The 57,542-nt window shown below is 65.4% G+C and carries 52 protein-coding genes and 1 riboswitch (1 of these 53 running past the window's edge); of the genes, 26 read left to right on the forward strand and 26 right to left on the reverse strand.

The window, feature by feature from the left end:
- Positions 1-3: 3 nt before the first annotated feature.
- Together LDO54_RS21005 and LDO54_RS21010 are read right to left on the reverse strand one after the other, a co-directional pair.
- Positions 4-2,262 (reverse strand): two-partner secretion domain-containing protein, encoded by a 2,259-nt coding sequence (locus LDO54_RS21005; RefSeq protein ID WP_224012594.1) that lies wholly within the window; start codon positions 2,260-2,262, stop codon positions 4-6.
- A 620-nt stretch (positions 2,263-2,882) separates the two neighbouring features.
- Positions 2,883-3,794 carry an AraC family transcriptional regulator gene (locus tag LDO54_RS21010; RefSeq protein ID WP_405044978.1) on the reverse strand — a complete coding sequence of 304 codons (912 nt, stop codon included), beginning with the start codon at positions 3,792-3,794 and terminating at the stop codon, positions 2,883-2,885.
- Positions 3,795-3,945: 151 nt separating this feature from the next.
- Here LDO54_RS21010 and LDO54_RS21015 point away from each other — a divergent pair, with 151 nt between their 5' ends.
- The gene (locus tag LDO54_RS21015) at positions 3,946-4,776 is read left to right on the forward strand and encodes an oxidoreductase (RefSeq protein WP_224012596.1); all 831 of its coding nucleotides are present in this window, start codon (positions 3,946-3,948) and stop codon (positions 4,774-4,776) included.
- 35 nt (positions 4,777-4,811) lie between these two features.
- On the opposite strand, the gene zigA is transcribed toward LDO54_RS21015, so the two are convergent.
- Positions 4,812-6,047: a zinc metallochaperone GTPase ZigA gene (gene zigA, locus LDO54_RS21020; protein ID WP_224012597.1), complete on the reverse strand. Its 1,236-nt coding sequence runs from the start codon at positions 6,045-6,047 to the stop codon at positions 4,812-4,814.
- A 116-nt stretch (positions 6,048-6,163) separates the two neighbouring features.
- Positions 6,164-6,312: riboswitch (adenosylcobalamin (AdoCbl) riboswitch) on the forward strand.
- Between the two features lie 249 nt (positions 6,313-6,561).
- On the opposite strand from zigA, the gene LDO54_RS21025 reads away from it, so the two are divergent.
- The 4 genes from LDO54_RS21025 to LDO54_RS21040 are packed head-to-tail and all read left to right on the forward strand — an operon-like array spanning position 6,562 to position 11,644.
- Positions 6,562-8,766, forward strand: coding sequence for a TonB-dependent receptor (locus LDO54_RS21025; protein WP_224012598.1), 2,205 nt, complete (start codon positions 6,562-6,564; stop codon positions 8,764-8,766).
- A gap of 24 nt (positions 8,767-8,790) precedes the next feature.
- The gene (locus LDO54_RS21030) at positions 8,791-9,597 is read left to right on the forward strand and encodes an ABC transporter ATP-binding protein (RefSeq protein ID WP_224012599.1); all 807 of its coding nucleotides are present in this window, start codon (positions 8,791-8,793) and stop codon (positions 9,595-9,597) included.
- On the forward strand, positions 9,594-10,598 hold the full coding sequence (locus LDO54_RS21035) for an ABC transporter substrate-binding protein (RefSeq protein ID WP_224012600.1): 1,005 nt from the start codon (positions 9,594-9,596) through the stop codon (positions 10,596-10,598). Before LDO54_RS21030 ends, LDO54_RS21035 begins: the two co-directional genes overlap by 4 nt.
- Before the next feature lie 17 nt (positions 10,599-10,615).
- Complete coding sequence (locus LDO54_RS21040) at positions 10,616-11,644, forward strand: FecCD family ABC transporter permease (protein ID WP_224012988.1); 1,029 nt, start codon at positions 10,616-10,618, stop codon at positions 11,642-11,644.
- A 45-nt stretch (positions 11,645-11,689) separates the two neighbouring features.
- Here the strand turns inward: LDO54_RS21040 and LDO54_RS21045 are convergent, their stop codons facing one another.
- Together LDO54_RS21045 and LDO54_RS21050 are read right to left on the reverse strand one after the other, a co-directional pair.
- A complete protein-coding gene (locus LDO54_RS21045; RefSeq protein ID WP_224012601.1) occupies positions 11,690-13,228 on the reverse strand; it encodes an amino acid permease in 1,539 nt (512 codons plus the stop codon).
- 78 nt (positions 13,229-13,306) lie between these two features.
- A complete protein-coding gene (locus LDO54_RS21050; RefSeq protein ID WP_224012602.1) occupies positions 13,307-14,083 on the reverse strand; it encodes an SDR family NAD(P)-dependent oxidoreductase in 777 nt (258 codons plus the stop codon).
- 199 nt (positions 14,084-14,282) lie between these two features.
- On the opposite strand from LDO54_RS21050, the gene LDO54_RS21055 reads away from it, so the two are divergent.
- The 3 genes from LDO54_RS21055 to LDO54_RS21065 all read left to right on the forward strand — a co-directional run bounded on the left by LDO54_RS21055 (position 14,283) and on the right by LDO54_RS21065 (position 17,326).
- Entirely contained in the window at positions 14,283-15,257 is a 975-nt protein-coding gene (locus LDO54_RS21055; RefSeq protein ID WP_224012603.1) for a helix-turn-helix domain-containing protein, read from the forward strand.
- Between the two features lie 238 nt (positions 15,258-15,495).
- Positions 15,496-16,377 (forward strand): intradiol ring-cleavage dioxygenase, encoded by an 882-nt coding sequence (locus LDO54_RS21060; RefSeq protein WP_224012604.1) that lies wholly within the window; start codon positions 15,496-15,498, stop codon positions 16,375-16,377.
- Positions 16,378-16,519: 142 nt separating this feature from the next.
- Positions 16,520-17,326 (forward strand): phosphodiesterase, encoded by an 807-nt coding sequence (locus tag LDO54_RS21065; RefSeq protein ID WP_224012605.1) that lies wholly within the window; start codon positions 16,520-16,522, stop codon positions 17,324-17,326.
- 16 nt (positions 17,327-17,342) lie between these two features.
- Here LDO54_RS21065 and LDO54_RS21070 read toward each other — a convergent pair whose 3' ends face one another.
- Complete coding sequence (locus tag LDO54_RS21070; protein WP_224012606.1) at positions 17,343-19,127, reverse strand: methyl-accepting chemotaxis protein; 1,785 nt, start codon at positions 19,125-19,127, stop codon at positions 17,343-17,345.
- A gap of 665 nt (positions 19,128-19,792) precedes the next feature.
- On the opposite strand from LDO54_RS21070, the gene LDO54_RS21075 reads away from it, so the two are divergent.
- A complete protein-coding gene (locus tag LDO54_RS21075; protein WP_224012989.1) occupies positions 19,793-20,347 on the forward strand; it encodes an ATP phosphoribosyltransferase regulatory subunit in 555 nt (184 codons plus the stop codon).
- A gap of 279 nt (positions 20,348-20,626) precedes the next feature.
- Complete coding sequence (locus LDO54_RS21080) at positions 20,627-20,959, forward strand: H-NS family nucleoid-associated regulatory protein (RefSeq protein WP_074981922.1); 333 nt, start codon at positions 20,627-20,629, stop codon at positions 20,957-20,959.
- Positions 20,960-21,108: 149 nt separating this feature from the next.
- Here LDO54_RS21080 and LDO54_RS21085 read toward each other — a convergent pair whose 3' ends face one another.
- Complete coding sequence (locus LDO54_RS21085) at positions 21,109-22,290, reverse strand: GGDEF domain-containing protein (protein ID WP_224012607.1); 1,182 nt, start codon at positions 22,288-22,290, stop codon at positions 21,109-21,111.
- Between LDO54_RS21085 and LDO54_RS21090 the strand changes: the two genes are divergently transcribed.
- The 12 genes from LDO54_RS21090 to LDO54_RS21145 all read left to right on the forward strand — a co-directional run bounded on the left by LDO54_RS21090 (position 22,289) and on the right by LDO54_RS21145 (position 32,466).
- The gene (locus LDO54_RS21090) at positions 22,289-22,465 is read left to right on the forward strand and encodes a hypothetical protein (protein ID WP_224012608.1); all 177 of its coding nucleotides are present in this window, start codon (positions 22,289-22,291) and stop codon (positions 22,463-22,465) included. The two genes, LDO54_RS21085 and LDO54_RS21090, sit on opposite strands and share 2 nt — an antisense overlap.
- A gap of 250 nt (positions 22,466-22,715) precedes the next feature.
- Positions 22,716-23,327, forward strand: a complete 612-nt coding sequence (locus tag LDO54_RS21095) for a sigma-70 family RNA polymerase sigma factor (RefSeq protein WP_224012609.1) — start codon at positions 22,716-22,718, stop codon at positions 23,325-23,327.
- Complete coding sequence (locus tag LDO54_RS21100; protein ID WP_224012610.1) at positions 23,324-24,082, forward strand: anti-sigma factor; 759 nt, start codon at positions 23,324-23,326, stop codon at positions 24,080-24,082. Before LDO54_RS21095 ends, LDO54_RS21100 begins: the two co-directional genes overlap by 4 nt.
- Positions 24,083-24,194: 112 nt before the next feature.
- Positions 24,195-25,031 carry a DUF1295 domain-containing protein gene (locus LDO54_RS21105; protein WP_224012611.1) on the forward strand — a complete coding sequence of 279 codons (837 nt, stop codon included), beginning with the start codon at positions 24,195-24,197 and terminating at the stop codon, positions 25,029-25,031.
- Entirely contained in the window at positions 25,028-26,143 is a 1,116-nt protein-coding gene (locus LDO54_RS21110) for an SAM-dependent methyltransferase (RefSeq protein ID WP_224012612.1), read from the forward strand. The genes LDO54_RS21105 and LDO54_RS21110 overlap by 4 nt, the downstream gene beginning before the upstream one ends.
- An 18-nt stretch (positions 26,144-26,161) precedes the next feature.
- Positions 26,162-26,779 (forward strand): lipocalin family protein, encoded by a 618-nt coding sequence (locus LDO54_RS21115; protein WP_224012613.1) that lies wholly within the window; start codon positions 26,162-26,164, stop codon positions 26,777-26,779.
- 140 nt (positions 26,780-26,919) lie between these two features.
- Complete coding sequence (locus tag LDO54_RS21120; RefSeq protein ID WP_224012614.1) at positions 26,920-28,251, forward strand: NAD(P)/FAD-dependent oxidoreductase; 1,332 nt, start codon at positions 26,920-26,922, stop codon at positions 28,249-28,251.
- The gene (locus LDO54_RS21125) at positions 28,248-29,105 is read left to right on the forward strand and encodes a DUF1365 domain-containing protein (protein ID WP_224012615.1); all 858 of its coding nucleotides are present in this window, start codon (positions 28,248-28,250) and stop codon (positions 29,103-29,105) included. Before LDO54_RS21120 ends, LDO54_RS21125 begins: the two co-directional genes overlap by 4 nt.
- Entirely contained in the window at positions 29,102-30,373 is a 1,272-nt protein-coding gene (locus LDO54_RS21130) for an SAM-dependent methyltransferase (protein WP_224012616.1), read from the forward strand. Before LDO54_RS21125 ends, LDO54_RS21130 begins: the two co-directional genes overlap by 4 nt.
- 143 nt (positions 30,374-30,516) lie before the next feature.
- Positions 30,517-30,744: a hypothetical protein gene (locus LDO54_RS21135; protein WP_224012617.1), complete on the forward strand. Its 228-nt coding sequence runs from the start codon at positions 30,517-30,519 to the stop codon at positions 30,742-30,744.
- A 194-nt stretch (positions 30,745-30,938) separates the two neighbouring features.
- Positions 30,939-32,045: a polyamine ABC transporter substrate-binding protein gene (locus LDO54_RS21140; RefSeq protein WP_224012618.1), complete on the forward strand. Its 1,107-nt coding sequence runs from the start codon at positions 30,939-30,941 to the stop codon at positions 32,043-32,045.
- 58 nt (positions 32,046-32,103) lie between these two features.
- Positions 32,104-32,466 carry a cupin domain-containing protein gene (locus tag LDO54_RS21145; RefSeq protein WP_224012619.1) on the forward strand — a complete coding sequence of 121 codons (363 nt, stop codon included), beginning with the start codon at positions 32,104-32,106 and terminating at the stop codon, positions 32,464-32,466.
- 1 nt (position 32,467) lies between these two features.
- Here LDO54_RS21145 and LDO54_RS21150 read toward each other — a convergent pair whose 3' ends face one another.
- The 6 genes from LDO54_RS21150 to LDO54_RS21175 all read right to left on the reverse strand — a co-directional run bounded on the left by LDO54_RS21150 (position 32,468) and on the right by LDO54_RS21175 (position 38,727).
- Positions 32,468-33,970 (reverse strand): amidase, encoded by a 1,503-nt coding sequence (locus tag LDO54_RS21150; protein ID WP_224012620.1) that lies wholly within the window; start codon positions 33,968-33,970, stop codon positions 32,468-32,470.
- Between the two features lie 13 nt (positions 33,971-33,983).
- On the reverse strand, positions 33,984-34,649 hold the full coding sequence (locus tag LDO54_RS21155; RefSeq protein WP_224012621.1) for a GntR family transcriptional regulator: 666 nt from the start codon (positions 34,647-34,649) through the stop codon (positions 33,984-33,986).
- Between the two features lie 65 nt (positions 34,650-34,714).
- Complete coding sequence (locus LDO54_RS21160) at positions 34,715-36,040, reverse strand: amidase (protein ID WP_224012622.1); 1,326 nt, start codon at positions 36,038-36,040, stop codon at positions 34,715-34,717.
- A gap of 61 nt (positions 36,041-36,101) precedes the next feature.
- Entirely contained in the window at positions 36,102-37,070 is a 969-nt protein-coding gene (locus LDO54_RS21165; RefSeq protein ID WP_224012623.1) for an ABC transporter substrate-binding protein, read from the reverse strand.
- A complete protein-coding gene (locus LDO54_RS21170; protein ID WP_224012624.1) occupies positions 37,067-37,885 on the reverse strand; it encodes an ABC transporter permease in 819 nt (272 codons plus the stop codon). Before LDO54_RS21170 ends, LDO54_RS21165 begins: the two co-directional genes overlap by 4 nt.
- A complete protein-coding gene (locus tag LDO54_RS21175) occupies positions 37,882-38,727 on the reverse strand; it encodes an ABC transporter ATP-binding protein (RefSeq protein ID WP_224012625.1) in 846 nt (281 codons plus the stop codon). Before LDO54_RS21175 ends, LDO54_RS21170 begins: the two co-directional genes overlap by 4 nt.
- Between LDO54_RS21175 and LDO54_RS21180 the strand changes: the two genes are divergently transcribed.
- On the forward strand, positions 38,726-38,989 hold the full coding sequence (locus tag LDO54_RS21180; protein WP_224012626.1) for a hypothetical protein: 264 nt from the start codon (positions 38,726-38,728) through the stop codon (positions 38,987-38,989). The two genes, LDO54_RS21175 and LDO54_RS21180, sit on opposite strands and share 2 nt — an antisense overlap.
- An 89-nt stretch (positions 38,990-39,078) precedes the next feature.
- Here the strand turns inward: LDO54_RS21180 and LDO54_RS21185 are convergent, their stop codons facing one another.
- The 9 genes from LDO54_RS21185 to urtA all read right to left on the reverse strand — a co-directional run bounded on the left by LDO54_RS21185 (position 39,079) and on the right by urtA (position 47,748).
- Positions 39,079-39,825, reverse strand: a complete 747-nt coding sequence (locus LDO54_RS21185) for an SDR family NAD(P)-dependent oxidoreductase (protein ID WP_224012627.1) — start codon at positions 39,823-39,825, stop codon at positions 39,079-39,081.
- 177 nt (positions 39,826-40,002) lie between these two features.
- Positions 40,003-41,028 carry an aliphatic amidase gene (locus tag LDO54_RS21190; RefSeq protein ID WP_224012628.1) on the reverse strand — a complete coding sequence of 342 codons (1,026 nt, stop codon included), beginning with the start codon at positions 41,026-41,028 and terminating at the stop codon, positions 40,003-40,005.
- A gap of 78 nt (positions 41,029-41,106) precedes the next feature.
- Entirely contained in the window at positions 41,107-41,442 is a 336-nt protein-coding gene (locus LDO54_RS21195; RefSeq protein WP_224012629.1) for an FmdB family zinc ribbon protein, read from the reverse strand.
- Positions 41,443-41,480: 38 nt separating this feature from the next.
- The gene (gene fmdA / locus LDO54_RS21200; protein ID WP_224012630.1) at positions 41,481-42,719 is read right to left on the reverse strand and encodes a formamidase; all 1,239 of its coding nucleotides are present in this window, start codon (positions 42,717-42,719) and stop codon (positions 41,481-41,483) included.
- Positions 42,720-42,780: 61 nt separating this feature from the next.
- Positions 42,781-43,470: an urea ABC transporter ATP-binding subunit UrtE gene (gene urtE, locus LDO54_RS21205; protein ID WP_224012631.1), complete on the reverse strand. Its 690-nt coding sequence runs from the start codon at positions 43,468-43,470 to the stop codon at positions 42,781-42,783.
- 58 nt (positions 43,471-43,528) lie between these two features.
- A complete protein-coding gene (urtD, locus tag LDO54_RS21210) occupies positions 43,529-44,272 on the reverse strand; it encodes an urea ABC transporter ATP-binding protein UrtD (RefSeq protein WP_224012632.1) in 744 nt (247 codons plus the stop codon).
- Between the two features lie 3 nt (positions 44,273-44,275).
- Positions 44,276-45,445, reverse strand: coding sequence for an urea ABC transporter permease subunit UrtC (gene urtC / locus LDO54_RS21215; RefSeq protein WP_224012633.1), 1,170 nt, complete (start codon positions 45,443-45,445; stop codon positions 44,276-44,278).
- A gap of 55 nt (positions 45,446-45,500) precedes the next feature.
- A complete protein-coding gene (gene urtB, locus LDO54_RS21220; protein WP_224012634.1) occupies positions 45,501-46,418 on the reverse strand; it encodes an urea ABC transporter permease subunit UrtB in 918 nt (305 codons plus the stop codon).
- Between the two features lie 55 nt (positions 46,419-46,473).
- Positions 46,474-47,748: an urea ABC transporter substrate-binding protein gene (gene urtA, locus LDO54_RS21225; RefSeq protein ID WP_224012635.1), complete on the reverse strand. Its 1,275-nt coding sequence runs from the start codon at positions 47,746-47,748 to the stop codon at positions 46,474-46,476.
- 227 nt (positions 47,749-47,975) lie between these two features.
- Here urtA and LDO54_RS21230 point away from each other — a divergent pair, with 227 nt between their 5' ends.
- Together LDO54_RS21230 and LDO54_RS21235 are read left to right on the forward strand one after the other, a co-directional pair.
- A complete protein-coding gene (locus LDO54_RS21230; RefSeq protein WP_224012636.1) occupies positions 47,976-51,410 on the forward strand; it encodes a hybrid sensor histidine kinase/response regulator in 3,435 nt (1,144 codons plus the stop codon).
- 82 nt (positions 51,411-51,492) lie between these two features.
- Entirely contained in the window at positions 51,493-52,449 is a 957-nt protein-coding gene (locus LDO54_RS21235; protein ID WP_224012990.1) for a response regulator transcription factor, read from the forward strand.
- Positions 52,450-52,637: 188 nt separating this feature from the next.
- On the opposite strand, the gene LDO54_RS21240 is transcribed toward LDO54_RS21235, so the two are convergent.
- A complete protein-coding gene (locus tag LDO54_RS21240; protein ID WP_224012637.1) occupies positions 52,638-52,952 on the reverse strand; it encodes a hypothetical protein in 315 nt (104 codons plus the stop codon).
- On the opposite strand from LDO54_RS21240, the gene LDO54_RS21245 reads away from it, so the two are divergent.
- Positions 52,912-54,828 carry a TonB-dependent siderophore receptor gene (locus LDO54_RS21245; protein ID WP_224012638.1) on the forward strand — a complete coding sequence of 639 codons (1,917 nt, stop codon included), beginning with the start codon at positions 52,912-52,914 and terminating at the stop codon, positions 54,826-54,828. The genes LDO54_RS21240 and LDO54_RS21245 overlap by 41 nt on opposite strands.
- A gap of 85 nt (positions 54,829-54,913) precedes the next feature.
- Here the strand turns inward: LDO54_RS21245 and LDO54_RS21250 are convergent, their stop codons facing one another.
- From LDO54_RS21250 to LDO54_RS21260, 3 genes are all read right to left on the reverse strand, one after another.
- On the reverse strand, positions 54,914-55,129 hold the full coding sequence (locus tag LDO54_RS21250) for a DUF3820 family protein (RefSeq protein ID WP_065060963.1): 216 nt from the start codon (positions 55,127-55,129) through the stop codon (positions 54,914-54,916).
- Positions 55,130-55,210: 81 nt separating this feature from the next.
- Positions 55,211-56,998, reverse strand: a complete 1,788-nt coding sequence (locus LDO54_RS38920) for a methyl-accepting chemotaxis protein (protein WP_290371119.1) — start codon at positions 56,996-56,998, stop codon at positions 55,211-55,213.
- A 229-nt stretch (positions 56,999-57,227) separates the two neighbouring features.
- A protein-coding gene (locus tag LDO54_RS21260) for an alpha/beta hydrolase (protein ID WP_224012639.1) crosses the window boundary here: on the reverse strand, positions 57,228-57,542 show its final stretch. 588 nt of this gene lie beyond the right edge of the window; 315 of the gene's 903 nt are visible here — the last part of the coding sequence; its start codon lies beyond the right edge, outside the window; it ends in the stop codon at positions 57,228-57,230.

Here is a 57,542-nt window from a genome sequence, read left to right on the forward strand (position 1 = left end):
TTTCTACTGCAAATCAACAGTCGCGCTACCCCGCGACGTGTCGACCGTCTGCCCGGCGATGGCAACCGAGCCATTGCTCGCGATCTTGCCGCCGACGCTGGAGACGCCACCTGTCGCCCCCGTTGCGCTCACGTCGAGCTTGCCCGTCCCGGCGTGCTGGATCGCGCCGCTGTCGTTATCGACCGACGCGCCCTTGATCGAGAGATCCGTCGCATTCGAGGCGATGTTGCCGCCCGCGCTGTTATCGAGCTTGCCGCCCGCCGAGAGCGTCTGCGCGCCGCTGCCCGACTGCGCAATCGTTCCGCTACGGTTGACGAGGTCGCCCGTCGTCGCGACGCTGACGCTCGTTCCGTCGATATCGCCCTTCGTGTTGTCGATGGACGCGCCCGAAACGTTGACGGTCCCGCCCGAAAGCGTCCCGAGGACGTTGCTCAGCGCGCCGGTCGCGCTCGCGCTCAGTAAGCCGCCCGCCGTCACGCTGCCGCTATTGCCGAAGCCCCAAGCGCGAATGACAGCGTCGTGCAGCGCCGAGAACTGCCCGACATTGGTGAAGGTATTCGCGCTCGCCGAGACGTTCCCGTTGCCGCCGATCACGCCACCCGCGCCATTGACGAGCGCGCTGCCGATGACGAGGTTCAGGCCGTCCGCATTCAGCGAGAGGATATGCCCGCCGGTATTGTCGAGCGAGCCCGCGTTGATCGACTGTGCGCCCGCAGCCTGCGCGACGCCGCCCGTGTTATTCGCCGCGCCCGCGACGTTCGTGCTGAGCGCACCGCCCGAGATAATCTGTCCGGCCCGGTTCGAGAGCGCCGCCGCGTCGAGGGTCTGAGAGCCGCCCGAGGAGAGCGTCGCGTGATCCGTCGTCACGGCGCCGCTCGCGCGCGTGGCGAGGGCCTGACCTGCCTTGACGTTCGCGCCCGCGAGGTTCGCGTCGCCCGCGTTCGCCGCGAGCGTCATGTTCCCCGTCGCCGACGTCTCGCTGCCCGCGAGGTTCAGGCTCGCGCCCGCGAGATGCGCGTCGCCGCCTGCGAGGTTCGTTCCGGTCGCGCTGAGCGCGCCCGTCGTGGTGAGGTTCAGCGCGCCGGGTTGCGTGACGACGCCATCGCCATTCACGCCCGCGCCGAGCGTGCCGCTCGAAGCGATCGAGCCCGCGTTCGCCGCGAGCCCGCCTTGCGCGGCCATCGTGCCGCTGTTCGCCAGCGCGCCGCCCGTACTCGCGACAAGCGACTGCTGCGCGTAGGTCGTCCCGCTGTTGCTGATCCCCTGACTCGCGTTGAGGATCACGTTACCGCTCGCCGTCGTCCTGCCCGTGAGCGTCACCACGCCGGCCGCCGAGAGCGTGAAGTCGCCCACCTGCGCGGCGATCACGCCCGCGTTCGAGACCCCAACCCCAAACTCGTTTGACGAAAGCAGGATCTTCCCGGCATACATCCCACCCAACTGACTCACGTCGATCGAGACCGGCGACGGCGCGCCATTGCCCGCAATCGGCGTGGCCACGAGCGTGTCGTGATTGATGTTGTTGGCGCCCGCGACGACGTTGAGGTTCTTCGCGTAGATCGCCGCATTCGCCTGCACGGCGCGCGCGAGCAAATCGACCTGATCGACGTTCGACGCATTGAAGCCCGCGCCGCTGACCGTGATATTGCCGCCCGTGACCGTATAGCCGGTCAGCGCGCCGTTCGCATCGAGATTCGGCACGCCCGTCGTGAGGACGACCCGGGGCGCGTTGATGAAGCCGCCGCCGTTAATCGAAATCCCCTGCGGGTTCGCCAACACAAACGTCGCGGCTTTGCCCGCAATCTCGGCGGGACCGTTCAACTGCGAAGGATTCGCGCTGTTGACCTGATTGACGATGATCCGCGCCGACTGGCCCGCCGCGTAGTTGGGATTCCCGTTGACGTAGCCCGCGAGCTGCGTATTGACGATGGTCGGCGAGTTGTTGATCACCGCGCCGTTCTTCTGCACATCGAACTGACTGTACGAGTTCATCGACACGCCCGCCGCGCTCGGCCTGTTCACGTTCACCTGCGGCAAACCGTTCGCCGTCTGCTGGACCTTCGGCGCGTTCGCCCCGCCCGGGACGATCTGTGCGTACGCGCTACCCGAGCCGACCGGAATGCCGACCAGCAGAACGGCAGCGACGGTTGCGACGACTATGCGCTCGCCCGCACCGCATTTACGGCTCGCGCTCGCGGTCTCTTCAACGGGGATTAACATGCCGCGCGCGCGGCTAAAGACCAGCCTGTATCTGTTATTCACGGTGCAGGACTCGCTAACGATTCATTACGCGATCCTGACAGTCAGGTTTTCTCAAAACACGTCAAGAATCATTAAACAGAGCGTGCGCGCAGCTTTTTAGGATTTCGCTTAAAGAATTAACTTGAATGTGATGCGCGGGGCATCGCGCGCGTGGCGCATCGACAACACGCAAGACCGGGACAGTCACCAGTCACACCCATCCCCCGACTAGAGTCGAACGACCCCTCTCATGGCGATATGCGCATCGGGATGCCGGCCTCGGAGGACTGGCCATGCGTCCTGCTGTGCGGCATGCGGCGACACCGAGACCATCCGTATCGTCGAAAGGACCGGGCGGCGAACGCCCGCGTACTGATAGGTGTACTGCACGACATATTTGTTCATCGAGTCTCCCACATCCATCGGGTCGCGCCACAAGGCGGGCGCGTCCGTAACGATGACTCGCGAACTATCTCAAAACAAGTCAACCAATGTTCAACACCACACAGGCGCTCACCATGCCGACGCCGAAAATCCCGTGATCCACGCGCGCTTTTCCTTCGCATCCGTCGAGAAAGCGTGGAAAGAATCCGCGTTCTCGACAATCGCGCGCCGATGCCGCCCAGCGAGAAACACGCGTTTCAATGCGACGAAACAAACACCGCATCATCAAACGCTTCAGGAATCGCAAAACTCTCACGCATGCGCCTCGTTTCCGCCGCTGGCGTCAAACCAAAAAGACGCTTGAATTCGCGGCTAAACTGCGACGCGCTCGTATACCCCACCGCGTGACACGCAGCCTCCGCAGTCAGATCCTGACGCACCATCAGCAGACGCGCCTGATGCAGTCGCGTCGACTTCACGTACTGCATCGGCGACACCTGCGTGATGGTCTTGAAGTGACTGTGAAAGCTCGGCACGCTCATGCCCGCCGCCTCGGCCAGCTGCGTGACGTCGAGCGCCTGCGCATAACCGGCGTGAATCAGCCGCAGCGATTTGCCGATGCGCCCGAACTGCCCGCGCATCGCCAGCGCCTCGCGCATCGAACTGCCCTGCGCGCCCGTGAGCACGCGGAAATACAGTTCGCGCAGCAGACTCGGGCCGAGCACGGCGGCTTCGAGCGGACGATGCATCGCTTCGAGAAAACGCAACACGGATGCCTGCATCGCGTCGTCCATCGGCGTCGACATCATGCTTTGCGGTGCCTGCACCGGTTCCGCCGGACCTTCGCGGTCGATCTGCATCGCCAGTTCGGCGGCCAGCGTGAAATCGAGGTGCAGATAAAGCGCAAGCAGCGGGCGCGCCTCGCTCGCGTCGGTTTCCATATTGAACGGCACCGGCACGGAAACGGCCAGGTAATGACGCTCATCGTAGAGATAGAGTTGATCGCCGAAATAGCCGCGCTTGCGGCCCTGGCAGACGATCACGATGCCCGGATCGTAGAGCACCGGCGTGCGCGCGAGCGGCCGGTTCGAGCGCAGCACGCGCACGCTCGGCAGCGCGGTGAGGTTGTAGCCTTCGTCGGGCGCGAGCGCGTGCAGCAACGCGATCATGCGGTCCTGGCTGTTCGCGGCGGCCTGGCGGGAAGAAGAAGCACGTTTCGCATTCATAGTTTCAGGCAAGAAAATTACCGGATTCTGGCTTAATCAGTCCGATTCATAAGACTAGTATGCACGTTCCAGTCACGAATCGGGAGAACCGGAAATGGCAAGCAGCAAAACTCTGCTCATCACGGGCGTCAGCAGCGGATTTGGGCGCGCGCTCGCGCAGGAGGCGCTCGCGGCGGGTCATCGCGTCGTCGGCACGGTGCGTAGCGAGCAGGCCCAGCGCGATTTCGAGGCGCTGCACGCGCTGGCCGTGGCGCGCGTGCTCGACGTCACCGACTTCGACGCGATCGACGCTGCAATCGCCGACATCGAAGCGAGCGTCGGCCCCATCGACGTGCTCGTGAACAACGCGGGATACGGCCACGAGGGCGTGATGGAAGAATCGCCGCTCGCGGAATTGCGCAAACAGTTCGACGTGAACGTATTCGGCGCAGTCGCGATGATGAAGGCCGTGCTGCCGTTCATGCGCGCGCGGCGGCGCGGCCACATCCTGAACATCACCTCGATGGGCGGGTACATCACCATGCCTGGCATCAGCTATTACTGCGGCAGCAAATTCGCTTTAGAAGGCATTTCCGAAACGCTGGGCAAGGAGGTCGCGCCGCTCGGCATCGCGGTCACGGCCGTTGCGCCGGGTTCGTTCCGCACCGACTGGGCGGGCCGCTCGATGATGCGCACGCCGCGTTCGATCGCCGACTACGACGCGATCTTCGATCCGATCCGCCAGGCGCGCGAGGAAAAGAGCGGCAAGCAACTCGGCGATCCGCGCAAGGCAGCGCGTGCGATGCTCGCCGCGATCGAAGCCGAGACGCCGCCCGCGCATCTGTTGCTCGGCAGCGATGCGCTCGGCCTCGTGCGCGGCAAACTCGCGGCGCTGGAGCAGGAGATCGGCGCGTGGGAAAGCGTGACGATCTCGACGGACGGTTGAGCGGACGATCGATCCAACGATCAAGCGCGCGCGGTTTATCCCTGCATTTCGTGGGCGTCGCGCGCTTCGTCCTCCGCGCCGTCGTCCCACGCGGGAAAGGGATCGCTGTACGCGATCCACGCCTGCGGCCCCTCGGCCATTTCGGCGTCGCTGAGCAGGCAGGCGTCGAGCCGCGCGCGCAAGCCTGCTTCGTCCATCTCCATGCCGATCAGCACGAGTTCCTGACGCGCGTCGCCGACATGCGCGTCCCAGTTGCCTTCGATGAATTCGAGCGATTCCGCATCGGTCGGCCAGCGATGCTTCGGCACCGCGGCCCACCACAAACCGGCCATGCCGTGACGGCACACCGCGCCCGCCTGCGACCACGACGCCGCGTGCGTCGGCCGGCTCGCGAGCCAGAAGAAGCCCTTCGAGCGCACCACGCCCGGCCACTCGGAATTGATCAGCGCCCAGAAACGCTGCGGATGCAGCGGCCGTCGCGCACGCCATACGAAGCTCGCGATGCCGTATGCCTCGGTCTCCGGCGTGTGCTCGCCGCGCAATTCCGCGAGCCAGCCCGGCGCTTTCGACGCTTCCTCGAAATCGAACAGACGCGTATCGAGCACGCGATCGAGCGGCACGCGGCCGAATTCCGCGACCTCGATGCGCGCGCGCGGATTGAGCCGCTGCAGGATCGCCATGAGCCGTTCGAGCGCCGCGTCGTCGATCAGATCGACCTTGTTGAGCACGATCGCATCGCAGAACTCGATCTGTTCGATCAGCAGATCGACGACCGTGCGCGTGTCCTCGTCGCCGAGCGATTCGCCGCGCACCTGCAGGCTGTCCTGCGAGCCGTAATCGCGCAGGAAATTGAACGCATCGACCACCGTGACCATCGTGTCCAGACGCGCGACGTCCGAAAGACTCTGGCCGCTTTCGTCCGCGAACGTGAAGGTTTCGGCCACCGGCAGCGGCTCCGAAATCCCCGTCGATTCGATCACGAGCTGATCGAAACGCCCTTCGCGCGCGAGCCGGTTCACTTCGAGCAGCAGGTCCTCGCGCAGCGTGCAGCAGATGCAGCCATTGCTCATCTCGACGAGCTTTTCGTCGGTGCGCGAGAGTTCCGCGCCGCCGTTGCGCACGAGCGCCGCGTCGATGTTCACCTCGCTCATGTCGTTGACGATGACCGCGACGCGCCGCCCTTCGCGGTTGTTCAGGATGTGGTTGAGCAGCGTGGTCTTGCCCGCGCCCAGAAAACCGGACAGCACGGTAACCGGCAAGCGTGAATCCATCGGATGACTCCTTCGACGAGTGTGGGGAAACGGGGTGTCCGCCTTAATGAGTGTTATGTTATAACATCGCAGACAAAACCGGCAACGAAGGAAACAGGTCAACGGGCGGCCCGCGTGGCTTACAATTCCGTTTCGTCATGCCCGGAAGCTGGTGCAAATCCAGCGCGGTCGCGCCACTGTGATCGGCCTTCGCGCCGAAAGTCAGACCTGGGCATCGGCACTCATCAACCGTACTTTCGGGGCGCGAAACCCCTGGAGAAATCAGCATGACTGCACCGGCCGTCTCGCGGCGCGCGCTCGCTCGCCGCTCGTCCCTCGTCTCAAGCGTCCATTCGCTCGCGTGTTGCACGTGTCGCGCGGTATCGCGCGTCGGCATCGGCATCGCCTAGATCCGCCGGGCCCAGCGCCTCCGCTTTCTGTTTGTTTTTCGCTTTCGCGTCGATCGCTTCGACGCGGGCCTGCGTGCGCGCTCGCGCCTTACACGCATCGCATAACAACACCGCACCGAACAAGAATGGACGTATCCACACCGCTTTCCAGCGCGCGGCGCTTCGCCGTGCGCGGCGCCTTCGCCTGCTCCTGCCTCGCCCACGCCGCGCACGCTTTCGCGGACGGCGACACCGCTTCGTCCCCCGACGCCAGCGCACCATCATCGTCAAACGCCACGCTGCCCGCCGTGCGCGTGAACGCCGCGTCCGCCACGAAAGCCGCCTCCGGCAAACCCGATCTCGCGACACCGCTCACCACCGGCAGCCGCCTCGGCCTCTCCAGCCTCGACACGCCCGCGAGCGTCGAAGCCATCGGCAGCTCGCAACTCACCGAACGCGGCGACAACAACGTGACCCAGGCCGTCACGCGCGCCGCCGGTTTCGCCACCGACGCCGCGCCCGGCAACGGCGGCACCTCGCTCTCCGTGCGCGGCTTCAGCGGCCCCGAATCGATCACCACGCTCTACGACGGCCTGCGCATGTACGCGGGCGCGGGCACCGTGTCGTTCCCGTTCGACACGTGGTCGGCGGAACGCATCGAAGTGCTGCGCGGCCCGGCCACCGTGCTCTACGGCGAAGGCGGCATCGGCGGCGTCATCAACGTCGTGCCGAAAGCGCCGCAACGCGACTACGCCACGACGATCCAGCTCGGCGTGGGCAGCTACGGCGAAAAGCGCGTGGCGCTCGACACGACCGGCGCGCTCGGCCCGATGCTGTCCTACCGCTTCTATCTCGCCGACGACCGCAACAACGGCTGGCTGCCGCGCGGCGAATCGCACACGACCGCGCTCGGCGGCGCGCTGCGTCTAGACGTGAATCCGCGTCTCTCGTTCACGCTCGATTACGACTACGGGCGTCAACTGCCCGCGCGCTATTTCGGCGTGCCGGTAACGAACGGCCAGCTCGATCCCGCGCTCGAACGCCAGAACTACAACGTCGGCAATGCGTCGATTGCGTACTACGACCAGTGGACGCGCCTGAACACGCAATGGCGCGCCGCGCCCGGCATCACCGTGCGCAACCAGCTCTACTATCTGCTCACGAACCGCCACTGGCGCGACAGCGAAAGCTACACGCTGATGGGCGACGGCAACGTGCTGCGCAGCGACTACCTCGAAATCCTGCATCACGAACGGCAGATCGGCGATACGCTCGACGCGACCTTCGACGGCCGCGTGCTCGGTCGTCAGGACCGACTCGTCGTCGGCGCGGATTTCAACGCGATTTCGTTTCTCGACACCAGCAACTCGCCCTATGACGGCTCGTCGATCGTGCCTCAAACCGGCTTCGATCCCGGTGTATTTTCGAGCCCCGATCCGACCGTGCCGCAATTTCGCACCAGCACGCGCCAGGCGTCCGTATACGCGGAAAACCGCCTCGAATTGACCGATCGCCTCGCGTGGGTCGCGGGCCTGCGCTACGACCACATCGACTATCACCGCGATACTTTTGCCACGGTCAGCGGTCCCGCGTCGTCGTTCGATCGCACCTTCGCGCACACGGGCTGGCGCACCGGCCTCGTGTTCTCGCTCACGCCGGACCTCTCGTTCTACGCGCAATACACCACGGGCGCCGAGGGCGTGGGCACGCTCGTCACGCTCTCGCAGTCGAGCAGTAACTTCACGCTCGCGAACGGCGAGCAGTGGGAAGCGGGCGTCAAGCAGCAACTGTGGGGCGGCCGCGCGTCGTGGACGCTCGCGTTCTATCAGATCGTCAAGCGCGATCTGCTGAGCACCGATCCGTCGAATCCCGATCTCACGCAGCAAGTGGGCAAGCAGTCGTCGCGCGGCGTGGAATGGACGGGCGCGCTGCAACTGGGCGGCGGCTGGTCGATCGACGCGAACGCCTCGTTTCTGCGCGCGCGTTACGACGACTTCAACGAAAGCGTGAACGGCCGGAGCGTGTCGCGCGCGGGCAATGTGCCGTACAACATTCCCCAGCAGACCGCGAACGTGTGGCTCGACTGGGCGTTCGCGCCGGGTTGGCGCGCGGGCGCGGGCGTGCATTACGTGGGCCGCCGTTACGGCGATACGGCGAACACCGTGTCGATTCCGAGCTACACGCTGATCGACGCATCGGCCTCGTGGCGCGCCACGCGCAATCTCACGCTCGCGCTCTATCTGCGCAATCTCACGAACCGCACCTACGCCGTGACGACGCAGAACGACGGCGGCGAATGGCTGCTCGGCGCGCCGCGCTCGGGCTGGGTCACGGCCACGATGCGTTTCTGATTCATTTCATCAGGATGCCGAATCATGACGTCATTGCAAATCGACGGACTCGACTGGTCGCCGCACGATGAACGTGGCGAACGCAGCGCGCGTGCGCTGTTGCGCGCCATCGACATCGACGTGAAGCCGGGCGAATTCGTCGGACTGATCGGGCCGAACGGCAGCGGCAAGACCAGTCTGCTGCGCTGCGCGTTCCGTTACGCGAAGCCGCAACGCGGCGCGATCACGCTCGACGGCGACGACGTCTGGGCGCACAACGCGCGCTGGAGCGCGCAGCGCATCGCAGTGCTTTTGCAGGATGCGCCCGACGATTTCGGCCTGAGCGTCGCGGAAGTGGTGGCGATGGGACGCACGCCGCATCAGCACGCGCTCGCGGGCGAAACCGCGGACGACCGCGCGCGCGTCGAACGCGCCCTGCTCGACGTGGGCCTCGCCGACGCGCGCGAACGCCCCTTCGCGACGCTCTCGGGCGGCGAGCGCCAACGCGCGCTGCTCGCGCGCGCGCTCGTGCAGGCGCCGCGCGTGCTGATGCTCGACGAACCGACCAATCATCTCGATCCGCGCCATCAGATCGACCTGCTCGCGCTCGTGAAGCGCCAGCGCATCACGACGCTCGCGACGATCCACGACCTCAATCTCGCCGCCGCGTTCTGCGACCGCCTGTTCGTGATCGACGCGGGCGAGATCGTCGCGCGCGGCACGCCGGAACACGTGCTGACCGAAGCGCTGCTCAAGCGCGTGTACGGCGTCGATGCGATCGTCGATCGTCATCCGGTCACGGGCGGTCCGCGCGTGACGCTCATTACCCCTCATTCGGAGTCGAACGCATGAAGATGAATCGATGGCGCGCCGCCTGCATGGCGCTGCTGCTCGCGTGCGCAAGCGCCGCCGCGCACGCGGACCATTATCCCGTCACGGTGCGCAGCTGCAATCGCAATGTCACGTTCACGCACGCGCCCGAGCGCGCCGTGAGCAACGACGTCAACCTCACGGAGATGATGCTCGCGCTCGGCCTGCGCACGCGCATGGCGGGCTATACGGGCATCAGCGGCTGGAAGACGGCGGACCCCGCGTTGCAGGCCGCGCTGCTCGGTCTGCCCGAACTCGCGCGGCGCTATCCGTCGCTCGAAACACTCGCCGCCGCGCACGCCGATCTTTACGTCGCGGGCTGGAATTACGGCATGCGCGTGGGCGGGCCGATCACGCCGCAGACGCTCGCGCGCTTCAATATCGCCACGTATGAACTCACCGAATCGTGCTCGCACGTGATGCCGCGCCCGGCCGCATCGCTCGACGATGTGTATAACGACCTGCGCAATCTCGGCGCGATTTTCGATGTCGATGCACGCGCGCAAACGCTGATCGCGTCGATGCAATCGAGTGTCGCCGAGGTGAGCCGCGCGCTGAACACCAGGCCGCACACGCCGCCGCGCGTCTTCGTCTACGACAGCGGCGAGGACAAGCCTTTCACGGCGGGCGCGCTCGCGATGCCCACGGCGCTGATCCGCGTCGCCGGAGGCCGCAACGTGATGGACGACGTCGCGCAAAGCTGGACCCAGGTGAGCTGGGAAAGCGTGGTCGCGCGCGATCCGCAGGTGATCGTCATCGTCGATTACGGTGCGGTGACGGCCGCGCAGAAGGAAGCGTTTCTGCTCGGGCTGCCCGCGCTCGCGAACGTCGCGGCGATTCGCGAAAAGCGCTTTATCGTGGTGCCCTACGATGCGGCGACGCCGGGCGTGCGCAACGCGAAGGCCGTCGAGACGCTTGCTCATGGTTTGCATCCCGAAGCATTTTCCTCGCATGCCGACGCGGCACAACGAGGCACACCATGAATACGCGTCGCTCGCGCATGAGCGCGCCGTCCCTCACGTTGCCGCGCGCGCTGCCGTTCACGTCGATCGTGTTGCTCGCGTGCGCGCTCGCGGTTTCGGTCGTGCTGGCCGTGGGATTCGGACCCGCGCGCATCGCGCCCGGCGACGTCATGCGCGCGATCGCAGCGCACCTCGCGGGCGGCGCGCATATCAACACGATGATCGACGCCATCGTCTGGCAAATCCGCTTGCCGCGCGTGCTGCTGGGCGCGCTGGTCGGCGCTGCGCTCGCGCTGGCCGGCGCGGTCCTGCAAGCCGCCACGTCGAACCGTCTCGCCGATCCGCATCTGCTCGGCGTGAGCGCGGGCGCGAGCGTCGGCGCGGTGGCGGCGACGCTCTGGCTCGGCGCGGCATGGGGCGCGCTGACCTTGCCCGCGTGTGCGTTCGTCGGCGCGCTCGCGGCCACGTCGCTCGTGATCGGCTGCGGCACGCGCGGCGCGCGGCTCGATGCGCAGCGTCTCCTGCTCGCAGGCGTCGCGATTTCCTTCGTGCTGATGGCGCTCGCGAATCTGCTGCTCTATGTGGGCGATCAGCGCGCGGCGGCCTCGGTGCTGTTCTGGACGCTCGGCGGACTCGGCCTCGCGCGCTGGAATCTGCTCGCGCTGCCCGCCGCGTTCGTCGCCTGCGGACTGCTGCTGTTGATCGCGCGCCGCCGCGAACTCAATGCGCTGATGAGCGGCGACGTGGTGGCCGCCACGCTCGGCCTGAACGTCGCGCGCGTGCGCCGCGAACTGTTCGTCGTCTGTTCGTTGCTGACGGCGGGCATGGTGGCCGTGAGCGGCGCGATTGGCTTTGTCGGGCTGGTGGCGCCGCATATCGCGCGACGGTTCGTCGGCGCCGATCATGCGCGCGTGCTGCCCGCCTCGGCGCTCGTGGGCGCGTTGCTGCTGGTGTGGGCCGACGTGGCCGCGCGCACGTTGATCGCGCCCGACGATCTGCCGATCGGCGTGGTGACGGGTTTGTTCGGCGGGGTGTTTTTTGTGCTGCTGATTGGGCGCGGAAAGTGAAACGCATCGCCAATTCGACCTGGCGATGCGTCTTGAACTCACACTTTATTTAGCGCCGATCTCGCGTTCCGCGAGATTCAATTCCCGCTCGCGCTCGCTCGAATTTTTCGCAATCGGCGGCCCCGAGAAGCGATTGCGCACGCCGCCCACATACCAGATCGCGAGCAGCACGAGCAGCAGGGAAACAATCAGATAGAGCACTTTCTCGTTCGGCGGCTGAATGCCGACATACGCGAGAATCAGCGCGCCGCCCACCGCCGCAATCGCAAACGGCTTCGACAATTTGCCCAGTTGAAACGGCCCTTTCTCGGTCCACGTGCGGCCTTCGGCGAAAATGCCGGCGGCAATCGGCATCGCATACGAGACGAACAGAAACACCGCGCTGCCCGCGCTGAGCACCGTGAAGGCGTCGCCATACAGCGTCGCGGCAATCGCGAGCACGGCCGACGTCCAGATCGCCGCGCCCGGCGTGCGATGCGCGGGATTCACCTTGCGCAGCCACTTCGATCCCGGCAATCCGCCGTCACGTGCGAACGCGAACATCATGCGCGAGGTCGACGTTACCGCAGCGAGCCCGCACGCGTAATTGATGAAGAACATCAGCAGTTCGATCGTGATGCGCAACGGCGTCGGAATCGGCGCGAGGATCGCCTGGAAAAAGCCCGTGCCCTGTTTGACCGCCGCGCCGAGACTCGGCATGACGAGCACGAACGCGCAGACCATCACGTAGCCGAACGTCGTCGACCAGAACACCGAGCCGACGATCCCGCGCGGCACGTTGCGCGCCGCCTGGTGCGTTTCCTCCGACGTATGCGCGGACGCATCGAAACCCGTGATCGTATAGGCGGTCAGCAGCAGGCCCGAGAGGAAGGCCATCGCGATCGTCTGCTTCGGCCACGCGCTGCCGTCGGTGCCCGTGAAATTCGTGAACGTGTAGAGGCGCGAGAGATCCACTTTCACCGGCGAATACGCGAGCAGCGACACCACGAGCACGACTGTCACGACGAAAATCAGGTAGCCGGACAGATCGGTGATCTTGCTCGTGATACGAATGCCGCGATGATTCAGAAACGCCTGCGAGGCCGTAATCAGCGTGAGGAAAATCGTCTGATCCCACCAGCCGAGCGAGTCGGGATTCACGCCGAACATCGGCGCAATCAGCGTGCGGAAAAACGGATCGTACGTGCCGTAATTGATCGCGGCGACCACGAACACGAGGCCCAGCAGATTCAGCCACGCGGTGAGCCAGCCCCACGTCTTGCCGCCGAGTATCGATCCCCAGTGATAAAGCCCGCCCGCCGTCGGATACGACGAGGCGATCTGCGCCATCGCCGCCGCCACGACGAGCGCGAACAGCGAGCCGAGCGGCCAGCCCAGTCCGATCGACGCGCCGCCCGCTGCCGAGAATCCCATCTGGAACGACGTAATGCCGCCAGACAGAATGCAGATCAGCGAGAACGACACCGCGAAGTTGGAGAACGCGCCCATGCGGCGCGAGAGTTCCTGCGCGTAGCCCATCTTGTGCAACAGCGAGACATCATGATCGGCGGATTCGGCCGCCGGTTCGATTGCATTCGCGTCCATATGACGATCCTTCGAGCGAGGTGGTGGAAACGTCGAACTTGTGATGCTTTAATCAGGATTCCGTATCAGCAATCCGTATCAAGCAGCCGTAAAACAGTTATCGACAAACAGATGCGCGCCGTTGATGAAACTCGCGTCGTCGCTGGCGAGGAACAGCGCGGCCTGCGCCACTTCTTCGGGTTTGCACAGCCGGCCCTGCTGAAGCGACAGCGCCGCTTCGCTGGCGTCGAAACCATATTGCGCGAGCGCGCTGATTTCACGCTGGCCGTGCGGCGTGTTGATGAAGCCCGGACACACCGCGTTGCAGCGGATGCCGCGATCGCGATACTCCACGGCAATCGCACGCGCGAACATCGCGCACGCGCCCTTGGTCGTGCAATACAGCACTTCGAGCGGCGTGGCGGCGACCGACGAGATCGAGGCCGTGCAGACGATCGAGCCCTTGCCCGCTTCGAGCATATGGGGCAGCACCGCGCGCGTCATCATGAACATGCTTTTCACGTTCACGTTCATGAGCCAGTCGTAGTCGTCGTCGCTGGTGTCGAGAAACGGCTTCACGACGATGCTGCCCGCGTGATTGAACAGCGTGTCGATGCGGCCGAAGCGCTCGACCACGCCCGCCACGGCGGCGTCCACGGCGGCGCGCTGCGAGACGTCGGCCACGAACAGATCCGCCACGCCGCCTTCGGCGCGGATGCGCGCGACGATTTCCTCGCCCGCGCCGCGATTGACGTCCACCACGGCCACGCGCGCGCCTTCGCGATGGAACAGCAGCGACGCCGCGCCGCCCGCGCCCGTCGCCCCGCCCGACACGAGCGCCACCTTGCCCGCCAGCTTTCCTGCCCTTTCAGTCATTCCCGGCTCCTATGCGTATTCACGGTACGCACAAGTTAGGTGCACCGAAAATCGGCCACTATCCAAATTTGGCAAAAAAATAAAATTGCCGTAAAAATCAGGAATCGCGAAGATCGGCAGCGCCCTTGCTGCGACGCACAGGCGCCTTTCGGTCGATCGCCACTTTGCGCGGCCAGCCGAGGCCGTCCCGGGAGACTTCATGGAAGCGGGCTACTCGCCGAACGAGGCCATCCAGTTTCGGAACTGTCACAGCGTCGACGAACAGGCGGCGCTGCTCGACGCATGGAACCAGAGCTATTGCCAGCTTTCGCGCGGCACGTTCAACGGTTCGGTCACGTCATTCATGGCGGGCGGCGTGAAAGTGCTGGTCGAGCGGCTGAACCGGACGGTCTATCAGCGCGGCGACGTGGTCGGTCATAAATTCGCGCTGGGCATTCCATTTCAGCTCGAAGGGCACGCGCTGCTGTCGGGGCAAACGAGCCACCTCGACGCGCTGCACGTGTTTTCCGGCCGGGACGGCTTCGAGTTTCTCTCGCCCGACCGCCACGTGTTCGTCAACCTCGAAATGGAACCGGCCGCCGTGACGGATCTCGCCACGCGCGCGCAACTGGAATCGATCATCGCGCGCATCGGCGCGAAAGCGGGCGTGGTGAATATCGCGCCGGCGCGGCTACAGCGATTCCGCGACGTGCTGAGCGTGCTGCTCGACGACGTGGTCCGCGCGCCGCGTTTGCTTAAAGACCGCGTAAGCGTCATGGCGCTGGAAAAGGCCATTATTTTCGGCCTGAGTGAAACGCTCAGCGATTTCCCGGATCTCGCGCAGCACGAACGCGGCGAAGCCCGCATCGCGCGAAGCTGGCAACTGGTGCGCAGCGTGCGCGAGATCGTCGAAGGATCGCCCGATTGTCCGCTCTCCGTCGCCGAGCTTTGCGCGCGCATGCACGCGAGCCGCCGCACGCTGCAATATGCGTTCGAAGAGACCACGGGCATCAGTCCGCTCGCGTATATGCGCGCGGTGCGGCTCGCCCGCGTGCGCAAGGAACTCGTGCACGCCGCCACGGTGACCGAGGTCGCCACGCGCTGGGGGTTCTGGCATTTCGGCAATTTCGCCAGCGAATATCGCGAGCAGTTCGGCGAGTTGCCGAGTGAGACGTGGCGCAGGAATCGGGTATAGAAGCGGGTTTGGCAGCGCGAGGGTCGGAGTGTTTTTCACGTCTCGCCGATTCGATGCGTTCGCAACGAACTCACGCTCAGACAGAAACTTTCGACCAGCAAGAATCAGCAATAAAACGTAATAGCCGATGTAATCGCGATGCTGCCTCGCTCCGATAGAGTGCGGAGATTCCGCACCTTGCAGCACACCAATGACATCACGCCTGTCACGACGAGAATTCATCAAACTGAGCATCGCCGTGGGCACCACCGTTTCGGTCCTCGACACGCGTTCCCTCGCCCTCGCCAACCCCGCGCCCTGCCAACTGACGCCCGAACAGGAAGTCGGTCCTTACTGGATCGACGGCGCGCTGATGCGCAGCGACATCCGCGAAGGCAAGCCCGGCGTGCCGCTGACGCTCGATATCGTGCTCACCGACAAGCGAAGTTGCGCGCCGCTCGTGGGCGCGGCCGTCGACGTCTGGCAATGCGACGCGATGGGCATCTATTCCGGTTACACGAAAATGGCGGCCATGCCGCCGCCGCCCGATTTCGCCTCGGGCGCGCACGGCCGCCCGCCTGCGGGAATGCCGTTCGGCATGCCGCCGGACGGCGCGCTTGCCGGTCATCCGCCGGGTCATCCACCGGGTCTGCCGCCGGGACAGTTTCCCGGTGCGCCGGGTGATCCGCCCGGCCCGCCGCCAGCGCCGCGTCCCACCGATCACCTGACCTTCCTGCGCGGCATGCAGCACACCGATCGTGCCGGCGTGGTGAGGTTCGAGACCATCGTGCCGGGCGTGTATCCGGGGCGCACGAATCACATTCACTTCAAGGTCCGTACGCCCGACGCGCAGCACGCGCCAGGCACGCACGTCTCGCATGTCGGCCAGTTGTTTCTGCCGGAAGCGTTGATGGTGCAATTGATGCAACTCGAACCGTATCGCGCGCACGACATCCGCCGCACGACGCAGCGCGACGACGCGGTGTTCACCGATCAACACGGCTCGACCATGCTCGCCAGCGTGGACCCGTTCACCGCCGATGGCCGCCTCAAGCATTTGCACGCGCGCGTGGAAGCGGTCGTCGATCCCGATGCCACGCCGCAACCGGTCGAGCCGAGCTTCGGTCCGCCGCCGCGCTGACGCGTCTTTGACGCTTCGTTCTCCTCGCATGACGAAAAGCGACCAATAGCGGCCAATAAGCGCAAAGGCTTTTTTGGCCGCTTAATCTCGTTTCGTTGCCGGTGTTTTAAACACGTACTGGCTAATCATGCGGGAGGAATCCGTGAGCGTCATTGCGCAGATTTCGGATATTCATGTGCGGCCGCGCGGCGAGCGCTATCAGGATCTAGTCGATTCGAACGCGATGTTCGCCGATGCAGTCGACGCGCTCAATCGTCTCGATCCCGCGCCCGATTTCGTGCTGATCACCGGCGATCTGACCGACGAAGGCACGCCCGCCGAATACGCGATGCTGCGCGATCTGCTCGCGCCGCTGCGGTTGCCGTATGCGGTCATGCCGGGCAATCACGATCATCGCGAGAATCTGCGCGCGGCTTTTACCGATCAAACGTGGCTGCCGCGCGAAGGCGAATTGCATTTCGGCATCGACGTGGGTTCGATTCGTCTGCTCGCGCTGGATTCGACGGTGCCCGGTTTGCACCATGGCGAATTGAGTCCGGCGTCGCTCGACTGGCTCGAACGCGAACTCATCGCGAACACACACCGGCGCGTCATGATCGCGATGCATCATCCGCCGTTCGCGACCGGCATTCCCTATCTCGACCTCTACGGCATGGCCGACGTGCGGCCCTTGCGCGATCTCGTCGCGCGCCATGCCAATGTCGATCGCATCGTCGCGGGACACGTGCATCGCTCGATGCACACGCGTCTTGGCAGCGTGCCGGTTCTGACCTGCACGAGCACGACCACGCAAATCGCACTGCGACTCAAAGCCGATGCGGACCCCGCTTCCTTTCTCGAACCGCCCGCGTTCATGCTGCATCGTTGGAGCGATGACGATGGCGAAGGCAGCGCGGTTTCGCATCTGTGCTATATCGGGCGATTCGAGGGGCCGATGCCGTTCGCCTGATTTTCACGCGACGCGCCTAGAACGTGTCCCAGCCGTCGTCGTCGATGAGGGCGGGAGCGGGAGCAGCGGCAGGTTTCGCGCTTGCTGCGCTTTTGCGAATCGCGGGCCGCGCGGCGGGCGCACGCAGCGGCGCACTCGCGGACACATTCACAGGCACGCGCGCGGACACATTCGCCGACACAGTCGGCGCAACAGCCACAGCCCGCTCAGCGGCCGCATGAAACGCCGACCCGGAATCGAGGTGGAAAAACGCAATCGCCTGATTCAACTGGCGGCCCTGATCCTCCAGCGATTTCGACGCGGCCGCCGCTTCCTCCACCAGCGCCGCGTTCTGCTGCGTGACTTCGTCCATCTGCGTGATCGCCTGATTGACCTGCTCGATGCCGCGGCTCTGCTCGCTCGACGCCGCCGCGATTTCGCCCATGATGTCGGTCACATGCGCGACGGCCTGCGTGACCTCCGCCATCGTCTTGCCCGCCTCGTCGGCCAGCGTGGAGCCGTCCTGAATCTTCTGCACCGACGCGTTGATGAGCTCCTTGATCTCCTTCGCCGCGCTCGACGAGCGCTGCGCGAGACTGCGCACTTCGCTGGCGACCACCGCGAAACCGCGCCCCTGCTCGCCCGCGCGGGCCGCTTCCACCGCTGCGTTCAGCGCGAGGATATTGGTCTGGAACGCGATGCCTTCGATGATGCCGGTGATATCGGCGATCCGCGCGGAGCTTGTGCTGATCTCGCCCATCGTCTCGACCACCTGACCGACCACCTGATTGCCGCGCCCCGCCACCTCCGACGCATTGGCCGACAGCGCGCTCGCCTGCTGGGCGTTATCGGCGTTCTGCTTCACCGTCGAAGTCAGTTCCTCCATGCTCGCGGCGGTTTCCTCCAGCGACGCCGCCTGCTGTTCCGTGCGCGACGACAGCTCGACGTTGCCCGAGGCGATCTGCGTCGCGCCCGTGCCGATGCTGTTCGCGGACGTGCGAACCTGCCCGATCAGGCGCACAAGGCTCGACTGCATCTCGCCCATCGACGCGAGCACGCTGCCCGCGGGCGCACGCTGCGCCCCCGGCACCGGACGCAGATCGCCACCCGCCACCCGTTGCGTGATGTCGCCGAGTTCGCCCGGTTCGGCGCCGAGCGCGCGCAACAGCCCACGCGTGATGAGCACGCCCGCCAGCACCGCCATCGCCACGGCCGCGAGGCAGATCGCGATCAGCAGCGCGCGTTGCCGCGCGAATTGCCGCGCCGATTCCTCGACCTGTTGCGCCGCGTGTTGCTGCGTGAAGTCGGCGAAATCGTTCGACGCCTTGATCAGCGCGGAGAGCAAGGGGCGGCATTTCGTGTCGATTTCCGCAATCGCGGCGTCGCGCTGATTGTCGAGCGCCAGCCGGTCGATATCCAGCGCGACGGGTCGATACAGCGCTTCGATGCGCGGCAATTCGGCGGCGAGACTGCGGCCTTGCTCGCTCATGTCGGTCGCGCTCGCGACCAGCGCGTTGAATTTGTCGAGATTGGCCTCGACGCGGCGTTCGGCATCGTCGACGGCGGCCTTTTCGATCGCGATGTCGGCGGGCGTGGTGACCAGCACCAGGTTGCGCACGGCCATCGCGCGATCGTCCACCGCCGTGCGGACCGCGACCGCCGCCGTGGCGCGCGCGTCGATCCCGCTGACGTAGCCCGCGAAGCGGTTATTCGCGGCATTCAATTCGCTCAGCGACAACGCGGATACGATCAAAACGGTGAAGGTCAAAATACCGAAGGCGCCCGTGAGCTTTGCCTTCACCGACAATCGATTCACATTCATCTTTTCAGGTTTCCATTTCAATGAAGGGGCAAATAATGCGGACGATCGCCTTTTACGATGCCCAATTCACGCAACGGATCGGTATGCGTCTGCGCCCCCGGCAGACCTATGCGCCGAGCATAGGATTCTACTGAGTGACAGCGAATAAACAGAAGCGAAAAACCACGTGAAATCAACGCGCAAACGTTAGCGGAATATTGAATTTTTCTATGAGGTCTATTTAGCGCATGGAATGCTGACTCTAAATAAAAATGCCGCCCGCAGGCATCTTTTAATTTCTATCGCGCGAATCGGGAAATATTGCCGGATTATTGCGGATTGGCGCAGGAATAAATCTGGAAGTAATCGCTGGTAACAGAAATCGGGCGCGCGTCGCGTACGATATCCGCCGATACGTTTCACCCATGCGCTTTCACCGATCTGATTCACAGACGCAATCCGCTGTGTCATTATCCAGAGCATGGAATTCCGTATCGAACCCATCGAGCTTCATCACCATCACGGTCGCCATCCATTGCGCCGGGGTTCGTTACGTCCATCGCACTGAAGCCGCCGTCGGCTTCGGGCAACAGGAAACATGACTATGCTTCGCGGAACCCGTTTCGTCACCGGCCAGCAGGCCGCCGCCTTGCGCTCGCTCGAGAACCGCTTTCGGAGCTACCTTCATTGATCGTGGCGCGGAAGAGGCCATCGTCCCGGCGTTGTGGTCGCAAGACACCTTTGTCGAGAAAGCCGGCGGCAGTGAAATTCTTCAGCAAATGTGGACGTTCGCCGATAAATCAGGACGAGCGTGCTGCCTGATCCCGGAGGCCACCGCGCTGTTCCAGGAGCAGGCGGACACGCTGCTCGGCGGCGCGAGCGAGCGCATGCTGTTTTACGTCGCGCGCTGTTACCGGTACGAGCGGCCGCAAGCCGGGCGATACCGCGAATTCACGCAACTCGGCTTCGAATATCTGTGCGCGGAACCCGAACGCGCGGCGGCATGCAGCGTCGAAATCGCGACGGGGTTTCTCGATTCATTGGGTGTCCGATATGATCTCGATTGCACCGCTCGAAGGGGATTGAGCTATTACCTCGGCGGTCAGGGTTTTGAAATGCGCTGCGCGGCGCTCGGCGCCCAGCAGCAGATCGCGGGCGGCGGTGCGTATCGGGAAGGCGCGGGCTTCGGCATCGGTCTCGAACGGCTGTGGCTTGCGATGTCGGCACGGCCGGAAGTGTAAAATCGAGTCGGTAAGTCGGATGCGCGAATCAGTACGGGATTCCGTGCACGAATAAAACGCATCCGGCTGGCAATCGTCTTAAAGTAATGTGTGCGCGCGCAAACCGGCAAATCGACAAGTTGGCGAGTCGATTTTCTCCTTCGCGCGCGCCGGATCCCGCTTTTTGAAAAATGCTGCGTGCATCCCCCACCCGGGGCGCGCAGCCGTGCTATCGTTGCGGCATGCGATTTGCGACCTGTAAAGTGCAGCACAGCCCCTCGCATGAAGGAGTTTTTAAACGTGGATGAACGTAAACGGGAAAGCATCGTTGCTTACCTTCGCCGCAGAATGGAAGAGTTCGGCATCGAGCCGGACGACATCGCGGCCTCGATTGCTGCCGATCAGCTTCGAATTCGCGCCGCGCGTTATCAAAACGCAGCGGGCGACACCTGGGACGGTCAGGGTGAAATGCCGCAATGGCTCGTACAAGTGACTAGCGCCGGACAGGCGCTGGAGCATTTCGCCATTCGCAAACCCGAAGAACGCGCTGAAGCGCCGCGCCCTCGCGTCGACTGGGCCAACGACCCCTTCGCCGGCAGCCGCCTGGCGACGGTCAGCGCCGAACGCCTGTAAATAACCGTAATTCGAGCAATCCGCGCAACGAGAGGCACCCCGTGCGAGCCAGCGCTCCGCACGCGCCGAGTCACGTCTTGCCAATCTGAAACCAATCGCCATTGCGCCGGGCGCCGATTAATCCGCCATTCAGCGTGAATCAAAACAATTCAATGCGATTCGGCCAGATAATCGTTTTCCCGGATTAGCGCCGACTCCGATGCCGCCATCACGCGATTACGCCCCGCCGCCTTCGCGGCGTAGAGCGCGGCGTCCACGCGCGCCATGGCGCTGCCCAGGCTTTCGTCCGCGCGGATATCGCCCACGCCCGCGCTAAGCGTGCAGCAGACGCCATCCGCGGACGGGCGTTCGACGGCCACTCTCAACGCATGAGTCGACGCCTCGGCCTCGCGTCTCGTGACATCGACGAACGCGACCGCGAATTCCTCGCCGCCCAAGCGCCCGAACAGATCGCACGGGCGTATCTGCGCCGCGACGATCGACGCAATATGCGCAAGCAGCCGGTCGCCCACCGCGTGGCCGAAGCTGTCGTTGACCGTCTTGAACTTGTCGATGTCGAGAATGGCGATCGCCATCGTGCCGCCGCTCGCGCGTCGGTGCGCGAGCAACGCCTGCGCCCTTTCCATGAATGCGCGGCGCGTGAGCGCGCCCGTCAATTCGTCGATGGTGGCAAGCTTTTCCATTCTGCGCAGAATGCGTTCGTGCGCGAGCATTACCATGCCCGTCGACATGCAAGGCAACGAGACGATCGCGAGTCCGAGCAGCGCGACATTCCAGGGCGACGGTTGCAGAAACGTCAGCGTCGGTGCTAGCCCCAGCACGATCGCGAAGATACGCGCGAGATAAACCAGCGCGCCGAGCCACGCCGCCGCCGCGATCAGACGGCAAGCGTAGATCGCGCCGTCACGCGAGGCATGGCGCAGCGCGATGACGCCCACCACGATGCGCCCATAGACGAAGCCGAGCGAGACGATCACGCCGCGCGCGGTCGCGCTGGGCGAGACGCACGTGAAGTACAGCAGCGCGGCCACCGCCACGATGAGCGCCACGCATTCGTCGCGGCGCACAGGCGGCACATCGAAGAACTGCCGCGTGCCCTGCAAGAGCACGAGCACCGCGCCCAGCGTCAGCGAACTCACGCCCACGATCGTGATCGCGCCGGCCTTCGCGCCCACGATCAGAATCCACGTCGCCGCCGCGCCGAGCAGCGCATAACCCACGCACCAGCGGCCCACGCCCGGCACCGCCGTGCGCACGAGCGAACCCAGCACGGCCACGCTCATCAGGCACGAAACGATCAGGATCGCCAATAGAGCGAAAGCGCTGGGCATGGGAACGGATTCTGGCGGCGATAATAATCAGAGGAAAAAAGCGATCAGGGAAAACGACGTGTTACGCCAGATCGCGAAAGGCAATCGAAAACTGTTTAAAAGCTATTTAAAAACCCGCGCGGCAACGCATGGCGCCCCGATTCGCGATGCCTATCGTATCGCACGTCTCGCCTGAAAACGCGCCGATCGAAGCCATGCGGATCCATTCGCGCCGCCGCCTGCGCGAACGCGGGGAAATCCGCGCGCCGATGCGCGTCCGCCGCGCGAGCGCATCCGTATATCGTGAAACGCTTCGCTTCACGCTCATGACGCCAGCCGCCTTCCGCATCGCATGTTATCCGCGCCGCCCGCCGCCGCGCCTCGGGCCGTCGATGCTATATTCGGGCCCATGTCCTCCAGCGGGTGCGCCAACGCGCCCTCCTCGCATGAGTGATCCGTCCGGCGGCATCGACGACAACGCAGCCTCGCCATCCGCACGCGCCGAGGCGTTCGACGCGGCGCGGCGCGCGCGTCTGAACCAGTTGCTCGACGCCACGGCGCGAGGCGAGCAGCGCGCCTTCGCCGAGCTTTACCGGCTCGCCTCCGGCCATGTCTTCGCCGTGCTCGTGCGCATGGTCCACGACCGCGCCGAAGCCGAGGATCTGCTCCAGGATGTCTTCACGACCGCATGGCGGCGCGCCGATACGTTCGACGCCGCACGCGGCGGTGCGATGACCTGGCTCGTGACGCTCGCGCGCAACCGCGCGATCGACCGCCTGCGCCAGCATCGCGAAAGTCCGCTCGACGACGCCGTCGCGCACGCCATCGCCGACGACGATCCCACGCCCGCCGCCCACGCCGAAGCCAGCGAAGAACGCCAGCGGCTCGAACGCTGCATGGGGCAACTGGAGCCCACGCAGCGCGGCGCGGTTCGCGAGGCGTTTTTCAGCGGCGCGACGTATAGCGAACTGGCGGAGCGTCTGAGCGTGCCGCTCGGCACGCTGAAAAGCTGGATCCGGCGCAGCCTCATGCAACTCAAATCGTGTCTTGAAGCATGAGCACGCCCGCCGATCACAATCCCGATCCCGACCTGCGCGGCGCCGAATACGCGCTCGGCGTGCTCGACGCGAACGAGCGGCGCGCGCTCGAACTCGCCGCCGAAACCGATCCCGTCCTGCTCGCCGCCATCGAACGCTGGCAGCGCCGCCTTGCGCCGCTCGCCGAGGAGCTGCGTCCGCTGGCCGTGCCCGCGCGCGTGTGGACCCGCATCGAGCGCGATCTCGGCTTCCTGCCGCCGCGGATCACGCCGCCGCAAAGCGCGGGCCCGTGGTGGAACAGCTTGCGTGTCTGGCGCTTCGTGGGCGTCGGCGCGAGCGTCGCGACGCTCGCGCTCGCGCTGGTCAACGTGATCGTGCTGCGCGAGATACGCGAGGCGGCAGGCCCGGCGCCGGTGGCCGTCGCGCCCGGCGGCGCCTATATGGTCGCGACGATCGCGCGCCCCGACGGCATCGCCCACTGGACCGCCACCGTCGATCTGCGCCGCAGCGAAATGGTCGTCGTGCCCGCCGTGAAGCCGACCGTGCCCGCCGGCCGCGCCACCGAACTCTGGCTGATCCCGCCCGGCGAAAAGCCGGTCGCGCTCGGCGTGTTCCCGCCCGATGCGCCCGCGCATATGAACCTGCCCGCCAGCGTGATCGCGAAGCTCAGCGCGCGCGCCGTGCTGGCCGTCTCGATCGAGCCGCCCGGCGGCTCGCCGACGGGCCAGCCGACCGGCCCGGTCGTCGCCACCGGCGCGATGCACAGCACGGCCTGAAGCCTGCTTCGCGCGAATCGGCGCGGCGATATCGTCGGTCGAGACGATTTCGCTGCATCCGAACGCCGCGCCCGCCCGTATCTCCCGGCATCTGCCTCCTCACGGAGCCGCCATGCCGATCACCACCGCCGTTCTTGCCGCGTTTGGCGCGCTCGTCGTCGCGTTCGGCATCGTCTGGCTCGTGCAATTGCGCACCGGCAACGCGGGCATGATCGACCCGGTCTGGGCGCTGACGCTCGGCGCCGTTGCCGTCTTCGCCGCGCTCGCCGGACCCGGCGCGCCGCTGAACCGCGTGGCCGTCGCGTTCGGCGGCGGCGTGTGGGGCTTGCGTCTCGGCGCGCATCTCTGGCGGCGCAATCATCACGGCCCGGAAGACCCGCGCTATGCCGCGCTGCGCGCGCGCTGGGGCCGGCACGCGCCGCGCCGCATGCTCGGCTTCTTCATGCTGCAGGCGGTGATCTCGCTGCTGCTGTCGATCGCCTTCTTCGTGCCCGCCTGGCAGACGCACACACCCTCGATTCCAGCCATCGTCATCGCCTTGTGCATCGGCTTTGCGGCGCTCGCGGGCGAAGCCGCCGCCGATCGTCAGTTGCACAGCCATCTCGCCGATCCCTCTCAGCGCGGCCAGGTTTGCAGGCGCGGCTGGTGGCGTTACTCGCGCCATCCGAATTACTTCTTCGAGTCGCTGCACTGGTGCGCCTACACGGTCTGGTCGATCGGCCAGCCCTGGGGTTGGGCGACGCTCGTACCGCCGTTCGCGATGGCGTGGCTGCTGCTCAAACTCTCCGGCGTGCCGCTGCTCGAAGCGCGGCTTGTAGAGACGCGCGCCGGGTATCGCGAGTACATGGCGACCACGCACGCGTTCATCCCGTGGCCGCCGCGGCACGCTCACGCCGACACCGATGCCAACGCCGACCCCCATCGCCCTTCGAGGAGCCCGCGACCATGACCGTCACCGTCCCGCCGCTACAGGATTCGCACGACACGCCGACGACCGCGTCGAGCCCCTACGATGCCTCGCTCGCGATCCGCCTGTGCGAGCGCGGCTGGCTGCCCGACGCGTTGATCCGCATGGGCATGCGCGCGCTGCTGCGCCGCCGTCTCGCCGACGAACACGCGCACGACGGCACGCGTCGCGCCGAAGCGTTCGAAACGCTGATCGACGAACTGCGAGCGAGCCCGATCGCCATCGACACGCAGGCCGCCAACGCGCAGCACTACGAAATTCCGGGCGCGTTCTTCGCGGCGCATCTCGGGCCGCGCATGAAGTATTCGTGCGGCTACTATCCGCGCGGCGACGAAACGCTCGCCCAGGCCGAGGACGCCATGCTCGCGCTCTACGCGGCGCGCGCAGGACTTGCCGACGGTCAGCGCATCCTCGACCTCGGCTGCGGCTGGGGCGCGCTCACGCTCTGGCTCGCGCGACGCTATCCCTGCGCGAGCATCATCGGGCTGTCGAATTCGCACGGGCAGCGCGCGTTCATCGAGCGCCGCGCCAACGAGCTGGGACTCGCGAATCTGCGCATCGTGACCGGCGATGTCGCGAGTTTCGAGTTCGCGCCCGGCGAAGCGCGTTTCGACCGCGTGCTGTCGATCGAGATGTTCGAGCACATGAAGCACTACGGCCTGCTGCTCGCGAAGATCGCGCGCTGGCTCGACGACGACGGCCATCTCTTCGTGCATCTGTTCGCGCATCGGCTGCTCGCCTATCACTTCGAGGTGCGCGACGGCAGCGACTGGATGTCCCGGCATTTCTTCACCGGCGGCACGATGCCCTCGGCGCATCTGCTGCTGCGTTTTCAGGACGATCTGCGCGTGACGCGGCAATGGTGGATCGACGGCACGCATTACGCGCGCACCGCGAGCCAGTGGCTCGCCGCGCTCGATGCCGCGCGCGGTCAGGCGCTGCCGCTGCTCGACGCGAGCGGCGACGCGCGTCTCGCGTTCCAGCGCTGGCGCATGTTCTATCTGGCCGTGGCCGAACTGTTCGGCTATGCGCGCGGCCAGGAGTGGGGCATCGCGCACTATCTGCTGCGCAAGCGCGCGGCGCGGCCCGCGTGAACGCGTGAGGTGCGAACGATGGTTTCCCTCCGCGATTTTGGGCGATGCGTGCGGCGCGCGGCGTGCTTCACGCCGGTGTCGCTCGTCCTGTTCATCGCGCTCGGCGGCTGCACGAACGGGCCGCCCAATCCGAATCCGCGCGCCGGCCAGCCGCTCGAACCGGTGAGCGTCGACCTGCCTCGCTACATGGGCCGCTGGTACGTGATCGCCAACATTCCGTACTTCGCGGAACGCGGTTTCGTGGCGAGCCGCGCCGAGTGGACGCTGCGCGCCGACGGCCGCATCGACGACGCCTTCATCGGCCGCAAAGGCGGTTTCGACGCGCCCGAAAAGCATTACCGCTTCGTCGATGCGGTCGTGCCCGGCAGCGGCGGCGGGCGCTGGCGCGTGCGCGTGTTCTGGCCGATCCACGTCACGCAGCTCACGCTCTACGTCGATCCTGACTACCGCGTGACGATCCTCGGTTATCCGGGCAAGTCGCTAGGCTGGATCTTCTCGCGCGAACCGGAGATGGACGACGCGACCTACCAGGCACTGCTCGCGCGCCTCGACGCGATGGGCTACGACAGCACGCGCTTTCGACGCGCGCCGCAGTTTCCCGCGCAACTGGGCCAGCCGGGTTTTGCTTCGCCCTAGCGTCGCGCGCATCGGTGTGCATCCGCGCGGGGCCGCCGTCCGTATCTGCACATAAGGAAGCCTGCTGATCGCTACAAACCGCAGCAACCCACAGCAACCGATTCCATGACGACAACGCACGAATCAGGGAGAACAACAACATGGAACCCGCCCTCACCGCCTTGCCGCCGGGCCGTCGCGTGGCCGTCGTCGGCGCCGGGATCGCCGGGCTGGCGAGCGCGTGGCTGCTCGCGCGCCGCCATCGCGTCACGCTGTTCGAGGCGGCCGCGACGGCGGGCGGCCACGCGCATACTGTCGACGTCGCGCTCGACGGCATGCGTCATCCCGTCGACACCGGTTTTCTGGTGTTCAACGAGCGCACCTATCCGAACCTCGTGGCGCTGTTCGCGGAGCTCGGCGTGCGCGTTCATCGCAGCGATATGTCGTTTTCGGTGTCGGTGGACGGCGGCGCGCTCGAATGGGCGGGCACGAATCTGAACACCGTGTTCGCACAGCGCCGCAACCTGTTTTCGCCGACGTTCATCGGCATGCTGCGCGACATCCTGCGCTTCAACGCCGCCGCCGAACGTCATCTTGAAGCGGCGCGGCGCGAGCGTCTTTCGGTGGGCGAACTGCTGACGGCGGGCGGATACGGCGCGCCGTTCCAGCATCACTATCTGTTGCCGATGGCCGCCGCGATCTGGTCGAGCGCCGCGCGCGACGTGCTGCGTTTTCCGGCCGCGACCTTCCTGCGCTTCTGCCTCAATCACGCCTTGCTGCAAGTGAACGACCGGCCGCCGTGGCAAACCGTGGCGGGCGGCTCGCGCGAGTACGTCACGCGCCTGCTCGCCACGCTCGACGACGTGCGCGTGAACACGCCCGTGCGCGCCGTGCGCCGCGACGCGGCGGGTGCGGGCGTGACGATCTCGACCGATGACGCGGGCGCGGAACGCTTCGACGCCGTCGTGCTCGCAAGCCACGCGCCCACCACGCTGGCCCTGCTCGCCGATCCCGACGACGCCGAACGCGACGTGCTCGGCGCCGTGCGCTATCAACGCAACCTCGCGCTGCTGCACACCGACGCGGCGCTGCTGCCGCGCCGCCGCCGCGTGTGGTCGGCGTGGAATTACCTGAGCCGCGCGTCGACGCAGCGTGAAAACGGTGACGACGACCCCGATGATACACAGCCCGTCTGCGTGAGCTATCTCATCAACCAGTTGCAGCCGCTGCCGTTTCGCACGCCCGTCGTGGTCACGCTCAATCCGGTGAGCGAACCCGCCCCGCATGCCGTGCTCGGCCGCTACGTCTACGATCATCCGCTGCTCGATCTCGCGGCCATCGACGCGCAACAGCGCCTGCCCGGCTTGCAGGGACGGCGCGCGACGTGGTTCGTGGGCGCATGGACCGGCTACGGCTTTCACGAAGACGGCCTGAAGTCGGCGCTGCGCGTGGCGCGCGACTTCGGCGTGATGCCGGTGTGGGGCCAGCCATGAGTCCGCGCGCCGATCTCGCGCCGGGTGCGCCGCCGTTCGCGCATGCAGCGCCGCCTGGACACGCACCCCACGCGGCCTATCTGCTCACGGGCCGCGTGGTGCACGAACGCCTGCGTCCCGCGCGTCATGCCTTCGCGTATCCGCTGTTTCAGGTCTGCTGCGATCTCGACCGGCTCGACACGCTGCGGCGCTGGTGGTTCGGCATCGACCGCTGGCGCGTGTTCTCGCTCGACGCGCGCGACTACGGCCCGCACGATGGCCGCGCGCTCGCGCCGTGGATGCGCGCGCGCCTCGCCGAAGCGGGCATTCCCGCCGATGGTGCGATCTGGCTGCAAACGCTGCCGCGCATTTTCGGCCACGCGTTCAATCCGGTGAGCTTCTGGTATTGCTACGACCGCGCGGGCCGCCTGCGCGCGCTCTACGCCGACGTGCGCAACACCTTCGGCGCGCATCACGGCTATCTGCTCAGTGCCGCCGATCACGCACCGATTGGCGACGCAACCGAACTGCAGTGCTGCAAGACCTTTCACGTCTCGCCGTTTTGCCGCGTCGAAGGCCACTATCTGTTTCGCGTGCGCCAGCATGGCGCGCGGCTCGTCACCGCCATCGACTACGCCGATGGTCTCGGCATGCTGCTGCGCACGGCCATCGCCATGCGCGCCGAACCGCTCGACGCACGCCGCGCGTTTGGCGCGCTCGCGCGCCAGCCGCTCCTCACGCCCGGCGTCGTGCTACGGATTCACTGGCAGGCGCTGCGCCTCTGGCTCAAACGCGTGCCGTTTCTCGGCAAACATCCGCCCGCGCCCCTACCTCACGCGCCGCTGCGCCCCACCGATCACGAGGCCCGTTCATGACGCTGCTCCGCCTGCCCACGGCCGCGCATCCGCCGATGCCGCTTGCGGCCCGTCTCTTTCTCGCCTTGCTGCGCAAGATCCGTCACGGCCATCTGACGCTGACGACGCCCGATGGCGCGCAGCAGGTATTCGGCGATGCGCGCGACACCCCCGCCGCCGCGCTGCGTATTCACGATTGGCGCGCCTGCCGCGCGATCCTGCGCGCGGGCGATATCGGCTTTGCCGAGGCGTTGCGCGCGCAATGGCTCGACGCGCCCGATCTCACCGCGCTGATGCGGCTCGCGATCCGCAATGAACACGCGGTCGCCACGACCGTGCACGGCGGCCCGCTCGCGCGCGCGTGGTACGCGCTGCGCCATCGGCTGCGCCGCAATACGCGCGCGGGCAGCCGACGCAATATCCACGCGCATTACGATCTGGGCAATGCGTTCTACGCGAGCTGGCTCGATGAAACGATGACCTATTCGAGCGCCTGTTTCGACGACGACACACACCGTCCGCTCGCGCAGGCGCAGTGCGCGAAGTATCAGCGCATCATCGATACGCTGGCGCTCGCGCCCGGCATGCGCGTGCTCGAAATCGGCTGCGGCTGGGGCGGCTTCGCGCTGTATGCCGCGCGGCAAGGCATACACGTGCGCGGCCTGACGATCTCGCAGGAACAGCACGCGTGGGCCAACGAGCGCGTGCGCGCGGCAAAGCTCGCGCATCTTGTCGAGATCGATCTGCGCGACTATCGCGACCTTCGCACAGCCGACGGCCAGTACGATGCCATCGTCTCGATCGAAATGTTCGAAGCCGTGGGCGAAGCCTGGTGGCCGGTGTATTTCGACACGCTTTCGCGTCTGTTGAAACCGGGCGCGCGCGCGCTCGTGCAGTCGATCACCATCGACGATGCGCATGTCGAGCGTTATCGCGCGTCGAGCGACTTTATCCGCGAGATGATTTTTCCGGGCGGCATGCTGCCGGGTCCGCAGCAATTCGTGCAGGCCGCGCAACAGGCGCAACTCGATGCGCGCGCTGTCTTCGCATTCGGACGCGATTATGCGCAGACCTTGCGCTTGTGGCGTGCAAGCTTCGAAAGCCGTCTCGACGCCATACGCGCGCTCGGTTTCGACGACGCCTTCATTCGCATCTGGACGCTCTATTTCGCCTATTGCGAAGCCGCGTTCGAAGAAGGACGCACGGACGTGATGCATTTCGTCGTGCAGCGAGCCAACGTAGATCGCGACTTACATCCTCGCGCACATCCCCGCGCACATCCCCATTGACACGCTTATTGGCGCGGGTACCATGAATCCACCGGTTAAAGCGTGCGCGGTGATGGGCATTTTCCCCGCGCCACGCACGCATTCAACCGGCATCCCGCTCAACAGTCCGACGCTCCCGTGCTTCGACCCGTGCGCCTTAGATCATGAAAATTCGTGGCCCCTTGATACAGTACGATCGAGGACGTGGCGGCTTTCTCGCCATGCGCAGCGCGATTGTTTCAGGCTCCAGCCACGTCGCCCGGCCGTGCAGCTATTGCTCGATCGATACGGTCATCTCCATTCGCTCCGTGCGCCGCCATCACTCGGCCATGAGCTGCGATTTCATCGGCGTTCGCAAGGATGAAATCGCCTCCCTGCTGCCCAAGCCCTAGCCCGCTGTCCTCCCCGTTCGCCTGATATCGAGCCGCATCGCGCAATGCCGCGCTGCGCCGCGCTGTGCCGTGTTATGCGGCTTTGCTGCGCGCGCGCCTCGCGATGCCGGTCATCACGTACGCCTCATCCGTTCACGCGGATGCCGGGCGCGAAGACGCGCATGCCGTCTCCGAACCAACCCTTGGGAAGCAGGATGAAACTTCACGCAAAGCTCCATTGCACCGCCACGATGCTCGCGCTCGCCGCCATCGCTACGCAACCCGCCCTCGCGGACGACGCGCAAGTGAACGTCTACAACTGGTCCGACTACATCGCGCAGGACACGGTGCCCACGTTCGAAAAGCAAACCGGCATCAAGGTACGTTACGACAGCTACGACAGCGACGACACGCTGCAAGCCAAACTGCTCGCAGGCAGTTCCGGTTATGACGTGGTCGTGCCGTCGTCGGCCTATATGGCGCGGCAGATCGAGGCGGGCGTCTATCAGAAGCTCGACAAATCGCAATTGCCGAATCTCGCGAATCTCGATCCGCATCTGATGAAAATGGTCAGCGACGCCGACCCCGGCAATCAATATGGCGTGCCGTGGGCGTGGGGCACGGACGGCGTCGCGTATAACGCGCAGGAAGTGCAAAAAGCGCTCGGCGGCGCGACGCCGCCCAATTCGTGGGCACTGGTTTTCGATCCCGAGAATCTATCGAAACTCAAAAGCTGCGGCGTGTCATTTCTCGATTCGGCATCCGATGTTTTTCCGGCCGTGCTGCAATATCTGCACCGCAATCCCAACAGCACGAATCCCGCCGATTACACCGCCGCCTACGAGGTGCTGAAGAAAGTTCGGCCCTATATCACGCAGTTCAATTCGTCGGGCTATATCAACGATCTCGCGAATAACGACGTGTGCATCGCCGTGGCCTATTCGGGCGACGCAGGCATTGCGCGGCGGCGTGCGATCGAGGCGAAGCGCCACTATCAGATTCAGTTCGTGAATCCGCAGGAAGGCGGTTTGCTCTGGTTCGACATGATGGCGATTCCGAAAGACGCGCCGCATCCCGAAGCCGCGCTCAAATGGATCAACTACATCGAGGATCCGAAAACGAGCGCCGGCATCACCAACGAAGTGTTTTACCCCACTGCGAATCGCGCGTCGTATCCGCTGGTTCAAACGGCGATCGTGAAAGATGCGAGCACGTTTCCGTCCGACGAAGTCATCGACAAGATGACCGTCATGCGTCCGCAACCGGCGGCGATCATGCGGCTGCAAAACCGCCTGTGGGCGCAATTGAAATCGGGCACGTAACGGCGTGAATTGCCGCCGCGTGCCGGTTGTTTCCTCTTACTTTTTTATTGCCAACATCATGCGCATTCTGGATATCGTCGATTACTCGCAACCCGCAAAAGAAACGCTCGAATGGGAGCCGAAGCCCGAAGCCGTGCTTGCCGGCCATCCGCGTCAATCCGCCGACATGCATTTCACGAGCCCGTGCGGACAATTGTCGACGGGCATCTGGGCCAGCGAGCGCGGTCTCTGGCGCGTGAATTTCACGGAGAACGAGTATTGCGAAATTCTCGAAGGCGTTTCAGTGCTGCGCGATGAATCGGGCGCGGAAAAAACCGTGCGCGCGGGCGACCGCTTCCTGATTCCCGCCGGTTTTCAGGGGACGTGGGAAGTGGTCGAGCCGTGCCGCAAGGTGTTCGTGTCGGTCGAATTCAAAGGCTGATTCACGCGTGCTGCAATGAAGGCGGATCGGTCACGATCGAACGCAGCGCGGCGCGCGCTTCAGCGGGCGCGTCGCGCAAAGCCGCCAGATCCGGCACGGGCCGCGCCATCGCCGCCTCGCGCGCGAACGCGGCTTCAAGCGCCTGCGCCGCGTCGAGCAGACGCGCGTCGCCACGCATCGGCCCGATCAACTGCAAACCGAACGGCATGCCCGCGTGATCGACACCGCAAGGCAGCGACATCGACGGATTCGTCAGCACCGTGACGATATAGGTGAGCGCGACCCAGCGATAATAATTTTCGAGCGGCGTGCCGTCGATCGAATCGCAATACGAGGTCGTCCACGCAAACGGCGTGACCGGCGAGACCGGCGAAACGATCACGTCGTAGCGTGCGAAATGGGCCTGAAATTTCCGATACAGCGCCGTGCGCTGCGTGTCTGCACGCGCCACATCGGCGAGCGTGAGCGCCCCGCCCATTTCGTAGTTCGCGCGCGTATTCGCGCCGAGCAGCGAAGGATCGCGCTCGTAGGTCTCGCGCAGGCTCGCGACGAATTCCTGCGCGCGCACCACATCGAACACGCGATGCGCTTCGCGCAAATCGAAGTCGATCGGCTCGCACTGCCCGACGATGCGGGAAAGCCGCTCAATCTTCGCGCGGAACGTGGCGCGGATCGAAGCGTCGACGGCGCACGCGCCGAAATCCTCGGTATAGCCGATGCGCAGCGTCGAAGGATCGAGACGCGGTTCGCGCGCGAAGGCGTCGAGCGACGCGGGATAGCTCAGCGGATCGGCGCTCGCATGACCGGCCACGGCGGCCAGTTGCAGGCGCACGTCGGCCACGTTGCGCGCCATCGGCCCGCTCACCCAGTTGGGCGCCCAGCCGAGCACGCGGCGTTCGGACGGCACGAGGCCCGGCGAGGCGCGAAAGCCCACCACGCCGCACAGCGCGGCCGGAATGCGCAGCGAGCCGCCGAGGTCCGAGCCGGTGGCGAGCGGCAGCATGCCGGTCGCAAGCGCCACGGCCGAGCCGCCCGACGAGCCGCCCGCATTCAGCCGCGTATCGAACGGATTGCCCGTGGCGCCCCAGACCGCGTTGCGCGTATTCGCGCCCGCGCCCATTTCCGGCACGTTGGTCTTGGCGGCGACGATGGCGCCCGCCGCGCGCAAACGGGCGACGAACGCGTTGTCGCTCGCAGGCACGTGATCGCGATACATCGGCGAACCATACGTGGTCAGCAAGCCGCCCGTCTCTTCGAGATCCTTCACGCCGATAGGCAGACCGTGCAGCACGCCCAGCGGTTCGCCGCGAGCGAGTGCCTGTTCCGCGCGTCGCGCTTCGTCGCGTGCGCGTTCGAACGCGGTGGCCGCGAGCGCGTTGACGGCAGGTTCGATCGATTCGATGCGCGCGAGACACGCATCGAGCAGTTCAACCGGAGACAGCTCGCCGTCGCCGATCAGACGGCGCGCCTCGACGGCGGATAAATCAGCCAGTGCCACAGACATTCGAATCCTTTCATCAAGCCGCCAGTGCGCGCGTCGATTGATCGACGCAGGCGACGATCGCATCGCGCGTGTTGAGCAAATGCACGCGCGTCTGATCTTCCACGGCAGCGGCGTCGCGCGCGCGCCAGGCAGCGAGCAGTTGCGCGTGCTCGTCGTTGTTGCTCGCCATGATATCCGGCTGCACGTACATCGACAGCGACACATACGGACGCGCGAGCAGCGAGAGCCCGCGCACGACTTCGAACAACCTCGTGTGCGCCTCGCACTGCATCAGATGCTGATGGAAATCCTCGTTGAGCAAGGCCCATTGCTCGGAACTCGGCGCGGCCTCGCTCATGGCGTCGTGGCTCGCCTGCGCCGCGTCGAGTTGCGCGGCGCTCGCATGCAGACACGCGCGCGCCGCGAGCATCGGTTCGAGCATCATGCGCAATTCGTAGATCTCGCTCACATCGTCGGCGGTGAGGCCGCGCACTTCCACGCCCTTGTTCGGATCGATCGCCACCAGCCCTTCGGCGCGCAGATCGCGAAACGCCTCGCGCACGGGCGTCGTGCTCACGCCGAGCCGCTTCGCCACTTCTTCCTGGCGCATGCGCGTGCCCGCCTTGTAGACGCCCTGCAAAATCTCCGCGCGCAGCGTGCCGAGTACGTATTCCTGAATCGTGCGATACGGCTTGCCCATGCTGTCTCCCTGGTCGCTCTGGTCGCTTGCTGGTCGCTGCTGGTCGCTTCGTGTTTGCGTGGACGTTATGCGAGCGCCTCGGTGCTCGCCGACGCAAGCTCAAGCTCGCGCCGCGCGCCGATCACCTGCTCGATCCACGCGGCCACGCGCAGCGTCGCAAGGTCCTCGCCGAATGCGCCGATGGTCTGGAAGCCCAGCGGCAAACCGGCATCGGTCCAACCCGAAGGCACCGTCACGGCAGGCATGCCGAGCAGGCTCCACGGCGCGCAGAACGTGGGGTCGCCGGTATCGTCGAGTCCTTGCGGCGCGACGCCGGTCGCGGGCACGCTCACGAGCGCATCGCAGCCCGCGAGCAGGTCCGCCGTGCGCGCGCGAAGTTGCGCCTGCAACGCGAGCGCCGCCTGATAACGCGCCTCGGGCATCGCCGCGCCTTCGTCGACGAGCGCGCGCATATGCGCGCTCAACTTCTCGCGATGCGCGCGCGCTTCGGGGCCGACCGCGTGCCACGCTTCCACGCGCAGAATCACCTGCAAGGCATCGACGATCTGTTCGAGATCCGCCTCGAGTTCGATCTCGACGATCTCCGCGCCCGCCGCGCGCAACTGCCCAAGCGCGGCGTCGAAATTCACTCTCTGCATGTCCTGCAAACGCGCGTCGAACGGCGTGCGCACGACGCCCAGACGCGGCGGCGCGGCCAGCGGCGCGAACCATGCGCGCCAGGCATCGACGCTATCGACCGCGTCCACGCGCTGCGCCACGAACAGCGCGTGCGCGAGCGCCGCCACTTCCACATCGCGCGCGAAGAAACCGATGTGATCGAGCGACGCCGCGAGCGCATGCACGCCCTCGCGCGAGATCGTGCCGTAACTCGGCTTGTAGCCCACCACGCCGCAATACGCGGCGGGGCGAATCACCGATCCGACCGTCTGCGTACCGAGCGCGAGCGGCACGATGCCCGCGCCCACGGCCGCCGCCGATCCGCTCGACGATCCGCCCGGCGTATGGTCGCGTCGCCACGGATTCACGGTCGGTCCCGGCTGACGCCAGGCGAATTCGGTCGTCACCGTCTTGCCGAACACCAGCGCGCCGAGTTCGCGCAATTGCGCGACGATGGGCGCGTCGGCTTGCGGACGATGGCCGCGCCAGATCGGCGAGCCGTAGCACGTCGGCATATCGACGGTATCGATCAGATCCTTCACGCCGACGGGCAGACCCGCGAGCGGCGCGCACGCATCGGGCTCGACATAGGCCTGCGGGCGATGCGTGAAAACATGCAGCGATTCGAGCGCCTCGGCGCGCGCCACGGCCTCGTCGAGCCGCGCGCGGCTCGCGGCCCGATTGCCGCGCTGCGCGATCAGCGCCGTCACGAACGACGGTTTGGCTTCGTTCATCCTGTCCTTCCCTTCGATGCGTCGGCGCAGTGCGCCGACGCGATAACGGGCGTCCCGGCGCTTACTTCTTCGCGGCGGTCGCGGCAAACGAATTGTCGACGGCACTCGCATAGCTCACGCTGCCAGGCTTGATATTGCCGATCGACTCCTGCAAATCAAGCGCATTGCGAAACGCCTGCTCGGAAATCTCAGGCGTGGGCGCGTAAATGTTCTGATCGATCAGGCGGCCCACCGCCGCTTCGACGATCTTCGCATCGAGCGAGGGAAACTCCGTCTTCGCGACTGCCTTGGCCGTGTCCGGCGATTGATGAATCAGCGCCTCGGCCTCGCCGATCGACTTCACGAACGCCGCCACCATCTGCGGCTTGTCCTTGATGGTCGAGGCCGCCGTGTTGATGGTCGAGAACGCATAGCCGCCCGGATAGGCCTTCGGGAAGCCGTACACGACCTTGTAGCCCTGCGCGATGCCGGTGTCCGCCTGCGGTTCGTAGACCGCCGCCGCCTGGCTGCGGCCCGCGCTCACCGGCGCGAGTTCGGTGCCCAGTTGCACCGTGTTCAGCGACACCTTCTCGATCTTCTGATCCTTGATCAGACGTTGCAGCAGATACGTGCTGGTCGAAGGCGGCAGCGCCGTGGCCACGCTCTTGCTCGACATATCGGCGGGCTGATGCACGCCCGCGTCGGGCGGCGCGATCACCCACACCGGCACGCCCGCCACCACGTTCGCGACGGCCATCACGTTCGCGCCCTTGAGGTTCGCGAGCACGGCCGTCATCGGATCCTGCAGCGAGAAGTCCGCATGGCCGCCGATCACCGCCGCCACACCCGCCGCGCCGCTGCCCGCCGTGACCTTCTTCACGTCGAGACCGTTCTTCGCGAAGATGCCCTTGTCGATCGCCACGTAAAGCGGCAAATACTGAATCGACTGAAATGCCTGATACACCGTGACCGGCTCCGCCGCCTGCACGGAAACCTGAACGCTCAACCCCGTGACCGCGGCCGCAATGGCCATCGCGCTTACTCGTTTCATCGTGTTGACTTCCATGAAATGACCTTTGCTTCCGTGAATTGAACGATCCAGCCCAACAGCGTCGCCATCAGCGTGAGCACGATAATGCCGAGCCACACCGTATTCAGATCGAACAGCGATCCGGCGACGAATACTTCATGCCCGAGTCCCGCCTGCGACGCGATGTACTCGCCCACTACCGCGCCGATCAGCGCGAAGCCGATGTTCACGCGCAGCGTCGAAAACACCCACGGCAGCGCGCCCGGCACGATCAGCTTCGTGAAGATCATCCACGGCTTCGCGTTGAACGAGCGGAACAGGTTGAGCAGATCCTTGTCGACTTCGCGTGCGGCGGCGCACGAGGAAATCATCGCGACGGCGAAGGTGGAGATGCCTGCGAGCCACACTTTCGACGTCATGTCCGAGCCGAACCAGATGACGATCAGCGGTCCGAGCGCGATCTTCGGAATACTGTTCAGGATCACTGACAATCCTTCGGCGACACCGGACACGCGCGGCACGAACCAGAGCAGCAGGCCGAGGCCGATACCGAGGCCGCTGCCCACCACGAGACCCACGACGGTTTCGTAGAGCGTGACCAGCGTGTCGGGTATCAGCGTGCCGCCGTTCAGGCCTTGTTGCGCGGCCTGCCAGATGCCCGCGGGCGAGCCGAGCAGCTTGCCGTTGATCCAGCCCGCCGTGACCGCCACTTGCCACAGCGCGATCAGCGCCACGACGATGAGCGCGACCGCGCCCGTGGTGCCGAGTTTCGCCGCGCGGCGCGGCTTCGCGCGCCGCCGCGCGGGCGCGTTGGTGGAGATCGCAATATCGCTCATGCCGTGGCTCCCGCGTGCTGGATGGTATGGCTGCGCAGTCCGTTCCAGACGCGCGAATGGAAGGTGCGGAACTCGGGCGCCTCGCGCGCCGAGACCGCCGTGCGCGGACCGTGCGTGGTCAGGCGCACGTCGATGTCGTCTTCGATGCGCGCCGGGCGGCCGCCGAGCAGAATCACGCGGTCGCTCATCGCGATCGCTTCCTCGATATCGTGCGTGACGAGCACGACGCTCGTGCCGCTCTGCTCGCGCAGCGCCATCACGTCGTCCTCCAGCGCGAGGCGCGTTTCATAGTCGAGCGCGGAAAACGGCTCGTCGAGCAGCACCAGCGTGGGATCGACGAGCAGCGTGCGCGTGAGCGCCACGCGCTGGCGCATGCCGCCCGAGAGCGAATGCGGATACGCATCGGCCACCGCGCCCAGGCCGTAACGGGCGAGCATCTGGCGCGCGCGCTCGATGTCGGCGGGCTTGACCTTGCGATACAGCTCGATGCCGAGCACGGCGTTTTGCAGCACCGTTCGCCACGGCATCAGCAGGTCTTTTTGCAGCATGTACGCGATGCGGCCGGCGCTGCCGTCGTCGCGCTTGCCCGCGCTGATCTGCCCCGACTGCGGCTTGATGAGCCCGGAAACGAGATTGAACAGCGTGCTCTTGCCCGCGCCGCTGCGGCCGACGATCGACACGATCTCGCCGCTGCGCACGCTGAAGTCGAGCCGTTCGAAGATCGGCACGTCGACACCGTCGGCAGTCCGAAATGCATGACTGAGCTGCTGGACCTTCAGGCGGTCCGTACCCGACGCGTGCGTCGGATCGATGGGAGGGGTTGCAAGGGCTGAAACACTCATGGACATCCTCATCGGTACGTGGCGTACGTTTGTGCTGTGCACAACACATAGTGCACAGTCAAAAAGCCATGGCGCAAGTGAAAAAATAATTCCCGCGCAATCGGGATTTCACCTGCTCGATGATGGTGCGTTAATGCGGGTCCGCGAGCGTGAAACGCACCAGACGGGCGTGCGGACGCCGTGCGATGGTGCGTTTTTTGTGGGGCGTGCAACGATGAGGCGCGCTTCGAAAAAAACAGCCGCGCTCAGAAAGCAAGACTAGCGAAATCAAAATGCGAGCGCCGCCTGCGCGAACGCAGGCGGCGCTTCGATGCTGCCGCAATGATCGATCAGCAGCCGATCAACGAACGATCAACGGAAGCCGCCCGCCGCCAGCAGATGCTCGCCGGTCAGCCAGCGCGCTTCGTCGGAAGCGAGGAACACCGCGACATCGGCGATATCTTCGGGCTGGCCCGCACGGCCCAGCGGCGTCTTCGCGATGAAGTCCGCGGCCATGTCCGAGCCGGTGATGCCCGCGCTATGCGTGCCTTCGGTTTCCACGTAGCCGGGGTTGATCGAGTTCACGCGGATCTTGCGCGAGGCAAGCTCCAGCGCCAATACGTTCGTGATAGCGTCGAGCGCGCCCTTGGTGCCGGTGTAAATCGCGCTCGCGGGCGGCGTGATGCGCGTGACGCCCGAACTGATATTGATGATGCTCGCGCCTTCGCCCAGATGCTTCACGGCCGCCTGCGTGACGAGTAGCGGCCCGAGCACGTTGGTGTCGAACTGGCGATGGAACTCCTCGGCGGTGATGTCCTCGACCGGCGAGAACGCGTACACGCCCGAATTGTTCACGACGATATCGAGGCGGCCGAACGAGTCGATGGCCGTTTGCACGAGCTTCGCGGCGTCGGCGGGCTGCGAGACGTCGCCGCCCACCGCCGTCGCCTTGCCGCCCGCTGCCTGGATCTGCTCGACGACCGCCAGCGCGCCCGACTTGCTGCTCGCATACGTCACCACGACCGCCGCGCCCTCTTTCGCGAGCGCGCGGGCGATCGCCGCGCCGATTCCCTTCGATGCGCCCGTGACGAGCGCCACTTTCCCTTCGAGCCTGGCCATGACAAACCTCCAATGTGGGTTGAACCGTCCGCTTGCCGCGCTGCGGTTTGCGTCGGTGCTGCACCACAATGTAGAGGTTGCGCCGGGCGCGAAAAAGGCCCTGCCGCCGAATGGAGTGGCCGCATTTTATGAACAATGCGCGAACAGCGCGCGAACAACGCGCGTCGTAGACAACACTCACTCTTCGTGCGGAATCCCCTCGATCGGACACTCCGCCGTGCCGGGCGTGCTGCGCGTAAGCGCTTCGACGCGCTGACGCATCGCCTCGGGGTCCGTCACCCAGTCGCGATAGAAACCGAACGGGCAAGCCGCCACGCCGTTCACGCCATCGCCGGAATTAATGGTGCCGGTATAGCCGCGATGCAGCAACTTGTACAGATGGTTCTGCGACTGCATGTTGCGCCGCGCGTCGCGAATCATGCCGAGCGACAGTTCCGCGTATTGCACGCCCATTTCCTCTTCGCCGCATTCGCCGAGCGTGCGCCCGTCGAAACCCACGATCGCCGAGTGGCCGAAGTACGAATACACGCCGTCCCAGCCCGTGGCGTTCGCGACCGCCACGTAGGTGTTGTTCATCCACGCCATCGCCTTCGCGACCATCACCTGCTGCTCTTTCGCCGGATACATATAGCCCTGGCAGCGCACGATCAGCTCCGCGCCGTTCATCGCGCAGTCGCGCCAGATCTCGGGATAATTGCCGTCGTCGCAGATAATCAGGCTGATTTTCAGGCCCTTCGGCCCATCCGTCACATAGGTGCGGTCGCCCGGATACCAGCCTTCGATGGGCGTCCACGGCATGATCTTGCGATACTTCTGCACGATCTCGCCGCGATTGTCGATCAGCACGAGCGTGTTGTACGGCACCTTGCGCGGATGTTCCTCGTGGCGCTCGCCCGTGATCGAGAACACGCCCCACACATTCGCCTTGCGGCACGCCGCCGCGAAAATATCCGTCTCTTCGCCGGGAATCGTGGACGCCGTGTCGAACATCTCCTGGCGGTCGTACATGATGCCGTGCGTGGAATACTCGGGGAACACCACGAGATCCATGCCCGGCAAACCCTGCTTCATGCCGACCACCATGTCGGCGATACGGCGCGCGTTGTCGAGCACCTCCGCCTTCGTGTGCAGACGCGGCATCTTGTAGTTGACCACCGCGACGCCCACACAATCGCGGCTGCTCGAAATATCACCATGTCGCATGACGCTTCCTCGTTGAATGCGTTGATGCCGCGCGCGAAGTCCGTTGACGTTGAGTCGCGGACTCGCGCGCGGCGCACCTCAGTGGCTGATCATCCAGGGCCGTCCCGCCGGCCGCTTGAGTCCGTCCGACGCCGCGCCCGCGAGCTTCGCCGCGCCGCCCGAACAGCAGCTGCAACCCGCGCGATGACGCAGCGGCGGTCCGTCGCCGGACTGACGCGGCGCGTGCGCGGCACGCTCGTTGGTCGCGTGCGCCGCGCGGCGCGTGCCCGCCATCAGCGCGAGCGAGGGCGCGCTGATCACGCGTCCGCCTTCCGCGCCGCAGTCCGGACAACGGCACGGCTTTTCGCGGTCCGCGATGCGGCGCATGACGGAGAACGGCCCGCAACTCGCGCACTCGAAGTCGTAGATCGGCATGACAGCTTCCTTTTAAAAACGTCGGCCTGAATGCAGGCTCACGCCTTCACGAGATCCGGCGAACACGGCAGATCCACGCCGCCCTGGATGTGCTGGATCGGACCATCGGCGTTCGGACGAATGTCGAAGTCGAAGATCTGCGTGGGCAGCCACAAGGTCGCGCACGCATTCGGAATATCGACCACGCCGCTGATATGCCCTTGCACCGGCGCACAGCCCAGCAGCGAATACGCCTGCGCACCTGAATAGCCGAACTTCTTCAGATATTCGATGGCATTCAGACACGCCTGGCGATACGCGGTGGTCACGTCGAGATAATGCTGGCCGCCCTGCTCATCGACGGAAATGCCTTCAAAAATGAGGTAATCGTTGTAGTTGGGCGTGATCGGGCTCGGCTGGAACACGGGATTGCGAATGCCGTATTTCGCCATGCCGCCCTTGATGACGTTCACGCGCATATGCACCCAGCCCGCCATTTCAATCGCGCCGCAGAACGTGATCTCGCCATCGCCCTGACTGAAGTGCAAATCGCCGACCGAGAGGCCCGCGCCATCCACGTAGACGGGGAAAAACACCTTCGATCCGCGCGACAGATCCTTGATATCGCAATTGCCGCCATGCTCGCGCGGCGGCACCGTGCGCGCGCCTTGCGCGGCGGCTTTGTCGCGCGCCTCGCCCGCGAGCTTACCCATGTGCGCGGTGGCCGCGAACGGCGGATTCGCGAGCGGCGGCACGCGGTCGGGATCGGTGGCGATCAGGCCGGTTTCGCGCGCGTTCCAGGTTTCGAGCAGTTTCGGATCGGGCAGGCAGCCGATCAGGCCCGGATGAATCAGGCCCGCGAAATTCACGCCCGGAATATGGCGCGAACTCGTATAGACGCCGTGAAAATCCCAGATCGACTTTTGCGCGCTGGGGAAATGATCGGTGAGAAAGCCGCCGCCATTCGTCTTCGAAAAGAAGCCGTTGAAACCCCACTGGCTATCGGCTTTCGCGCCGATGTCGAGCAGGTCCACCACGAGCAGGTCGCCGGGCTCCGCGCCGTGCACGCCCACCGGGCCGGAGAGAAAGTGCACGATCGACAGGTCGATGTCGCGCACGTCGTCGGCGCTGTCGTCGTTCTTGATGAAGCCGCCGGTCCAGTCGTAGGTTTCGAGGATGAAGTCGTCGCCGGGCTTCACCCAGCAGGCCATCGGAATGTCGGGGTGCCAGCGGTTGTGCACCTGTTCGTTTTCGTAGGCCGACTGGTTCAGATCGACCTTGATGAGAGTCTCGGGCATTGCGTTCGCTCCTGGGTTCGCGGATTGACATACGGCGCGGCGCGCGAACGCCGCGCCGCGCTCAAACGGAGAGGTATTCGCGGATGCGGTCGGTGTCGCCCGCATCGCGCGTGCTTTGGTGCACGAAGCGCCCGCCTTCGATCACGAACAGGCGGTCGGCCACGTCGAGCGCGAAACTCAACACCTGCTCCGAAACGACGATGGCGATATTGCGGCTCGTGCGGATCTGGTTGAGCGCCTTGGCAATGTCCTTGATGACGGACGGCTGAATGCCTTCGGTCGGCTCGTCGAGCAGCAGCACTTTCGGGTCGGTCGCGAGCGCGCGCGCAATCGCGAGTTGCTGTTGCTGACCGCCCGAGAGATTGCCGCCCTTGCGCTTTCGCATGTCGAACAGCACGGGAAACAGCGCGTAAAGTTCGTCGGGCACGCGCTGGCTCTGCGCGTTTTCGAGGCCCGTCTGAATGTTTTCCTCGACGGTCAGCGAGGCGAAAATCTGCCGTCCTTGCGGCACGTAGCCGATGCCGTTCGCGACGCGGCGATAGCTCTCGTCCTTCGAGACATCGGCTCCGCCCACGCGCACCGTGCCGCGATTGGCGGGCAGCATGCCGATCAGCGCCTTGAACAGCGTCGTCTTGCCCATGCCGTTGCGGCCCATCACGGCCACGCTTTCGCCTTCGGCGACGGAAAAGCCGATGCCGTGCAGCACTTCGCTCTGGCCGTAGCTGACGACGAGATCGTCGACTTCCAGCATGATGTGTTCTCCGTGTTGTCGTTCGGTGTCGGGCTCAGTGTCCGAATCGGTGGCCGAATCAGTGGCCCAGATAAACGTCGATCACGCGCGGATCGGCCTGCACCTGCGCCATCGGCCCTTCCGCGAGAATCTTTCCCTGATGCATGACCGTGACCTTGTGCGCGATGCGCTCGACAAAGGCCATGTCGTGCTCGATCACGATCATCGAGCGATTGCGGCAGATGCGATCGAGCAGATCGGCGGTCAGTTCGCGCTCGCGCACGCTCATGCCCGCGATCGGTTCATCGAGCATCAATAGTTCGGGATCCTGCATAAGCAGCATGCCGATTTCGAGCCACTGTTTCTGGCCGTGCGAAAGCAGCCCCGCTTCCAGATCGAGCGATGCAGACAGGCCGATTTCGTCGGCCACGTCGCGCACGCGGTCGGCCACTTCGGCGTCTTCGCGATAGGCGAGCGCGCCGAACACGCTGCGTCCGCGCGGAAACGACACTTCGAGGTTCTGCGCGACGCTCAGGTTTTCGTAGATCGACGGCGTCTGAAACTTGCGGCCGATGCCTTTACGCACACGGCGGAATTCCGCGAGATTGGTGATTTCCTCATTGCGGAACTTGATGCTGCCCGCCGTTTCCTTCGTCTTGCCGCAGATGAGATCGAGCAGCGTGGTCTTGCCCGCGCCGTTCGGTCCGATCACCACGCGCAGCTCGCCGCGTTCGAGATAGAGATTGAGCGAATCGATCGCCTTGAAGCCGTCGAACGACACGGTCAGGTCTTCGATCGCGAGCAGAAAGTCGGTATTGCTCATGCTTCACGCCTCCTTGTTCGCCGCGCCGAGCAGCCGCCGCACGCGCGGACGCACATGCTCGTCGTAGAGGCCTGCCAGCCCGTTCGGAAACACCATCACCACGCCGATGAACATCGCCGCCATCAGATAGAGCCAGAGGTTCGGAAAGCTCTCCGAGAACCAGCTCTTGCCGAGATTGACGAGAATCGCGCCGTACACCGCGCCGACCAGCGACATGCGCCCGCCGATGGCCGCGTAGATCACCATTTCGATCGACGGCACGATGCCGACGAACGACGGCGACATGAAACCCACCTGCAACGTGAACATCGCGCCGCCGATGGCCGCCAGCATCGCCGCGAGACAGAACGCGAACACCTTGAACATGGCGACGTCGTAGCCCGAGAAGCGCACGCGGTCTTCCTTGTCGCGCATCGCGAGCAGCAGCGTGCCGAGCTTGCTGCGCTGAACCCAGCGGCAGGCGAGCAGCGCGCCGATCAGCAGCGCCGCGTTCACGAAGTACAGGATCAGCTTCGCGTGATCGGTGCGGATGTCCCAGCCGAGCAGCGTGCGCAGATCGGTGATGCCGTTCACGCCGCCCGTATAGCCTTGCTGGCCGATGATGAGCACCGAGAGAATCAGCGCGACGGCCTGCGTGATGATCGCGAAGTACACACCGCCCACGCGCCGCTTGAACATCGCGTAACCGATCACGAAGGCGAGCGCGGTGGGCACGACGAGCACCGCGAGTATCGAGAACGGCAAGTAGTGAAACGGCTTCCACCATGCGGGCAGCGCGGTGAGCTGGTTCCAGTCCATGAAGTCGGGAATGCCGGGCGTGGTCTGCGTGTGCGTGGCGGCCGGATCGGACGCTTCGAGCTTCAGAAACATCGCCATCGCATAGCCGCCGAGGCCGAAGAACACGCCCTGGCCGAGACTGAGCACGCCGCCGTAACCCCACGCGATCACGAGGCCGATCGCCACGAACGCGTAGGTCAGGTACTTGCCCATCAGGTTCAGGCGGAACGTGTCGAGCGCGAGCGGAAACACGACCACGATCACCAGGGCGAGCAGCACGATGCCGCCATAGCCCGAAACGTCGAGCCACGCGAGGCGCGCGCGCCAGCCGGCCGGCGGCGCGTCGCGGCCGGATCGCGGGGATACGCCGCCCGCCGTGGGTTGGATGGGTTCCATGTCCATCTCTCCAGTCGAATGAAGCTGTGAATGAGGCTTGTGCAACGGCGTGTGCTTACACGCGCCGCACCTTCGAGGCGAACAGACCCTGCGGACGCAGCATCAGAATCACCACGACGGTCAGCAGCGTGAGCACGCGCGCAATCGAGCCCGAGAGAAAGAACTCGCTGATCGACTGCATCTGCGCGATGCCGAACGCCGACGCCACCGTGCCGAGCAGACTCGCCGCGCCGCCGAAGGTCACGACGAGAAACGAATCGACGATATAGAGCGAGCCGCTCGTCGGTCCTGTCGAGCCGATCGCCGTGAAGGCCGCGCCCGCCACGCCCGCGATACCGCAGCCAATCGCGAAGGTCATGCGGTCGGTGCGCCGCGTGTTGATGCCCGCGGCGTTCGCCATCGGCCGGTTCGCGACCGTGGCGCGCACGCGCAAGCCCCAGCGCGAGCGATAGAGCATGAGCAGCAGGCCGCCCGTCATCAGCAGCGCGAGGCCCATCACGAACATGCCGCTCACCGGAATGTCGAGGCCCGGCGTGGGCTCCCACGAACCCATCAGCCAGTCGGGCAGCGCCGGGCTCACTTCCTTCGGCCCGAAGGTCGAGCGGAACACCTGCTGCATGCCGAGGCTCAGGCCCCAGGTGGCGAGCAGCGTGTCGAGCGGGCGCTTGTAGAGATGGCGGATCAGCGCCCATTCGGCGAGCCAGCCCGCCGCGAACGCCAGCGCGAACGCCGCGAAAATCGCGAAGAAGAAATACACGGGCGTGAACGCGTGCCAGACGTTCTGCGAGAACCACGAAAACATGTAGACCGTATAGGCGCCGATCGTCATGAATTCGCCGTGCGCCATGTTGATCACGCCCATCTGGCCGAAGATCACGGCGAGCCCGAGCCCCATCAGGAGCAGGACGCTGAAGAGGCTCAGACCGGCGAAGCCCTGCATCAGCGTGATGTTGAAAATATCGGTAGCGGACATCGAACGCTCCTCGCGCGGCGGCGTCATGCGCCGCCGCGCCGCTGCGGTTGACGGATTACATGTAGCCCTTCGGGAACGGATTCGGCTGGATCGGCTGCTCGGACTGCGCGACGACCTTGAACTGGCCGTCCGCCTGGCCTTCGCCGATCAGCGAGCGGCTCCACAGGTGATGGTTCGGGTCGACCTTCGCGTAGCCTTGCGGCGCGTTCGCCACTTCGATACCGGCCGAATGCGCAACCACCTTGTCCACGTCGAAGCTGCCCGCGCGCTCGCACGCGGCCTTCCAGATCCACGGGCCGAGATAGGCGGCCTGCGTGACGTCGCCGATCACCGACTTCTGGCCGTAGCGCGCCTTGAACGCCGCGACGAACTTCTTGTTGTTCTCGTTATCGAGCGACTGGAAGTACTTCATCGACGAGAAGAAACCCGCGAAGTTCTCGCCGCCGATGCCGAGCACTTCGTCTTCCGTCACCGACAGCGTCAGCAGGAACTGCTTCTGCGGCGTGATGCCCGCGGCCTTGAGCTGCTTGTAGAACGCCACGTTCGAGCCGCCCACCACGGTCGCGAAGATGCAGTCGGGGCGCGCGAGCTTGATCTTGTTCATCAGCGAGGCGAACTCGGTCGTACCGAGCGGGTAATACTCCTCGCCCACCACCTTCGCGTGCAGATGCTGTTCGATATGGCGGCGCGCGATCTTGTTGGACGTGCGCGGCCAGATGTAGTCGGAACCGATCAGGAAGAAGGTCTTGGCCTTCTTCGTGTTCGAGGCCCAGTCGAGCGCCCAGAGAATCTGCTGGGTCGCTTCCTGGCCCGTGTAGAACACGTTCTTCGACTGTTCGAGGCCTTCGTAGAAGGTCGGGTAGTAGAGCAGGCCGTTGTCCTTCTCGAACACCGGCAGCACGGCCTTGCGCGAGGCCGAGGTCCAGCAGCCGAACACGGCCGCGACGTGGTCGTTCTCCAGCAGCTTCTTCGATTTTTCGGCGAAGGTCGGCCAGTCGGAGGCGCCGTCTTCCTGAATGATCTGCACCTTGCGGCCGAGCACGCCGCCCATCGCGTTGATCTGCTCGATGGCGAGGCGCTCGGCCTGGATCGAGCCGGTTTCGGAAATCGCCATCGTGCCCGTGGCCGAGTGAAGCTGGCCGACCGTCACCGTGGTGTCCGTGACCGCGAGGCCCGTGGTGTTGACCTTCGCGGTGGGCGGCGTTTGCGCAAACGCGCCGCGCGAGAAGCCCATCGCCATCAGCGGCGCGGCGGCCAGGCCGCCGAGCATTTTCCGGCGCAGCGGCGAAGGCATCTGGGCGTCGTCATCGAATCGATCGTCTGCGGACATCACGTTCTCCTTATCGGGTGCCCGGCGCTGAACGCTGCGGGCTGGGTCGAGGGTTGGACGCAATGTAGAAAGCCAAATTGACGATCGAAATACGTCGATTGACGTATTCCCGGCGCGCGCACTGGAATGTAATTTGCATCGCACGTCGATTCCGCGCGGTGCTGCCCGCCGTATTGCCTGCCGTAGTGCCCATTCGCGCCGCCTTCGCACCAAACCGGATCATCGTCATGTCCCAGAGTCACCCGTCCGTGGGCGCGCCCAGCACGCAACGCATCGTCAAGGTGCGCCGCGACTACAACGCCTGGGTCGGCGACGAAACCCTCGAGGACTACGCGCTGCGCTTCACGCCGCGCTCGTTCCGGCGCTGGTCGGAGCTGCGCGTGGCCAATACCGCCATTGGCGCGGTGTCGTTTCTGGTGCTGGAGGCGATCGGCGGCAGTCTCGTCGTCAACTACGGCTTCACGAACGCGTTCTGGGCCATTGCCGCCGTTTCCGTGCTGATCTGGCTCACGAGCCTGCCGATCAGCTATTACGCGGCGCGCTACGGCGTGGACATGGACCTGCTCACGCGCGGCGCGGGCTTCGGCTATATCGGCTCGACGGTCACCTCGCTGCTTTACGCGGTGTTCACGTTTATTTTTTTCGCGCTCGAAGCGGCCATCATGTCGCTCGCGCTCCAGCTTTATTTCCACATATCGCTGGCGATCGCCTACGTGGTGAGTTCGCTCGTGGTGATCCCGATCGTCATGTTCGGCATCACGCTGATCAACCGTCTGCAAAGCTGGACGCAGCCGCTGTGGCTCGTACTGTTCGTGCTGCCGTATGCGGCCGTGCTGTGGCATCAGCCCGATCTGCTCAAGCAATGGACCACCTTCGCGGGCTTCGCGCCGCAGGGCCGCGCGTTCAGCCTGATCGCCTTCGGCCAGGCCTCGACGGTCGTGTTCGCGCTGATCGTGCAAGTCGGCGAACAGGTCGACTATCTGCGCTTTCTGCCGCCGCTCACGGCGAAGAACCGCACGCGCTGGTGGCTCGCGCTGCTGTCGGCGGGACCGGGCTGGATCGTGCCGGGCGCGCTCAAAATGTTGGGCGGCGCGTTTCTCGCCTTCGTCGCGCTCCAGTACGAAGTCGATGCGAATCACGCGGCACAGCCCACGCAGATGTATCTCGTCGCCTATCACCTGCTGCTCGATCCGTTCGGGCTCGCAAGCTGGGCGCTGCCCGCGATGACGCTGTTCGTGATCGTCTCGCAGTTGAAGATCAACGTGACCAATGCGTATGCGGGCTCGCTCGCGTGGTCGAATTTTTTCGCGCGGCTCACGCACAGTCATCCGGGCCGCGTGGTGTGGCTCGTGTTCAACGTGATGATCGCGCTGCTGCTGGTGGAAATGGGCGTATTCGACGCGATCGCCAAGGTGCTCTCGCTCTACGCGAACATCGCGATTGCGTGGGTCGGCGCGCTGTTCGCCGATCTCGTCATCAACAAGCCGCTCGGTTATAGCCCGCGCCATATCGAGTTCAAGCGCGCGCATCTCTACGATGTGAATCCCGTCGGCGTGGGCGCGATGCTGATCGCGGCCGCCGTCGCGATGCTCGCGCATAGCGGCCTGTTCGGCGTGCTCGCCAAGGCGATGTCGTCGTTCATCGCGTTCGGCGTAGCGTTCGCGTGCGCGCCCGTGCTCGCGGTGCTCACGCGCGGGCGCTACTACATCGCGCGCGCCGCGCAACCGACCGGCGACGCCGTCTCGCTGCGCTGCGCGATCTGCGAAAACAGCTTCGAGCCCGACGACACCGCCTACTGCCCCGCCTACGGCGGCACGATCTGCTCGCTGTGCTGTTCGCTCGATTCGCGCTGTCACGACCGCTGCAAGCCGCACGCGCGCTTCGCCTCGCAGGCCGACCGCGCGCTGCATCGCGTGCTGCCCGGCGCGCGGCTCGGCCCCGCCTCGCTGCGGCTGATTCATTACGCGAGCCTCGTGTTCGCGATGCTCGCGGTGCTCGGCAGCGTGCTCTATCTGATCTGGTCGCAGAGCGCGACATCGGTGGCCGCCGATTCGTCGATCCATCCCGCCATCGGCCACGCGCTCGCGAACAGCTTTCTGAAGATCTTTCTCGCGCTCTCGCTGGTGGGCTGCATCGCGGCGTGGTGGTTCGTGCTGGAGCGCGAAAGCCGACGCGTCACGCAGGAGGAATCGCAGCGGCAAAACGAATTGCTGATGCTCGAAATCGACGCGCACCAGAAAACCGATGCCGCGCTCAAGCGCGCGACCGCCGCCGCCGAATCGGCGAATCAGGCCAAAAGCCGCTATGTGTCCGGCCTGAGCCACGAATTGCGCACGCCGCTCAACAGCATTCTCGGCTACGCGCAATTGCTGTTGCAGGCGAAGGAAGAACTCACGCCCACGCGCTACAACGCCGTGCGCACGATCCATCGCAGCGGCGAACATCTGCTCGCGCTCGTCGACGGGCTGCTCGACGTCGCGCGCATCGAGGCGGGCAAGCTGCAACTGAATATCGCCAAGGTGCCGCTCGCCGATTTCGTCGCGCACGTCACGTCGATGCTGCGTCCGCAGGCGCTCGAAAAAGCGCTCGCGTTCGACGTGCAGACAGTCGGCCGCCTGCCCGCCACGGTACGCACCGACCAGAAATGCGTCGGGCAGATCCTCACCAATCTGATTGGCAACGCGATTCGCTTCACGCCGAGCGGCACGGTCACGCTGCGCGTGAGCCACGTGCTCGACACGCTCAAATTCGAAGTGGCCGATACCGGCCCCGGCATTCCGCCCGCCGAAATGGAGCGCCTGTTCCTGCCGTTCGAGCGCGGCGAGGCGGCGCCCGCGCACGATCACGGCGCGGGCCTCGGCCTCACGATCTGCCGCCTGCTCACGCAGGCGCTCGGGGGCAGTCTCGAAGTGGACAGCGAAGTCGGACGCGGCACGCGCTTCGTGGTGCGCCTGTTCGCGCCGGCCGTCGACAGCGCCGCCGCCACGCATACGGAACTCGCGTCGATTCGCGGCTATACGGGCGCGCGCCGCGCGATTCTCGTGGTCGACGATCTCGACGATCAGCGCGGCATCGTCGTGCAGCTGCTCACGCCGCTCGGCTTCGACGTCGCCGAAGCGGCCAGCGGCACCGACGCGCTGCGCTGGCTCGCCACGCACACGGCGGACGCCATCATCATGGACATTTCGATGCCGCTGATGGACGGCTACGAAACCAGCCGCCTGATCTCCGAAAACCAGTTGTCGAACGCGCCCATCGTGCTGCTCTCGGCCAACGCCTTCGCCGACGACCGCGAGCGCGCGAGTGCGACCGGCTGTGCGGGGTATCTGGTGAAGCCGCTACAGGTGAATCTGCTGCTCGACAAGCTCGCGCAACTGCTCGCATTCGAGTGGATCGCGTCCGAGTCGAGCGTGCCCGCGCTGCCCGCTGCGGCGAACGCGCCCGCGCCGCCCGCCGCGTGGCCGCCCGAACTCATCGATCATTTGCGGGCGCATCTCGAAGTCGGCTACGTGCAGGGCGTGGTCGAACAACTCGACGCCGCGCACGCGACCTGGCCCGCGCTACAGGATCAGATCGACGTGCTGCGCGCGCTGGCCGAACGCTTTCAGCTAAGGGAACTCGAGCATGAACTCGACCGACTTGCACGCGGCGCCGCTGCGTGACGCGCACGCCGCGCTCGCGGCGAACCCGATCGGCGCCAACCCGAACGCCGATGACACCGCCGCCTGGCTGCGCGACCGGCCCGTGGTACTGATCGTCGACGATACGCCGGACAACCTCGCCTTTCTCTCCGATACGCTCCAGGCGCACGGTTACGCGGTGCTCGTCGCGCTCTCGGGCGAGGACGCGCTCAAGCGCCTCGCGCGCGTGACGCCCGACGTCGTGCTGCTCGACGCGATGATGCCCGGCATGGATGGCTTCGAAACCTGCCGTCGCATGAAGCAGGACGCGCGGCACGAGCATCTGCCCGTGATCTTCATGACCGCGTTGACGGAGACCGAGCACGTGGTGCGCGGCTTTCGCGTGGGCGGCATCGACTATGTGACGAAGCCGGTGCGGCCCGAGGAGTTGTGCGCGCGGATCGGCGCCCACGTGCAGCGTTCGCGCGCGCAGCTTTACGCGCAGGCGGCGCTGTCGCTCGATGCGCGCGCGGCGCTGATCGTCGATGCCGACGGCACGATCCGCTGGCAAAGTCCGCAGGCCGCGCATCAGATCGCGGCGTATGACGCGGGTCGTAACGATGTCACCGATGCGGGCAATGTCGCCGATGCGGACGTGAGCGCCCACTCCAACACCGCCGGTCCCCAGCCGAAGCTGCCGCCGCCGCTGCGGAACTGGTTCATCGACTGGCTCGCGCGCGGCGCGCAAAGCGACGCCGTGCACGAATTCACCTCGGGCCACGTGCGCCGTTCCGCCAGCGCGACGCCCGCGCCGGAGCCGGGCGAGTGGATCGTCATCCTCAAGGAAACCGACGACACCGTGCATCGCAACGCGCTCGCCGAACGCTTCGGCCTGACCGCGCGCGAGGCCGAAGTGCTGCTCTGGGTCTCGCGCGGCAAGACCAACCGCGATATCGGCGACATTCTCGGCATGGCCGCGCGCACGGTGAACAAGCACCTCGAACACCTGTTCCGCAAGCTGCATGTGGAGACGCGCGCGGCGGCGGCGGGCGTGGCGATCAAGACGCTCGACCGCGCCTGAAACCCGTCAGTACCGCGCCAGGCGGGCTTGCGACGCCGCGCCGCGATGCCGCGTCGTCAGCGAAACGCAACCTCGCCGTAATGATTTGCATCGATACAACACGCATTGATTGTAGGGAATTACCCGTAGTACGATGCGCGACTCAATTAATAATGATTCGCATTTCGCTTGGGGTTCTTTTCGATGCGTCACCGCCAGATCCACGCTGCACTGCTGCTTGCCTTCTCCGCCACCCCAACGCTCGTCCTCGCGCAAGCCGCTTCCGCCGAGGCGGCCAGCGCCGCCGTCGAAAGCACGTCGAAAGCTGGCACGGAGGCATCCGCAAGCTCCAGTAGCACCGCAAGCAGCACCGCAAACAGCGCGGCTGGCAACGCCGAATTACCGACCGTCAAGATCAGCGCGAGCGGCGCGCCGCGCGCCGCCTTCGACCAGCCCGCCGCCGCGCAGGTGACGAAATCGTCGGTGCCCTTGAAGGAAACGCCGCAGTCGATCAGCGTGGTCACGCGCGATCTGATGGACGCGCAGCAGGTCCAGACGCTCAACGACGCGCTGCACGACGTGCCCGGCGTGATCTCGGGCACCTATGGCCGACGCGGCTGGGACGACTTCATCATCCGCGGCCAGACCGCCTCGGATTCGGTCTATCTCGACGGCCTGCGCGCCGCCATCAACAACCGCTTCGCCGAGGAGACCTTCGGCCTCCAGCAGATCGAAGTGCTCAAGGGACCGGCCACGCTGCTCTCGGGCCTCGTGCTGCCCGGCGGCATGGTCAACGAAGTCAGCAAGCGCCCGGTCGACTACACCTTCGCCGACGTCGACGCCACCGTCGGCAGTCACGGCTATTACCAGGGCAGCGTCGACATGGGCACGCCGCTCTCGGAGAACGGCAAGGCCGCGTTCCGCATCAACGCGCTCGCAATGAACTCGAACGATCAGACCAATTACGTCTGGTCGCGCAATCGCTATATCGCGCCTTCGCTGTCGCTCGATCTCGGTCCGCGCACGGAATTCACGATCCTGACGAGCTATCAGGAGCGCAATTACATCCGCCAGCAAGGCCTGCCGTGGTCGGGCACGCTGCTCGCGAACAAGAACGGCAGCCTCTCGCGCAGCACCTTCACGGGCGAGCCCGACCAGCAGCCGTACTCGGGTCACGAAGCGCGCGTGGGCTACAGCTTCGCGCATCATTTCGATTCGGGCTGGACCGTGAACCAGAACTTCCGCTGGCAGCAGTTCTCGCTCGGCGGCCAACTGGTCGCCAACGGCAAGGTCGCCTCGAACGGCTACACGCTGAGCCGCACGGCCACCGATTCGCAATGGTCCGGCGACACGATCTCGCTCGACAACAACGCGCAAAAGACCTTCGATACCGCGCTCGGCCGCCACGAAGTGACCTTCGGCATCGACTACATGCGCGGTCGCGAGGACGCCTCTTCGACCACCTGCACGGTCGGCTCCATCGACATGTACGACCCGGTCTACACGGGCACGATCACCTGTCCGTCCACGCCGAAGACGCATACGTACACCACGATCCGCGATCTCGGCTTCTACGCGCGCGACCAGATCGCGCTCGGCCAGCGCTGGCGCGTGCTCGCGGGCGTGCGTTACGACAGCGCGTCGAGCGACGTGCTCAACGAGCTAAAGAACACGAGCAGCGGCAATCCGTCGAACGCCACCACGGGCTCGGTCGCGCTGATGTACGAACTGTTGCCGGGCGTGCGCCCGTATGTGAGCTACGCGACCTCGTTCTATCCGAACAGCGGCGCGGACGTGAACGGCAGCGCGTTCGATCCCGAAACGGGCAAGCAGTGGGAAGCGGGCGTGAAGTTCGACATCGAGAAAGGCCGCACGAGCGTGACGGTCGCGGCCTTCGACCTGCGCCGCCGCAACGTGCTCGAAGACGATCCGAACAACGACGGCTACAGCATCGCCGTGGGCGAGGAGCATTCGCGCGGCTTCGAATTCAGCTTCAACACCGCGCCGACGAATCACCTGAGCGTGACGGGCGGCTATGCCTACACCTCGGCCGTGATCGCCGACGACGGCGGCCAGACGCCCTCGACCGACGGCACGCGCATCAACAACGTGCCGCGTCACAGCTTCAACGTGTTCGCGCGCTACAAGCTGCCGGGCGAACTGTATCGCTGGGAAATCAACGGCGGCGTGCGCGGCCAGAGCAGCCTCTACGCGTATGGCTACACGATTCCGGGCTTCGTGGTCAGCGACGTGGGCGTGGGTTACACCGCGCCGCGCTGGCATGCGGCGCTGCGTCTGAGCAATATCTTCAACAAGCATTACTACACGGGCGGTTTGAGCAATGCGGTGGCGCTCGGCGACGACCGCGCGGTGATGCTCACGCTCGGGTATAGCTATTGATCGATTTGAAGTGAGTTGAAGCGAGGCGGCTTGCGCGCAGCGGGTGCGCGCAGCCGTGAGGAAGGACCGGTCGATGAACGCCGCGCTAGCCGCGTTTGCGTAGCGGATCGAGCAGGCTGCGCAGACCGTTATGGTCCATCTCCTGCATCAGCGCGAGCAGACGGCCAATCTCGCCCGGCGGAAAACCTTCGCGGGCGAACCAGTTCAGATAGTGCCCCGGCAGGTCGGCGATGAGCCGGCCTTTGTATTTGCCGAACGGCATGGCGAGGGTCACGAGGCGTTCGAGGTCTTCGACTTTCATGTGAGGCGGCGGGAAAGCGGGTGAGCGCATGATACTGCGCTTCGCCCGATACGGTCCGCCCTGCTCGCCCGCCTCACCTCATCAGAACGTTTCCCAATCCTGGCTATCGTCCTTCGCGACGACCACCGCTTCGCGTGCGGGCGCGCGCATTTCGGCCTGCTTCGGCTTCGGCGCGGTCTTCACACTGCTCGCGCTGGTCACGCGCTTCACACTGGCGACGCTCGCCACACTCGCCACCGCCGGCTTCGACGCCAGCACCGGACGGCGCAGCGGCTCGACGCCCGCCGACGTCGCGCTCGAACCGCCCGCGAGCTGGAACACCGACACCGCCTCGCGCAGACGCTGCGCCTGATCCTCGAGCGACTTCGCCGCCGCCGCCGCTTCCTCGACGAGCGCTGCGTTCTGCTGCGTGACGTTGTCCATCTGCACGACGGCCTGATTGACTTCCTCGATGCCCGTGCTCTGCTCCTCGGCGGCCGCCGCGATTTCGCCGACGATGCCCGAGACCTGGCGGATCGAGTCCTTGATCTGCGACATCGACGCACTGACCTGCGACGCCTGATGCGCGCCGCCTTCGATCGTCGCCACCGACGCGCCGATCAGTTCCTTGATCTCCTTCGCCGCCGCCGCCGAGCGCTGCGCGAGCGAACGCACCTCGCTCGCCACCACCGCGAAGCCGCGTCCCTGCTCGCCCGCGCGCGCCGCTTCCACGGCCGCGTTCAGCGCGAGAATATTGGTCTGGAACGCGATGCCTTCGATGATCGTGGTGATCTCCGAAATCTTGCTGGAGCTTTCGCTGATCTGCGACATCGTCGAGACCATATCCTCGACCGTCGACGTGCCGCTGTCCACGACCTGCGTCGCGGTGGTCGTCAATTCGCTCGCGTGGCGCGCGTTGTCGGCGCTCTGGCGCACGGTCGTCGTAATCTGCGTCATGCTCGACGCGGTCTCTTCGAGCGAAGCGGCCTGCTGTTCCGTGCGCGCCGAAAGATCGGTGTTGCCCGCCGCGATTTCCATCGACGCCGTCTTCACGCTATCAGTCGCATCGCGAATGCCGCGCACGGTGCCTTCGAGCTGGTCGCGCATCTCGCGCAGCGAAAAGATCAGGCTCGACGTGTCGTTGCCTTGCACGTCGACCCGCTGATCGAGTCGGCCTTGCGCGATGTTGCGGGCGATTTCCTGCGCGTAAGCGGGCTCGCCGCCAAGCTGATTCAGGATGCTGCGCGTGATGAGGATCGCGAGCGCGATCGAGATCACCAGACCCGCGAGCGCGAGCGCCAGCAAGGTGCCGCGCCCCGCGTTATAGGTCGAATGCGCAGCGGCGGCGGCGCGCTTGTTCTTGTCGACTTCGTAATCGCGGAAACGGCCAATTGCATCGGTCCACGATTGCAGCGCGGGCGAGGTCTGCTGATTGAGCATGTCGGCGGCCGTGGCGTCGCCCTTCATGCCGAGCGCCGCGTTGTTCATGACGAGCGGCTCGGCCGCCTGCGCAAGCTGGTTGATCTGATTGAGGAGCTCGCGTTCCTGGTCCTCGGTGTCGTCGCTTTGCTGGAGCAAGGTCGAGACCTGCGTGACGGCGTCGTGATAGCTCGCGAGTTTTTCGTCGACGCTGCGCTTTTGCGCTTCCATGCCCGCCGTGTCGTGCGTGACGATCAGGCGCTGCATCGCCAGCGACGCGCCCTGCGCCTTGCCGAGCGCGCGGCCGACGAGGCCGATCTTGGCCGAGCCCGAGTCAAGGCCCGAAATGATCACGGTGTTGAGCGAGTGCAGGACGACGAGCGACGCCCCGACGACGATGGCGAACAGCACCAGCAGTACGCCGAAAGCGACCGAGAGGCGCGTCCCTACGTTGAATCGCGAAAGCTGCATAAGAGACAATCCCCGAAAATAAAAAAAGGTGTCTCTTCCGTTTGCTGTCGCCCCTAACGACCAAGGGTATGTTTTTGATGGGTCGGCGCCGCCGCCCTGTTTGCCGTTGCCGCGCAGGCCGTGTGATTGGAATGTGTGCTCTGCGCCGCGACAGTCGGTGTATCGGCAAGTCTGAGCCAAACTTTAGACAAATACCTCGAATGGCGCGGCGCGGCTCGATCCAGGCATCTCACTGCGCGGGCCGCAGATGGCGCGCAAACCATTGCGCGGCGCGCTGGCTGGTCGTGTCGAAATGCTCGACGTAGGGCGTGAAATGGCCGCCGGGGATCATCTCCAGGTGCTTCGGCTGCAACGCTTCTTCGTAGGCGCGCAGGCAGAGGTCGGTGGCGGTCAGCGTGTCGGCGTCGGCGACGATCATCAGCAGCGGCGTCGGGCTGATGCGCGCGATGTACGCGCCGGGTTCGTTTTCGCGCGAGCGTTCGGCGCTGCGCAAGGTCACTTCGTTGCGCCAGCCCGGCGCGAAGGCTGCGGTGCCTGCGAAGAA

It is taken from the genome of Paraburkholderia tropica (assembly GCF_914484835.1).
Taxonomy (GTDB): Bacteria; Pseudomonadota; Gammaproteobacteria; order Burkholderiales; family Burkholderiaceae; genus Paraburkholderia; species Paraburkholderia tropica_A.

Bases quoted from the DNA above. Each gene is read 5' to 3' on its own strand.
- LDO54_RS21010 (WP_405044978.1), bottom strand. From the start codon at position 3,794: ATGATCGCGTTGCTGCACGCGCTCGCGCCCGACGAAGGCTACAACCTC.
- LDO54_RS21015 (WP_224012596.1), top strand. From the start codon at position 3,946: ATGGCAAGCAGCAAAACTCTGCTCATCACGGGCGTCAGCAGCGGATTT.
- zigA (WP_224012597.1), bottom strand. From the start codon at position 6,047: ATGGATTCACGCTTGCCGGTTACCGTGCTGTCCGGTTTTCTGGGCGCG.
- LDO54_RS21025 (WP_224012598.1), top strand. From the start codon at position 6,562: ATGGACGTATCCACACCGCTTTCCAGCGCGCGGCGCTTCGCCGTGCGC.
- LDO54_RS21030 (WP_224012599.1), top strand. From the start codon at position 8,791: ATGACGTCATTGCAAATCGACGGACTCGACTGGTCGCCGCACGATGAA.
- LDO54_RS21035 (WP_224012600.1), top strand. From the start codon at position 9,594: ATGAAGATGAATCGATGGCGCGCCGCCTGCATGGCGCTGCTGCTCGCG.
- LDO54_RS21040 (WP_224012988.1), top strand. From the start codon at position 10,616: ATGAGCGCGCCGTCCCTCACGTTGCCGCGCGCGCTGCCGTTCACGTCG.
- LDO54_RS21045 (WP_224012601.1), bottom strand. From the start codon at position 13,228: ATGGACGCGAATGCAATCGAACCGGCGGCCGAATCCGCCGATCATGAT.
- LDO54_RS21050 (WP_224012602.1), bottom strand. From the start codon at position 14,083: ATGACTGAAAGGGCAGGAAAGCTGGCGGGCAAGGTGGCGCTCGTGTCG.
- LDO54_RS21055 (WP_224012603.1), top strand. From the start codon at position 14,283: ATGGAAGCGGGCTACTCGCCGAACGAGGCCATCCAGTTTCGGAACTGT.
- LDO54_RS21070 (WP_224012606.1), bottom strand. From the start codon at position 19,127: ATGAATGTGAATCGATTGTCGGTGAAGGCAAAGCTCACGGGCGCCTTC.
- LDO54_RS21090 (WP_224012608.1), top strand. From the start codon at position 22,289: ATGGGAACGGATTCTGGCGGCGATAATAATCAGAGGAAAAAAGCGATC.
- LDO54_RS21085 (WP_224012607.1), bottom strand. From the start codon at position 22,290: ATGCCCAGCGCTTTCGCTCTATTGGCGATCCTGATCGTTTCGTGCCTG.
- LDO54_RS21095 (WP_224012609.1), top strand. From the start codon at position 22,716: ATGAGTGATCCGTCCGGCGGCATCGACGACAACGCAGCCTCGCCATCC.
- LDO54_RS21100 (WP_224012610.1), top strand. From the start codon at position 23,324: ATGAGCACGCCCGCCGATCACAATCCCGATCCCGACCTGCGCGGCGCC.
- LDO54_RS21105 (WP_224012611.1), top strand. From the start codon at position 24,195: ATGCCGATCACCACCGCCGTTCTTGCCGCGTTTGGCGCGCTCGTCGTC.
- LDO54_RS21110 (WP_224012612.1), top strand. From the start codon at position 25,028: ATGACCGTCACCGTCCCGCCGCTACAGGATTCGCACGACACGCCGACG.
- LDO54_RS21115 (WP_224012613.1), top strand. From the start codon at position 26,162: ATGGTTTCCCTCCGCGATTTTGGGCGATGCGTGCGGCGCGCGGCGTGC.
- LDO54_RS21120 (WP_224012614.1), top strand. From the start codon at position 26,920: ATGGAACCCGCCCTCACCGCCTTGCCGCCGGGCCGTCGCGTGGCCGTC.
- LDO54_RS21125 (WP_224012615.1), top strand. From the start codon at position 28,248: ATGAGTCCGCGCGCCGATCTCGCGCCGGGTGCGCCGCCGTTCGCGCAT.
- LDO54_RS21130 (WP_224012616.1), top strand. From the start codon at position 29,102: ATGACGCTGCTCCGCCTGCCCACGGCCGCGCATCCGCCGATGCCGCTT.
- LDO54_RS21135 (WP_224012617.1), top strand. From the start codon at position 30,517: ATGAAAATTCGTGGCCCCTTGATACAGTACGATCGAGGACGTGGCGGC.
- LDO54_RS21140 (WP_224012618.1), top strand. From the start codon at position 30,939: ATGAAACTTCACGCAAAGCTCCATTGCACCGCCACGATGCTCGCGCTC.
- LDO54_RS21145 (WP_224012619.1), top strand. From the start codon at position 32,104: ATGCGCATTCTGGATATCGTCGATTACTCGCAACCCGCAAAAGAAACG.
- LDO54_RS21150 (WP_224012620.1), bottom strand. From the start codon at position 33,970: ATGTCTGTGGCACTGGCTGATTTATCCGCCGTCGAGGCGCGCCGTCTG.
- LDO54_RS21155 (WP_224012621.1), bottom strand. From the start codon at position 34,649: ATGGGCAAGCCGTATCGCACGATTCAGGAATACGTACTCGGCACGCTG.
- LDO54_RS21160 (WP_224012622.1), bottom strand. From the start codon at position 36,040: ATGAACGAAGCCAAACCGTCGTTCGTGACGGCGCTGATCGCGCAGCGC.
- LDO54_RS21165 (WP_224012623.1), bottom strand. From the start codon at position 37,070: ATGAAACGAGTAAGCGCGATGGCCATTGCGGCCGCGGTCACGGGGTTG.
- LDO54_RS21170 (WP_224012624.1), bottom strand. From the start codon at position 37,885: ATGAGCGATATTGCGATCTCCACCAACGCGCCCGCGCGGCGGCGCGCG.
- LDO54_RS21180 (WP_224012626.1), top strand. From the start codon at position 38,726: ATGGACATCCTCATCGGTACGTGGCGTACGTTTGTGCTGTGCACAACA.
- LDO54_RS21175 (WP_224012625.1), bottom strand. From the start codon at position 38,727: ATGAGTGTTTCAGCCCTTGCAACCCCTCCCATCGATCCGACGCACGCG.
- LDO54_RS21185 (WP_224012627.1), bottom strand. From the start codon at position 39,825: ATGGCCAGGCTCGAAGGGAAAGTGGCGCTCGTCACGGGCGCATCGAAG.
- LDO54_RS21190 (WP_224012628.1), bottom strand. From the start codon at position 41,028: ATGCGACATGGTGATATTTCGAGCAGCCGCGATTGTGTGGGCGTCGCG.
- LDO54_RS21195 (WP_224012629.1), bottom strand. From the start codon at position 41,442: ATGCCGATCTACGACTTCGAGTGCGCGAGTTGCGGGCCGTTCTCCGTC.
- fmdA (WP_224012630.1), bottom strand. From the start codon at position 42,719: ATGCCCGAGACTCTCATCAAGGTCGATCTGAACCAGTCGGCCTACGAA.
- urtE (WP_224012631.1), bottom strand. From the start codon at position 43,470: ATGCTGGAAGTCGACGATCTCGTCGTCAGCTACGGCCAGAGCGAAGTG.
- urtD (WP_224012632.1), bottom strand. From the start codon at position 44,272: ATGAGCAATACCGACTTTCTGCTCGCGATCGAAGACCTGACCGTGTCG.
- urtC (WP_224012633.1), bottom strand. From the start codon at position 45,445: ATGGAACCCATCCAACCCACGGCGGGCGGCGTATCCCCGCGATCCGGC.
- urtB (WP_224012634.1), bottom strand. From the start codon at position 46,418: ATGTCCGCTACCGATATTTTCAACATCACGCTGATGCAGGGCTTCGCC.
- urtA (WP_224012635.1), bottom strand. From the start codon at position 47,748: ATGTCCGCAGACGATCGATTCGATGACGACGCCCAGATGCCTTCGCCG.
- LDO54_RS21230 (WP_224012636.1), top strand. From the start codon at position 47,976: ATGTCCCAGAGTCACCCGTCCGTGGGCGCGCCCAGCACGCAACGCATC.
- LDO54_RS21250 (WP_065060963.1), bottom strand. From the start codon at position 55,129: ATGAAAGTCGAAGACCTCGAACGCCTCGTGACCCTCGCCATGCCGTTC.
- LDO54_RS38920 (WP_290371119.1), bottom strand. From the start codon at position 56,998: ATGCAGCTTTCGCGATTCAACGTAGGGACGCGCCTCTCGGTCGCTTTC.